Source organism: Bradyrhizobium sp. CB2312 (assembly GCF_029714425.1).
Classification (GTDB): domain Bacteria; phylum Pseudomonadota; class Alphaproteobacteria; order Rhizobiales; family Xanthobacteraceae; genus Bradyrhizobium.
In genome coordinates, this window is record NZ_CP121668.1 from 1,020,650 (window position 1) to 1,078,320 (window position 57,671).

The following is a 57,671-nucleotide window of genomic DNA, read 5'->3' on the forward strand; positions in this document are numbered from 1 at the left end:
CGCATTGGTCAATAGATTGCGCAGGACGCAACCGAGTAACACCGGATTGCTGGCGACATCGATGTTTCCCGCAACAGCCCGAAGATCGATGCCCCTTTGAATGGCTGCGTCTTCCTGTTCGTATCGCAGCTGCCAAAACAGCGGTCCAAGTCCGACCGGGCCAACCTCTAGCGCGTTCTCACGTTCCGCCAGGTAAAACGCGTCGACCAGGCAATTGAGTTGCTCGGTCAGCTTTGTGGCGGCTCGTTCTCCCCGATCCAGCCAGGCCTGCTGCGGCATTTGTTCGAAGCGAGAGCGCAGCAGAGCATAGGTACTCTGGATAACCTGAAGAGAGTCGCGAAGATCGTGCCCCAAGATCCCGATGATGGTGGTTTGGAACTCCTGCGCGATGAGACCCCTAGCGTTCCGATCCAGCCGATTCGGTGTTGCTACGAAGCTTTCGATCGTTCTCATGATTTCCCCTTATGCGCGTTCGACAACATCGCAAGATCAGAGGATCAGAAGAGGCGCGTCGGCGGATTCTTGCTATTCTACGTTCCGGTATCTCCGATCAGCTCATCGTATGATTTCGATGGCACCGTAATGGCTGAGCAGAGAGCCGGCGAATAATTGGGTAGCGTGGTTCAAAACGTCGCACAGATCGCCCTGGAGAGGACTCCGCCTGTCCTAGAAGCCGTCGGCGCCTGTTTATCTCTGCTGTCGGCTGCATTCGATCAAAATTGTATTGGATATTCAATTATTTATTAGATCCGACCATGCGCCGATACCGGTTCAAACATGACTACAATCTTCCCGAGCGCGTCCGTCCCACTCGCAATTACAAGGTGTATATAACACTGTTGTATAATTTCTGAGCATTACCGTGCGTGCGAATCTTGGGTTCCCCGTTTCAACTGCAATTCGGGGTAAGGATGCTTTGTGCCAAGAAATCTCGAAATCGCAGTCATCGATGACGACGATTCCTTCCGGGTAGCTCTCGTGGAATCGTTGTTGTCGCTCGGCTATGAGGCCAGCGGATACGCCTCCGCCGAGGATTATCTCCATGCCATCGAGGACAGATCATTTGATTGCGTCGTTACGGACGTCCATATGCCCGGCATGAGTGGTCTCGACCTGATGAGGTGGTTGACCTCCCGGGGGGCAGCGACCCCTGCTGTGCTGATCACCGCTCGTTCGGACCCCAATCTTGAGGCGAAGGCCGCCGCCGTCAACGCGGTAGGCCTGCTCATAAAGCCGTTCGAGATGACCGACTTGATCGATTACATCGAAGGGGCCGTGAAGGCCTGAGCCGTCGAGTCCGCCGGGCCTAACCTCAACGTATGGGACCGGCAAGACCTGCGTTGAATGGAGCCGCGAAGTTTCTCGCATTACGCCTCTAGTCGAAGAGACAGATGGCCAACACCGGCGAGAGGCTCGGATGAATGCACCTACCACTTTCCAGGGAAACCAGATTGGAACGCCAGTTCGCTACGACCCGTCCGTTGAGCGTGTGGATGCGGGCGAAGTAGAGGCAATCAAAGGCCTGATCGCAACGATGCGATATGTTAACGAAAAGACGTTCGACGATAGTGGACATGCTATTCGATCTGTTCACGCCAAGAGTCATGGAATTCTTGAAGGATACTTTGAGGTAGACGCCAATCTTCCGCCGGAACTTGCTCAGGGATTATTTGCGCAACCGGGACGCTACCCCGCGGTACTGCGGCTGTCGACGGTGCCTGGGGACATCTTGGACGACAGTGTCTCAACGCCTCGCGGACTTTCGGTAAAAATCATCGGTGTAAAAGGGGAACGGCTCAGCGGATCGGAAAGTGACGTCACGCAGGACTTTCTGCTGGTCAATGGGCCGGCCTTCGGAGCGCCCACACCAAAGAAGTTTCTTCCGGTCATAACGCTGCTGTCGAAAACCACCGACCGGGTGCAAGGGCTCAAGAAGGCGTTGTCGCTGGTGATGCGCCAAGTGCAGCGAGTACTTGTGGCGGCTACCGGCCGTCCGAACCTGACGGTCGCAACTCTCGGAGGACAGCCCGAAACTCACATTCTGGGAGAAACATTTTACAACCAGGCACCTATTCGTTTCGGTGACTTCATCGCGAAAATCTCGGTTGCTCCGATCTCGCCCGAAATGGTTGACCTCAAGGACGCTCCGTTGAACCTGAACGGAGCTCCGAACGGGCTTCGAGAAGCTGTAGTCGAGTTCTTCAGGAAAAGCGGAGGGGTGTGGGAGGTCCGTGCGCAATTATGCACGGATCTGGAGCTCATGCCGATCGAGAACGCCGCCGCCGTTTGGCCGGAGGAAGCAAGTCCATACAGGCGGATCGGTCGCATCGAGGTTCCCCCTCAAACGGGCTGGAGCGAAGCAAGGTCATTCGCCGTCGATGACGGGATGCAATTTTCACCCTGGCACGGACTTGCGGCACACCGCCCGCTGGGTGGTATTATGCGAGCCCGGAAGGAAGTTTACGAGATGGCCAAGAAATTTCGCTCGGAACGCAACGGCCGTATCATCGAGGAGCCACGGGAAAAGCCCAATTTCGTCGACTAAGTCACGCACTCATAAGTCGAGGCGGCTTGGATCACGCGCGCTCAATGTCCGCTATGCTTCTGACAGCGGTGCGAAAGCGGACATCGCCGTAGGTTCGTGTGGGCCAGCAAGAGACATGGAGGGAAGCCGACAATAGTGGACGGCCGAGAGTGAACGTTCCAATTTGTTTGGGCGAGCATGCCCCAATCAGGGCGACGTTGTTGGGTGGCCGATATGACTATTCAGATCGAACCCCAGCACGCGATCTCGCCAAGTGAGATCGAGGAAATTGAAGACCGTCTGCATGAGCACAACAGTTATGTAACCGGGTGCCATGATGGACGAGCCTTAGGCTTTGTCATCCGCGACCGTTGGGACGGATGATCGGCGTCACGGCCGGCTATACGTGGGCAGGCAGTGCTGAACTGAAGCAGATGTGGATCGATGAAGCGTACCGGGGACGCGGTACGAGCGCGAATTACGCAACGCTTTTCCTTGAAAATATTTGCGCCAGTTACTGTCGGGAGATCGCTGAATTCCTCCGAGCCCTCCGCATACCGGACGACCCGTTGAAAATGCAGCGGTCGGCTTGGTTCGGCGTGGCTCTCCATGACTAATTTTGTTAGTCCGTGGTCGAGGTAGCCGGTAGTCATTGAGCCTCTCCGTTAGCCCCGGGCTCGGCTCGTTCGGGCAATGGGCTGAAAGCCTTGAAACGTTTACCATCCCCGATTAGGGAGCAAGCAGCAGGTCGCATCTACCAAGCGTAAAGGTGGACCAAAGGCGGACAGCCATCAATCTCCCGCGTGACCACAGTCGCGGTGCAGACTTCGTCATGGGGTCAAAGGCAGCGGTGAGTACGGTTCTGATATTCGTCCGGTCAATACTTGACGGCTGACCTTTGGCAGTCTCCGGCCATTGATCGGGCCCTAAGAGATCGATTTGCGCCTAGACACAGGTTACCGCGCACGAATAAAATGCTTCATGTTTAGCAATAAGCTGGCTGTGAACATTTGTAGGGCTGGAGAGATTGCATGTTCCGAAGTTCGCGGGGGAGACGTCCCGCCTTAGCAGCTACTCTTGCGGCGTTTGCACTGTTGTTTCCCTCACAACACGCCATAGCCGCAGGCAAGACCATCACCGCGGTGATGCATTCGGACCTCCGCATCATCGATCCGATCATGACCACCGCCTACATCACGCGTGATCACGGCTACATGGTTTACGATACGCTGATTGCGACAGACGCCAACTTCAAAATCCAGCCGCAGATGGCGGACTGGAAGATCTCCGACGACAAGCTCACCTACACCTTCACGCTACGCGAGGGTTTGAAGTGGCACGACGGAACGCCGGTCACCGCCGAGGACTGCGTCGCCTCTGTCAAGCGCTGGGCCGCGGTCGATGGCATGGGCCAGAAGCTCCTGGACTTCACCGCCAGCATCGAGGCGACGGACGCCAAGACCATCACGCTGAAGCTGAAGGAGCCGTACGGCCTCGTCCTCGAATCGATCGGCAAGCCGTCCTCGCGCGTCGCGTTCATGATGCCGAAGCGTCTGGCCGAGACGCCGCCGGACAAGCAGATCCCTGAGCAGATCGGTTCCGGCCCCTTCAAGTTCGTGCAGGGCGAATTCCAGCCGGGCGTGAAGGCGGTCTATGTCAAGAATACCGACTACGTGCCGCGCAAGGAGCCGGCCAGCTGGACCAGTGGCGGCAAGGTGGTGAAAGTCGACCGCGTCGAGTGGATCACTATGCCGGATGCGCAGACTGCGATGAACGCGCTACAGGCGGGCGATATCGATTTCATGGAAAACCCGACGTTCGAGATGCTGCCTACCCTCGAGAGCAACAAGGATCTCAAGGTCGAGACGCTGAACAAGTTCGGCTTCCAGGTGTTCGGCCGGATGAACTTCCTCTACCCGCCCTTCGACAACGTCAAGGTGCGCCGCGCGGCGCTGCTGGCAATCAACCAGAAGGACGTGCTTGATGCTCTGATCGGCAATCCCAAGTACTATAAGACCTGCGTGGCCTTGTTCATCTGCGACACTCCATTCGCAACCGATATCGGTGGCGAGACGTTGCTGAAAGGAGGCGATATGACCGCAGCCAGGAAGGCGCTCGCCGAGTCCGGCTATGACGGTACGCCAGTCGTCATCCCTGCGCCTATCGATGTCCTTTTGGTGAAGGCACAGCCCATCGTCGTAGCCCAGCAATTGCGAGAGGCCGGCTTCAAGGTCGACCTCCAGGCGACCGACTGGCAGACCGTTGTTAGCAGGCGCGCCAGTCAGAAGCCGCCGAAGGATAGCGGCTGGAACATGATCTTCACCAACTGGGCAAGCGCCGACGTGTCGAACCCGATTGCCAATCTCACGATCGGTGGTCAAGGCAGGAAAGGTGGCTGGTTCGGTTGGGCTGAAGATCCCAAGATCGAGCAGTTGAAAGACGAGTTCGTGCATGCTCCGTCGCTAGGCGCGCAGAAGAAGGTCGCGGTCGAGATCCAGCGGGAAGCGTACGATCAAGTGCTCTACATCCCGCTCGGTCAATATCAGGCGCCGAGCGCGTGGCGGAAGTCTCTAACCGGTGTGCTCGACGGTCCGGCGACGCCGATCTTCTGGAATATCGACAAGTCGGAGTAGAGAACAGCTGAGCCTCGGTCGTCGACGGAATGGCAACCCAACGCTCGATCAATTACGGGTCTCTACGGACGCGCTCGTCGTCGCGGCAGAAAGCGGCATTGGGGGCGGCGAGGGTGAATCTCCGGCGCGCCGGCCGCGCGCGGCGCAATCGGGCAAGCCATCCCAGATAACCTGGATCGAGATCAGGCCGTAGGAGTTGCTTCCGTGTCAGGAGACGGCAAGGCAGAAAGCACGGGTATCGTGCCGACGTTGGTGTCGCAGGGCCGCGACTCGCTTTTGCGCAGGATCAGACGTCAAGGCGCTAATGCACGCACACCGATCAACGTGCTCTCCGTCTCCGAGCGCGCATCGGCCAAGAGGCTCATTCACGAATACGAGTTGGCTCAACATCTCGACCGTGCCTGGGCGCTTCACCCGCTGGAACTTGCGCATGAAAATGGCCAGTCGACGCTGATACTTGAAGATCCCGGAGGCGAGTTGCTTAGCCATCTGCTGGATGGTCCGATGGACGTCGGGACGTTCCTTGGCTTCGCGATTTCCATCACGGTAGCTGTTAGTAGGATGCATCAACACGGTCTGGTCCACAAAGACCTGAAGCCCGCCAATATTCTTCTCGACCCCATTACGAAGCGGGCCTGGCTGACGGGTTTCGGCATCGCCTCGCGGCTGCCGCGCGAACGTCAGGTGCCCGCCCCCCCCGAGTTCATCGCGGGAACGTTGGCTTACATGGCGCCGGAGCAGACCGGACGAATGAACCGGTCAATCGATTCACGCACCGACCTGTACGCGCTCGGAGTGACCTTCTACCAAATGCTGACGGGAGGCCTACCTTTTGACGCCGTCGACGCGATGGAGTGGATTCATTGTCATGTCGCGCGACAACCGACCTCGCCGACCAGTCTTGTACCGACCGTGCCGCTGGCGATATCCGCAATCGTCGTCAAGTTGCTGGCGAAAGCGGCGGAGGATCGCTACCAGACCGCCATTGGTCTGGAGCACGACCTTCGCCGATGCCTGATGAATTGGCAGACTGGCCAGCGCGTTGATTCATTCGTTCTCGGCGAGCTAGATGTTCCGAGCAGGCTGCTGCTTCCGGAAAAGCTGTACGGACGTGAGCATGACATCAATACTCTGCTTGCCGCGTTCGACGGCGTATTGACAAATGGCATGCCAGAATTGGTATTGGTCTCTGGTTATTCCGGAATCGGCAAATCTGCAGTCGTAAATGAGCTGCACAAGGTTCTCGCTCCGCCGCGAGGACTATTTGCCTCGGGGAAATTCGACCAATACAAACGTGACATACCCTATGCGACCCTGGCGCAGGCTTTCCAGAGCATTCTTCGCCAGCTTCTTGGTGAGGATGAAGCGGAGCTGAGCAGATGGCGCGACAAGCTCATCCGGGCGATCGAGCCGAACGGCTTGCTGATCGCAGACCTCATCCCGGAGCTGAAGCTCATCATCGGGCCGCAGCCAGCGGTTTCGGAGCTTCCGCCTCAAGACGCAAAATCCCGTTTCCACATGGTTTTCCGGCGGTTCATCGCGGCGTTCGCGCGACCCGAACATCCTCTGGTGTTGTTCCTCGACGACTTGCAATGGGTTGACGTTGCCACGCTCGACCTGATCGAGAACCTGCTGACGCAGCAGGGCGTGTCTCACTTACTGCTTATTGGCGCCTATCGTGACAACGAGGTAGGCCCCGAGCACCCATTGATGGGAAAGATCGAGATAATCGCCGAAAGCAGGGCGAATATGCGGCACATCAGCCTGGCTGCCCTGGATAGCGATGATCTGACGCGGCTAGTGACTGACTCGTTGCGCTGCGAACCTCAGAGTGCCGCGCCGCTGGCCCGATTAATTTTTAACAAGACGGCCGGAAATCCATTCTTTGCGATTCAGTTCATTTCGGCACTGGTTGACGAGGGGCTGCTCGTTCTCGACTACGCCCGGGCGAGATGGTGCTGGGACCTTACGCGCATCGAGGCTAAGGGATACACGGACAACGTCGCGAACCTCGTGGTCGGTCGGTTAAATCGCCTTCCGGTCGAAACCCGGCAGGCGCTGCAGGAGCTCGCTTGCCTCGGCAACAGCGCTCAGGTGACGCTGCTCGTGATCATTCATGGGGGTTCGGAGAAAACGGTTCACGAAGATTTATGGGATGCACGACATGACGAGTTCGTCATTCGTTCGGAGGACTCCTACAGGTTCGCGCATGACCGCGTCCAGGAAGCCGCGTACTCCCTGATTTCAAAAGATCGGCGCGCCGAGACACATCTGAGAATAGGGCGTTTGCTCACAAGCCGCTTGCGACCTGCGGCGCGAGACGAGGTGATTTTCAATATCGTCGCTCAATTCGACGCGGGCTCCGAATTGATCACGTCACGCGACGAGCGCGAGCTGGTGGCCGAGCTGAACCTCATCGCCGGAAAACGCGCCAAGGCATCTGCGGCTCATGCTTCAGCGCTGAAATATCTGGTTGCTGGCGCAATGCTGCTGGCCGATGATCGCTGGGAGCGACGCCACTCTCTGGCCTTCGAGCTGGAAATGCATCAGGCCGAATGCGAGTTCTTGACTGGAATTTACGACGCTGCGCATCAGCGGCTGACCATGTTGTCATCCCGTGCCGTAACTCCGTTGCAGCAGTCCGCGGTGGCATGCCTGTGCGTGGACCTGTATGTCATGCACTACCAGACGGACCTCGCGATCGCGGCCTATCTTCGCTACCTTGCCCAACAAGGCATCAAATGGTCGGCTCACCCGACGGACGAGGAAGTACGGCGCGAATATGAGGAGGTTTATCGACGGCTCGGAGATCGTATCATCGAGGACATGGCAGAGCTGCCTTTGATGACCGACCCAGTCGCCTTAGCTACGATCGATGTTCTGGCCAAGGTCATAGCACTTACCGGAATGTTGACCGACGGCGTCAATATTCGCGGCATGATCGTTGGTCGGATGACAAACCTCAGCCTGCAATACGGTAATAGTGACGGTTCCTGCCTCGCTTACGTCTTGTTCGGTTTGATGGCGAGAACGCTTTTCGGCAACCTAGAGGATGGAAGCAGATTCGCTCGACTGGGATTCGAACTCGTCGAGAAGCGGAATCTGAAGCGCTTTCAAGGACGCACCTATCGGATCTTTGCAGAAGACGTCTCGCTGTGGACAGAGCATATCGGAATTGGCTGCGATCTCTTGAGACAGGGCTTCGAGGCTGCGAAGCGAACCGGCGAAGCCGCCTATGCGGCATACATCGTAGAGACGCGGACGAGGTTGCTTCTGGCATCCGGACAACCTCTCGCCGAAGTCCAGCTCGAAACCGAGATGGGACTGGAATTCGCGACGGCAGCACGTGTCGAATTCGTGGTTGACCTGATGTCCCAGCGGCTCGAATTCATCAGGGCTCTGCGTGGGCTGACTGCAAACGTTGTCTCGTCCTCCTCCCCTGGAGAGATTGACGCTGCGGCGTCCGATCGGAATTTGGTGATTGATCGGCAGAAATTGGTCGCCCGGTACTTTTTCCGCATGGGTAAACTCAAGGCTTGCTATCATGCGGGGGACTATCCCGCCGCCCTCGATGCGTCGCGCGGGGCCAAACCGCTGCTCTCCATCCCAACTGCGTTTGTCGAAAGGGCCGAATACCATTTCTATACCGGCCTTTGTCACGCAGCACTTGTGGAGTTGGCGGGCGTTGAGGGGCGGGAGCAGCACATGGACGCCCTTCTCGGGCACCAGAGGCAGATCGCGGCCTGGTCAGTTCAATGCCCGGATAATTTCGAGTGTCGAGCTGTTTTGTTGAGCGCTGAAGTGGCGCGCATCGAAGGACGTGAGCTGGATGCGCAGCGCATGTACGAGCGCGCGATTCATCTCGCTCGTGTGAACCGTTTTCACCAAAACGAGGCGATTGCCAATGAACTTGCGGGACGTTTCTATCTTGCGCGCGGCTTTGAGCGCATCGGGGATGCATATTTTCGGGAAGCTCGGAACTGCTATTCACGCTGGGGCGCCGAAAGCAAGGTACGGCAGCTCGATCGGATTCATCCGTATTTGGCTACTCCGGAGGGGCAGCTTCCCGCGATTATTGGCTCCCCGATCCAGCACCTGGATGTCGCAAGCGTCGTGAAGGCCTCTCAGGCTTTGTCTAGCGAGATCGTGTTATCGAAGTTGATCGAGCGGCTGATGACGATCGCGATCGAGAACGCAGGAGCTGATCGCGGCCTTTTGATTCTGCCGTCCGGGAACGGATATTTGATTCAGGCAGAGGCGCGAGCGACGGCGGATCAGATCGAAGTCACCATACAGGAGGAGCCGATTTCTTCGGTCGTCTGCCCCGAATCACTCGTTCGATATGTCGTCCGTACAACAGAAAGCGTGATTCTCGATGATGCTTCCAAGCCCAACCCCTTCTCCGGGGACAGATATCTGCGCGATCGGCAATCGAAGTCGATTCTTTGCCTGCCATTGATGAAGCAGCGGCAGTTGATCGGGGTTCTACTTCTCGAGAATACGTTGACGTCTCACGTGTTCACCGCGGCCCGAATCTCTGTCTTGGAATTGTTGGCGGCACAAGCTGCGATCTCGCTGGAAAATACGCGTCTCTATAGTGATCTCCAGGAACGAGAAGCAAAAATCCGCCGCTTGGTCGATGCCAACATTATAGGGATTTACATCATCGAGTTCGGAGGTCGGATCATTGAAGCGAACGACGCCTTTCTCGGCATGTTGGGATACGAGCGTAGGGAGCTCGTTTCGGGTCACCTGAGTTGGATGGATCTCACGCCGCCGGAGTGGCACGCGCATGATGCGCTGCGGGTTGAGGAGGTGAAGACGACCGGCTGCCTGAGGCCATTCGAGAAAGAGTATTTAAGAAAGGATGGCAGGCGCGTACCGGTACTGGTAGGCGTAGCCCGCATCGAGGAAACTAAGAACCAAGCCGTCGCTTTCGTTATTGATTTGACCGAGCGAAAGCGCGCCGAGGCCGAATTGGCGCATGCGAACCGCGTCGCGACAATGGGTCAGCTCTCAGCCTCCATTGCCCACGAAGTCAATCAGCCACTCGCGGCCCTGCTTACTAATGCCGAAACCGCTGTGCGCTGGCTCGTCCACCAGCCGCCAAATCTGGAAAAGGCCAAGCCGTTGATCGACCGTGTTATCGGCGACGGCAGGCGGGCCGCTGATATTGTGAGCCGGATTCGTGATTTCTCTAAAAAGGCGCCCGCGCGGCGGGAATATCTGGATATTAACGAAGCCATTTTGGATATTATGGGGTTGACGCGAGTTGCGACGTCACAGCATAGCGTTTCAGTGACAATGCAATTGTCAGAGGGGCTGCCGCGCATTCTGGGAGACTGGGTCCAGTTGCAACAGGTGGTCCTCAACCTCATAATGAACGCCATTGAAGCGATGAGCGAGGTTAGCGACGGATCGCGCGAGTTGCTGATCAGCACGGGCAAGGTCGATGCGGCCAGCGTGTTCGTCACGGTAATGGATACGGGGCCGGGACTACCTCAGGCAAATGTTGAGCGTCTCTTCGAGGCCTTCTATACGACCAAGGCCAGTGGCTTAGGCATGGGGTTGTCGATTTGCCGCCAGATTGTCGAGGCGCATGACGGTAGGCTATGGGCAACGCCGAACGAGCCTCGCGGCGCTGTCTTTCGCATGACGCTGCCGATTAGGGAAAGATCGCCTGAAAGGCGAGACTGTTCTGAGGCCTGAAGAGGCGAACGTATCTCGGCTCCGTGGCGTCGCCGAATCCATCGAAAGTCAGAGAGTCCGCGTGTACTCTTAAAAGCACAGATGTCCACGCTGGGTTACAACCGGTAGAGCTTCAAAGGAGCATATGATTTCCGCGTTGCCTACCAAACCCGACATCCACGCGTTCATGAGCACACCAGCTCTTCTCCCGCAATCCCAACGGATCATACGTTGATATGATCGCCCGCTCCTTGTGTTGTATGGCAATGTTGTTGGGCAGCTTGCATCGTTCAGTCAACTAATTGAGGGATTGGCCGCTCGTTTTAGAAGCAACCCGGTTCGTAATGACGCTGATGCTTGTAATGCTGAGGCCGGGACGCTTGATCGTTGTATGCTGGATCGGTCCTGCGGGTCTTTTTGGAGAGTTTTCACTGGGGTGTGATGATGAGGTTGACGCGTCGAGGCTTCATTCAGCTGACGGGGGCTGGGCTGGCAACATCCAGCTTGAGCGCTCTGGGTTTTGGCAATATCGGAGAAGTTTTGGGGGCCGCAATCCGGCCGTTCAAGCTCACCGCCACCACCGAGACACGCAACACGTGCACCTACTGCTCAGTTGCCTGTGGCATTCTCATCTACAGCATGGGTGACCGTGCCAAGAATGCGCGGTCCAATATCATCCATATCGAGGGCGATCCGGATCATCCGGTCAATCGAGGAACGCTGTGCCCGAAGGGCTCCGCGCTGCTCGATATCGTTCATGCTCCGACCCGGCTGAAAGTTCCGAAATACCGGGCGGCTGGCAGCAAGGAATTCAAGGAAGTGTCGTGGGACTTCGCGCTCGGTCGCATTGCGCGACTGATGAAGGACGATCGCGACAAGAATTTCATAGCCAAGAACAAGGCCGGGGGCACGGTTAACCGCTGGATCAGCACAGGCATGCTGGCCGCGTCCGCGTCGTCCAGCGAAACGGCGTACGCGACCTGGAAGGTCGCCCGTTCGCTGGGCATGGTGGTGTTCGACAACCAGGCGCGTGTCTGACACGGACCGACGGTGGCCAGTCTGGCCCCAACATTCGGTCGCGGTGCAATGACCAACACCTGGCAGGACATCAAGAATGCCAATGTGGTCATCGTCATGGGCGGCAATGCCGCCGAGGCGCATCCATGCGGCTTCAAATGGGTGATCGAAGCCAAGATCGAGAACGCAGCCAAACTGGTGGTGGTCGATCCCCGCTTCACGCGCACGGCCTCGGTGGCGGACATTTACGCGCCGATTCGACCGGGTACCGATATCGCGTTCCTCAACGGATTGATTCGCTACCTGCTGGAAAAGAACGCGATCCAGCACGAGTATGTGCGCGCTTACACCAACGCGAGCCTCATCGTGAAGGAGGGCTTCGATTTCGAAGCCGGACTGTTCAGCGGCTACAATGAGGAAACCCGCAGCTACGACAAGTCGAGCTGGGATTACGAGTTCGACGAGCAGGGGTTTGCCAAAGCGGACGACAGCCTTCAGAATCCTCGTTGCGTCATCAACCTACTGCGCAAGCATGTCGAACGATATACGCCCCAAATGGTGTCGCGGATCTGCGGGACCCCCCAGGAGAAATATCTCGAAATCTGTGAACTGATCGCAACCACGGCTGTGCCCGATAGGGCGATGACGAGCCTGTTCGCGCTCGGTTGGACCCAGCATTCGGTCGGCGCGCAAAACATTCGCGCCATGGCGATGGTCCAGTTGCTGTTGGGTAACATTGGTGTCGCCGGCGGCGGCATGAATGCGCTGCGTGGTCATTCCAATATCCAAGGACTAACCGACGTCGGTCTGCTGTCGAACGCGATGCCTGGTTATATGAATCTGCCGGTCGATCACGAAGCGACATTCGACGATTACATGAAAACGCGAGGTTTCAAGCCGCTGCGGCCGGGTCAGATCAGCTACTATCAGAACACCCGAAAGTTTTTCGTCAGTTTCCAGAAGGCGATCTATGGCGACGCTGCGCGCGCCGAGAACGATTGGGCTTATGACTGGCTGCCGAAGCTGGATGTCCCGCTCTACGACATCATCCGCGCCTTCGAGATGATGGATAAGGGCGAGATGACCGGTTACATCTGCCAGGGCTTCAATCCGTTGCAGGCGTTTCCCGACAGGGGCAAGATCCGCCGTGCTCTCGGCAAGCTCAAGTTTCTGGTCACGATGGATCCGCTGGACACCGAGACCTCGCGCTTCTGGGAGGATTTTGGGCCGCAGAATCCATCCGATCCGGCCAGTGTTCAGACCGAGGTCTTCCAACTGCCGACGACATGCTTTGCGGAAGAAAACGGCTCACTCGTCAACTCGGCGCGCTGGCTCCAATGGCACTGGAAGGCTGCCGATGCACCGGGTGAAGCCAAGTCCGATATCTGGATAATGGCCGGTATCTTCCACCGGATACGCGAACTCTATCGCCAGGAGGGCGGCACGTTCCCTGATCCGATCCTGAGCCTGACGTGGAACTACACGGACCCGACCGATCCCAATCCCGATGAACTCGCCAAGGACATGAACGGCCGTGCTCTGGTCGATTTGAAGGACACAAGTGGAGCCGTCATCGTGCACGCGGGAAAGCTGCTCGATGGCTTCGCGCAGCTGCGGGACGACGGCACGACCTCATCCGGCTGCTGGATTTTCTCGGGCTCCTTCACAGAAAAAGGCAACCAGATGGCGCGGCGCGATGCGACCGATCCACGCGAGCAAGGCATCGCCCCGAGCTGGGCCTGGGCTTGGCCTGCCAACCGGAGAATTCTCTACAACCGCGCCAGCGCTGATCCGGAAGGCAAGGCGTGGAATCCGAGGAAGCCGGTCATCGAATGGAACGGCATCCAGTGGGTGGGGCTCGATGTCCCCGATTACACTCCCACCACCAAGCCGTCGGAGGGAGTGGGTCCATTCATCATGAATGCCGAAGGCCTCGGGCGCCTTTTCTCGCGGGATCAGATGGTCGAAGGACCCTTTCCCGAACATTACGAACCGTTCGAATCGCCTTCGGCAAACATTCTGCATCCGAAAGTTCAATCCAATCCGGCCGCGCGCGTATTTGCTGACGATATGGCAGCGTTCGGCGACCCTTCGAAATACCCCTATGTGGCGACCACGTATCGCTTGACAGAACATTTCCACTTCTGGACCAAGCACGCGAGAATGAATGCTGTTCTGCAGCCGGAGGAATTCGTCGAGATCGGTGAAGCCCTTGCGAAGGAGAAGGGCATCGTTCAGGGGGGCTGGGTGCGCGTGTCCTCCAAGCGGGGATTTGTGGTGTGCAAGGCCTATGTCACGAAGCGCATTCGCCCCATGGCTGTGAATGGCAGCGCAATCCACGTCATCGGCGTTCCCCTGCATTGGGGATTTACCGGTCAGGCCCGGAAAGGGTACGGCGCCAACACCCTGACCCCGTCCGTTGGCGATGCCAACACGCAGACGCCGGAGTTCAAGGCCTTTTTGGTCGATGTCGAAGCAGCGAACGGCCCTGTGGCCTGAAGGAGCAGCGAGTGGCAGATCTCCAGTCCCAAGACATTATCCGGCGGTCAGCCTCGACTTTGACGCCGCCGTCGGTTCGCAGCAATGTACAGGAAGTCGCGAAGCTCATCGACGTCAGCCGCTGCATCGGGTGCAAAGCATGCCAGTCCGCCTGCATGGAATGGAACGATCTGCGACCCGAGATCGGCCACTTCGAAGGATCTTACGACAATCCCGCGGATCTGGCGCCCAGTGTCTGGACGTTGATGCGCTTCACCGAATGGGAGAACGAACAGGGCAATCTCGAATGGCTGATCCGCAAGGACGGCTGCATGCATTGCGAAGATCCCGGTTGCCTGAAGGCCTGTCCTGCTCCGGGAGCGATCGTGCAATATGCCAACGGGATCGTCGATTTCGTCAGCGATAATTGCATTGGTTGCGGCTATTGCCTGAAGGGTTGTCCATTCGACATTCCACGCATCAATCCGGTCGATCACAAGTCCTACAAGTGCACCTTGTGCTCGGACCGTGTCGGAGTGGGACTAGAGCCAGCATGCGTGAAAGCGTGTCCGACCGGCGCGATCATGTTCGGCGCGAAGAGCGACATGACGGATTATGCTCAGGATCGTATTGAAGATCTGAAGTCGCGCGGATTCGAAAATGCCGGGCTCTACGATCCCCCTGGGGTGGGCGGCACCCATGTTATGTACGTCTTGCATCATGCCGATAAGCCGTCGATCTATGCCGGATTGCCCGACAAGCCTCATGTCAGCAGCTTGGTCAGCTTCTGGAAGGGGATTATCAAGCCGGTGGCCCTAGCGGGCGTCGGCCTCACGGCGCTCGCCGGTTTGCTTCATTGGATCACGGCTGGACCGAATGAGGTGCAGCCTAGGGATGAAGCCGACGCCGAGCGTTTGTCGCAGACAGGTGAGCAGTCATGACATATCCGAAAGGGGCGCTCGTGCGTTACGGGATAGCCGGTCGGATCAATCACTGGATCACGGCAGGGTGTTTTGTGCTGCTCGTATTGTCGGGCCTCTCGATGTTTCATCCCATGCTGTTCTTTCTCTCGCAGCTGTTCGGCGGCGGCCAATGGACGCGGGCGGTCCATCCCTGGATCGGCGTGATTTTGATGGTCAGCTATAGCGGGTTGATCATTCAGTTCTGGCGCGATCAAACGTGGACGAAGGATGACCTTGCGTGGACCAAAGCCATGGATCATGTGCTGGCCAATGAAGAGGAGGGCGTACCGGAAGTCGCGCGCTTCAACGCCGGCCAAAAATTCGTCTTTTGGGCGATGGCGCTGCTCGTGTCAGCACTTTTTTTCAGTGGTCTGATGATCTGGGAAGTCTACTTCTTCCCATATTCGACGATCGAGCAGCAGCGCGTCGCTTTGCTCGTACATAGTCTGGCGGCGATCGCGGCGATCGTCATCTGGATCGTCCACGTTTATGCCGGCCTGTGGATTCGTGGCTCGTTGCGGGCCATGATGCACGGCTGGGTGACGCCGGGGTGGGCCTACCGACACCACCGGAAATGGTTTCGCAGCCTCGTCGACACCGGATCTCGAGGTCCGTCTCCGAACGGCAGCGCCGTGCCTGTGAGGAAGAGCCAGTGAAACAAGGCGGATTCGCACCCGAGGGAAAGTGGACCGGACACGCGCCTGGCGGCGTCAACGCGCCCGCGCCGATCCTCCTTCCCGATCCCGGCAGGAGATTTGCCGATACTGCGCTGCGACTGGAAACACTCGCTCCGGGACATCCAATGCAGGAATGGCTCTGCTTCATGGCGGAACTGGCTCACGCTCAGGCCGTGGCGGTCAACATGCTTCCGCCTCTCAAGGCTCTGGAACAAGTGGTCGTCGATCACGCCGTGCGAGCCCGTACCCCGCCGCTCGACCCGGATAGATATCGCAGGGATGCGGCCTGGCGTGATGGTCTCCGCATACTGCTGGACCACTTCGAGAGCTCCCAGAGCCCGATCAGGATGGTCGTTGCCAGATTGCGCAAACTTGAACCTGCTGCGATCGAAACCATGGCAGACGAGTTTCTCCATGGAAGTATCGATACGGCGGATGCCGCGCCGGCATTGTACATCGCGGCTGCACTGCAGGTCTATTTCAGCCACATGGCCGCGAAGCTGGAGGTCAACTCGCTTCGGCTGCTGCCGCAGCGCGGATTGTGCCCCTGCTGCGGGTCGACTCCGAGCGTTGGCCTGGTGACGGCCACCGGGCAGATCCCAGGCGCGCGCTATCTTTGTTGCTCATTATGCGCCACGGCCTGGAATCATGTTCGGGCCGCCTGTATCACCTGCGGCGGGTCGAGATCCGTCTCCCTTGAAGCCATCGACGGTGATGCGGGGATCGTCAAGGCCGAGACCTGCAACGACTGCCACACCTACGCCAAGATGATCTATCTTGCACAGGACACGAAAGCCGACCCCGTTGCGGATGACCTTGCCTCATTGGGACTCGACATTCTGGTCGCCGAGTCCGGCTGGTCGCGTCATGCGCCCAATCCGCTTCTCCTCGTTGCTCGCTGAGCGCTAGAAGTTCAGTGTCATTGCCAGCAATCCACCCGCGACACCGAATGCTACCACGCACAATGTCACGAGCAGGAGCGTCTGTGGCCGGAACGAACGGGAGATGATCGCTAAGGAGGGCAAGCTGACCGGCGGCAGTGTCATCAACAGCGCTGCCGCGGGACCGACACCGACGCCGAGGGACAGCATCGCCTGGACGATCGGTACTTCGCCTGCGGTTGGAATGACGAAGATCGTACCGGCGATCGCGAGGCCGATGATCCATCCAACCGTATTGTGGATTTCTGGGCCCGCGTGGGGGAATAGCCAGGCCCGCGCCGCTCCGAGCAGCAGCACGAGGATGATGTATTCCGGAATAAGGCGCACGGCCATACGCCGTAGAATGTCCAGCCAGCGCGTGAAGCTTCCGGAAACGGTGGTCTCGGCGGCGAGCTGCGCAATCCTCCGGTCGGCTAGTTCCGCCTCGTCCGGAGTCATCGTCCGGTTCACCAGGTAGCCGACGCCAAACACCATCAATATGCCGAGGCCAAATCTCAGTGCTGTCCAATTCCAACCCAGCACAAAGCCCATGAAGATCAGCGTCGCCGGGTTCAGCACGGTATTGCCGAGCCAGAACGAGATTGCGGCGCCTGGAGAAGATTCGCGCTCACGGAGACCGACGACCACCGGTGCAGCACAGCAGGTGCACATCATGCCCGGAAGCGAGAGCAGGGCGCCCCTAGCGACGCTGGCGAAGCCGATGCCGCCGAACAACCTCGCGATCCACTGAACCGGTAGCAGCGCCTGGACTGCGGAGCCGAGCAGCAGACCCAGAACCATTGCCTGCCAAATGGCCTTGCCATAGGCCGATGCGTAGCCGAGAGCGGCCTCCCAGGATGGTGCAGGCGGGGCGTTCGCCGTTCCCATCAGGATCGATGATCCAATCGAATGGTTGGCCGCGGCCACGAAGGCCCTGTTGTAGTAGGGAAACCACTTCACATAAAAAAGGCCGGCCAGGGCGATCAGCAGAAAGACGATCCATCCCGGTGCCGGATTGACGAAGCTCGTCTGTCGGATGCTGGCTTTCATCGATTTTCGCCTCACGAGAGCAAACAGCTTCACAACGTAGTAAAGCATGCCCGAAATTGCGATCACGCTTGTGTATGATTGCCGGTGCATTCGCCTGATACTAATAGATGGTGCGGTTAGGGATTTCTCTCATGCCGGTTTCGTTCATGCGTCTGACAGATCTCGCCCATGGCGGCGGTTGTGGCTGCAAGCTTGCGCCCTCCGTTCTGCAGCAATTGCTCGCCAATCAGCCGGCAGCGTTACCTTATGCCCAACTTCTCGTCGGCACCGAGACGAGCGACGACGCCGCCGTTTGGCAGATCGACGACAAGATATGCGTCATCGCCACGACGGATTTTTTCATGCCCGTCGTGGACGACCCTTACGATTTCGGAAGGATTTCCGCCACCAACGCGTTATCGGACGTCTATGCGATGGGTGGAAAGCCGATCATGGCTCTCGCGATTTTGGGCATGCCGTTGGGCAAGCTGCCGCTCAACGCCGTCAGCCAAATCCTCGAAGGTGGCGCATCTGCCTGCGCCCAGGCGGGCATCCCGGTGGCCGGCGGGCACTCAATCGACTCCGCGGAGCCAATCTACGGCCTCGCCGTGATTGGACTGTGCAGTCCCGAAAATGTCCGTAGGAACTCGGGAGCCCGTGCTGGTGATGCGCTGATCCTGACCAAGGGAATCGGCGTCGGGATATACTCTGCGGCATTCAAGAAGCTTGCTCTGTCCGACGAGGCCTATTCGGAGATGATTGCTTCCACAACGCTGTTGAACCGGATTGGTCATGTCCTGGCGCAGGACGACGACGTGCACGGCGTCACGGATGTCACCGGCTTCGGTCTGCTCGGTCATGGCCTCGAACTGGCACGCGGCGGTGGCGTGGCGCTAACTATCGCGCAGGCGAGCATTCCTTTCCTTGAGCGCGCCGAAGCACTCGCTGAAGCCGGCTATATCACCGGGGCGTCGGGCCGCAACTGGGAAAGCTACGGGCATCAGGTCTCACTGCCGCCCTGCCTTCCGGCCTGGCAACGCGCGCTGCTCACAGATCCGCAGACGTCCGGCGGACTTCTCGTCAGTTGCAGATCGGATCGGGCTGAAACGATCCGCGCGATGATCGAGGCGGAGGGTTATCCTCGGGCTATGATCATCGGCAGCGTCGCGGCCGGCGAACCTGGTGTTCGAGTCGTCTAAGAACATGTTTGAACGACTATCGCCGAAGTGATGACAACGCGGAGTTCGAAGCGTGTCGAGTGTCAGCGAGAAAACCGTGCCGGAGGAGGAACAAACTCTGGATGCGCGGCTCCGCGCCCTCCCATCGGTGAGCGCAGTGTTAAATGCATCGCAAGCGTCGAATTTGGTGCATCGCTTTGGCCGGCACGTTTCTACGGAGGCGATCCGGGCAACTCTACTAGAAACGCGGCAGGCGATTAAGCTCGGTGCAGCGGTGCTCGATGCGGAATGTGTTGCACGTCAGACGCTAGCACGGCTTGAAACGAATAATTGTTCCGGCTTGCGCCCGTTGTTCAACTTAACCGGGACGATATTGCACACCAATCTTGGTCGGGCAGTCCTCGCCGAAGGCGCTATCGAGGCCGCAAACGCGAGCATGCGAAGTGCTGTTGCACTGGAGTTTGATCTAGCCACAGGAAAGCGTGGCGAGCGCGACGATTACGTTCGATCCCTCTTGTGCGAACTCACGGGCGCCGAAGATGCAACGGTCGTCAACAACAATGCAGCTGCGGTCTTTCTATGTCTCAACACGCTCGCACTGGGGCGGGAAGCGATTGTTTCTCGCGGCGAGTTGATCGAGATCGGTGGCGCATTCCGGATGCCGGATATCATGGCGCGGGCCGGAACCAAAATGGTCGAAGTCGGGACTACAAACCGTACTCACGCACGGGACTACCGCGCTGCTCTCAGTGAAGCGACGGGTGTTATTCTTAAGGTTCATACGTCGAATTACCGGATCCAGGGCTTTACCGCGGAAGTTGGAGCTGCCGAACTTGCCTCGATTGCGCGCGAAAACAACCTGCCACTCCTCAACGATTTGGGTTCCGGGACGCTGATCGATGTCGCACGTTTCGGTCTCAAGCAAGAGCCGACGGTGCGCGAAGCGGTGTCGCAAGGCGCCGGCCTCGTGACATTCTCCGGCGACAAGTTGCTCGGTGGGCCGCAGGCTGGCTTCATCGTGGGTGAGCGGGGGCTGATTGCGGAGGTAAATCGGAACCCTATGAAGCGCGCCTTGCGCATTGACAAGATAAGGCTCGCCGCTATCGAAGCAACCTTGAAGTTATACCGAGATCCTGATCGACTCTCGGAACGCCTGCCGGCCTTGCGAGCAATGGCGCGGTCACAGGCCGACATTCGAGCGCAGACCCAGCGACTGCAACCGGTCTTGGCGAGATCACTCGCCCCTTGCTACGTCGTTGAATGCTGCGACTGCGAAAGTCAGATCGGATCCGGCGCATTGCCGCTGGACACGATCGCGAGCGCCGGTCTGGTAATGCGGTCGAAGAATGGCTGCGGCGGGCTCGAAAAGCTGGCGGCCGCGCTGCGCGGGTTGAAGCGGCCGGTGATCGGGCGGATCGCAAACGGCGGCCTGACCCTCGATCTGCGTTGCCTGGACGACGAGGACGAGTTCGTTTCAGCGGTCACCGGTCTGGAGCCCTGGCCGGTTGAACTCTCGATTGGACAACCCCGATGATCGTCGGCACGGCCGGTCACATCGATCATGGCAAGACCGCGTTGGTCAAGGCGCTGACCGGCGTCGACGGAGATCGGCTGAAGGAAGAAAAGGCACGCGGGATTACCATCGATCTCGGCTTTGCATTTCTTCCGATAGCAAAGGACAAAACGCTCGGCTTCATCGACGTTCCCGGTCATGAACGCCTAGTCCACACCATGCTCGCTGGTTCCACCGGTATTGACGTCGCGTTGCTGGTCGTTGCCGCGGACGATGGCGTCATGCCACAGACGCGCGAGCATCTGGCCATTCTCGACCTGCTTGGCATCGAGCGTGCCATTGTGGCGCTAACGAAGGTCGACATCGCTACGCCGGAGCGTATTGAGGAAGTGACTTCTGAAATAAGCCGGGCGATCGCCGGAACCAAGTTGGAAGGGGCGGAAATAATTCCAGTGTCGGCGCGGAAAGGCGAGGGCATAGCTTCGTTGCGCAGGCAGTTGGAAGCGGCGATGGATGATATCCCAAAGCGCTCCAGTGTGAACCGATTTCGCCTCGCCGTCGATCGCGTGTTCACGCTGACCGGTGTCGGCGTCGTCGTCACCGGCACCGTGCTGTCCGGCTCCGTATGCCCTGGCGATCGCGTAACAGTCAGCCCATCGGGCCTGACCGCTAGGGTCCGTTCGTTGCATGCCCAAAGCGAGCCCGCAGAACGCGGACAAGCGGGTGATCGATGCGCGCTCAATCTGGTTGGCGACGGCGTATCGAGGGAGAGCATCCATCGCGGCGACATGGTGCTTGATCCCAAACTACACGCTCCGACTGACCGGATCGACGCGCGGTTACATCTGTTGCCGGGCGAGACCCGGGCGCTGCGGCAGCGGCTGCCCGTGCGGCTTCATCATGGCTCGGCCGAAGTCGGCGCGCACATCGTCATCCTGAGCAACGAGACGATTCAGCCCGGGGATGCCGCCGACGTTCAGCTCGTGCTGGATCGGCCGATAGCAGCGACGGTCCCAGACCGCTTCATTGTCCGAGATGTGTCGGCCCAGCGCACTCTTGGCGGCGGTAGGTTCATCGATTTGCGACCGCCGGCTCGAAAGCGACGCACGATCGAACGTCAGGCGCAACGCGCTGCCCATGCCATCGTCGAGCACGTCGCGGCCATCGAGGCCTTGCTCGCGACGCCTCCGTTCGCCTGGGACATTGCGGTCATTGCCCGCGATCGCGCGCTGACCGCGTCTCGGATCAAGGAGATTTCGGAAGCGTTACGCTTGGTTCTGCTTGATGCCGGAACATCCCTAATCGCCATCGCGCCGCGCCGTTGGCAAGCGTTCGGTGCCATGCTTGTCGAGCAACTTACGGCCTATCACGCCGAAAATCCCGACGCTCAGGGCATCGGCCGGGACAAGCTGCGGCTCCTCTTGCAGCCCAAGCTGCCAGCCGCAGTGTTCGTCGTCGCGTTGCAGAAGGTTGCCGTCGGCGGTAACATTGTACTTGACGGCTCGTTCGTGCGCATGGCTACGCACGCGGTTCGTTTGGCGTCTCGTGATGAGGCCGCGTGGGCCAACATCGCTCCGCTGCTCGCCGGCGAGACACGCTTTCGTCCGCCTCGCGTTCGGGATATCGGCATGACGACATCATATCCGGAACGCGACGTCCGTCGGCTGCTCAAAATGGCGGGACGTCTGGGTTGGGTCGATGAGGTGGCCCACGATCGTTTCTTCCTGCGCTCGACAGTTCACGAACTAGCGACGATTGCAGCTGGTCTCGCGGCTTGCAGTCGAAAGTCGGGCTTCACCGCTGCGCAGTTTCGCGACCGCGTCGACAATGGGCGCAAGGTCGCCATCCAGATTCTCGAATTCCTCGATCGGCACGGCGTCACTGTCAACCGAGACGAATTACGCCGTGTCAACACGCACTGTCTGGACTTGTTCGCATCTCCGGCTCCTACGTTTGACAAAGACAATGGAAGAGAATCGTCCCTGGTGGGGCGTTCGGACTTCAAATCCGGGTGAGGCAGCCAGCTGTCTCAGGTGGGTTCGACTCCCGCTCTCTTCCGCCACTTCCGAATCCAGGATGTATCGATGTCATCGGCTTGCGTCACGGATTTCGACGACTGGCTCGTCGAGACGTTTGCACGGGTAGGTTCGTTCACGATGCTGGTTGTTCTGGTAGATATCGGCGAGATGACGCTTTCACCTTTGTCGTCTTCGTATCTGCATGTCGTCGGCGACGAGACGCGATGGAGGGACATGCTCGATTTGTTATCGGGTGCCGCAGCCGCTTGGAATGGGGCGGCGTTCTATCGAGCGGATCGAGCTGGGCTGATTGACGATCAATTGGCGCGCCAGCGTCTGGCGTCCCTGACGCGGCATCTCGAACGGGATCAATCGTTGCTGATCCACAGCGAGTTCTTTAACGCGCAGGGTCTGCGCCTGAAGATTGAGGAGGTCGGCATGAGTGAAAAGCTTCCTTGGCAATGAGGGGCGATGACGACAATGGGTGTCCTCGCTCGAGCATGAGTTCGAGCGTTTCCACCGCGTCTCACGTCGTGGATCGTCAGGCCTGGCGCGGAAATCGGGTTAGCCAGGGCACGCGTAGTATTCCAGAGGAGAGGCCGCTGGCGTTGACTTACAACGGCGGAACCTACGCCGTCATGATGGGAACACCCTGCGATCTCGAGGACTTTGCGATCGGGTTCAGTCTCAGCGCTAGTAACATCACGCGCGCCGACGAAGTTGAGTCGTTGGAGATTGTCGAGGTCGAGAACGGCACCGAACTGCGCATGTGGCTCACGCCGGCCAGAGCGGGGTCCCTCAGTGAGCGACGTCGTATCATCGCCGGTCCTACCGGTTGCGGCCTTTGTGGTGTCGAATCGATTGCGGAAGCGCTAAAGGCGCCTCCGGATGTCGGAACGGGTGCGGCGTTTTCGTCCGATCAGATTATAGATGCGATCGGCGGTATAGCTTCATTGCAGACGCTCAATACCGCGACTCGGGCTGTTCACGCTGCGGCGTTTTGGACGCCAAAAGAGGGCATCGTCGCCTTGCGCGAGGACGTCGGGCGACACAATGCATTGGATAAACTGGCTGGCGCTCTCGCTCGGGGGAGCGTTCGCACGGAAAACGGCATGGTGCTGCTCACCAGCAGGGTGTCGGTTGAATTGGTACAGAAGACCGCTATGATCGGAGCTTCTGTGATGGTCGCGGTCTCGGTGCCGACTGCGCTCGCGACACGTACGGCCGAGGCCGCCGGCATAACTCTCGTCGCAGTCGCGCGCGATGATGGGTTCGAAGTATTCACGCATCCTCATCGTGTTTCATTCACGCATACCGTTCGAAGCATCAGCCAGTAGACCGAAATTCCTCATCACCATTGGGAAGATCGCTAAAATGATGCAACGCGCGTCGATCATATGCGGGCCCGTAGTGTTTTGGATCACGAGGAGTCCGGTCACGAGTGACGAACGTGATCCTGCGTGAGTCACCGGCGCTCGCCGGTGTATCTACTACGACTGGTACGGGGCGATCATCCGCACGGTCGCGCGCGGTTTTCCCATGGCGCCCGGGCTTAGATGCCGGATGGGGACATTCGCATGTTATGTCAGTCGACTCCGATGGGGAGGGTGAGTTGAAATTGCGCGCCGCGAGACGAATTATTGGCGGCCCGGAGGCGACCTCCGTGCTCTTCGATGATCGAGCGACTGATCGACAGGCCGATCCCAACGCTATGAGGCTTGGTCGTGATAAACGAGTTGAAAATCTGATTCGACGGTAGAGGCGGCAACCCGACGCCGGTATCTCTGACAGACACCGCTATCTGTCTCTCCTCTACCAGTTCCGATGTTATGAATAGTTCACGAGGACTCTCCCCGTCGCTCATGGCCTCCATGCCGTTGATCATGAGGTTCATCAGGACTTGCTTCAACTGCGCCCGATCCGCAGAGACTTGGGACAGATTTTCCGTCAATTCGGTGCGGATCGATACAGAAAATCGCACGGCCTCCGTGTGCAACAGGGCAATCATCTCTCGAATGAGGTCATTTACATCGACCGGCTCACGAAGCATCGCACGCTTATGGAAGAGCTGCTGTATGCGAGCGACAGTCTCTGATGCACGAGCACAATCCTTCAGGATCATGTTGGCGATCGTGCGTGCTCTCTCGACATTTGGAATCTCCTGGGAAAGCCAGCGCAGGCAAGTCTCGGCATTTAGCATCATTGCGCCGATTGGATGATTTACTTCATGCGCCAGGGAGGACGTCAGCTCTCCCATGGCGGTCATCCGGCTCACTCGCGCCAGTTCCGCTTGTGCACGCCGCAATTCATCTTCAGCGTGTTTCCGATAGGCGATTTCCCTCTGCAGAATTTCGTTCGCTTGCAATAACTCCGCGGCGTGTTCCCTCAACCGACTCGCGGCCGCCGCGAGCTGTCGGTAGAGACGCGAATTTTCGAGGACCAGCACCGCGAGGACGAAGCTCGCGGCGAGGACGCCATAGATTCGTCCCGCGTAGAAGCCCAGATCATAGCGGGTGGTATTCAGGTATGAGCTCAAGATGATGTCGCAAAGCCAGTAACTCATGACCACCATGAGCCACAGATCCAGAAGCCTGTGTTGACGACGCTTCCACAACAGGCTGAATGCCGATGCGGCAAGTATAATGTCGATCAGATTGATGACTCGTTGCCAGGAGGTAAATCCGGAAGCGTCCAACAACGGTGGAAGGAGTCGTCCATTCTCGGCGCCCCAGGTGGCGGCGAACCAACAGATCAGAACGGCACCCATAACAACAGCAACAACCGTCCCGATCGCGGCATGTGGTAACAAATCGAGCTCGTGGCCGTCAGACAGTACATAGGCAATCACAGCGAGTGGAAAGCCGCCGTGCCAAAATATGCAAAGCCACAGCGCGGTTTGCGGGCCTGCTCCGGGCAAGCCGGCTGCCGCGAAGACACCGGGAAATGCCAGAAGCTGAATGACACTCATTAGCGAGGCAAACAGATATCCTCCTGCGACCAGAAGCAGAGCACGCGAGCGCAGGATACTGAACTGGCCGAAGAGAATAATGGAAGTCGTGAAATCATTGAAGGTCGACAAGGCATTGTAGACCGCGACGAAAGCTGGCGACGTGCTCAGCTGAACACGCACGAAAGGAACACAGGCCAGAAAGACGAGGAGGGAGATACCGATTAGAGTGAGGCAAAGACGCAGCTCGCGAGGTCCTGGTGCGGCTTTCGACAGGAACGCGCCGTCGCCGTCACGAACTGGATAGGAAGCCGAGATGCTCATCGTGCCGCCGAGAATCTACCGAGTGCCGATCTCTCGCTATCATCTGCCGTGCGGCAGCTCGATCTTGCAACTATTCCATACCGGTACGGCCAGATATCGGCTTGCCGAACAGTTCGCCGTGGTCGCCCTTAAAACGCGACAACTGCATTTGCTCGATCGGATAATAGTCGGTTGGACTGGTGTTGATCACGATGCCCGGCAGCAAGAGGCCAAGTTCGAAATGCGTCAGATTCGCCGCTTGTTTCATAATGTTGTCGCGCGTTAGATCGTTACCGCACTGCTTAAGCACCTGCACCAGCGTTTGTGCGCTCGCGTAGCCATAAACTGTGAAAATCGAGGTCTTATCCCCTTGCGGGAAATACTGGTCCATGAAGGTCGACCATTCTCTGATGGCAGGATCGTCTCTCCAAGTCGGGTCGGTCGGATCCTTAAGATAATTCGAGGAAATGATGCCTTGGGAATTGTCCAGGCCGGCAGGCTTGAGGACCGCCCCCACCGAATTCGAAATGCTGGCGAGGAACAAGGTCGGCTTCCAGCCGATCTCGGCTGCCTTCTTGATCGCTTGAGCGGCGAACTTCGGGGAAGCTTCGTCGAAGAAAATGTCCGCGCCGGAACTCTTCAGCGCCACCACTTTCGAATCCACGGTCGGCTCGCTTAGGTCGTAGGAGATCTCGGCCACGATCATTCGCTTGGTCGCGTCTTCTCCGAGCACGTCCTTCAGACCCTTCAGGTAGTCGCGGCCCGAATCGTCGTCCTGATAGAGGATCGCGATCTTGCCATGTGGCAGATTGTCGAGGATATATCTCGCATAAATGCGACCTTCCGTCTCGTAGGTCGGCAACCAGCCCATGGTCCATGGAAAGTTCCTGTAATCGCCGAACTTTCTTCCTCCGCTTGCCACGAACAGCTGCGGTACCTTCTTCTGGTTCATGTATTTCTGGATCGCGTTGTTGGTCTGGGTGCCCGCGCCTCCGAAGATCAAAAGCACCTCGTCATCTTCGACAAGCTTGCGTGCCTGCTCCACCGTCTTGGGCGGGCTCCAGGCGTCGTCGTAACTGATGAAATTGATCCTGCGTCCGTTGATGCCGCCGCGATCATTAATCATTTGGAAATACGCCGCCTCCGTGCGGCCAATCTGCGCATAAGCCGATTGCGGACCGCTATATGGCATAATGTTGCCGATTTTGATCTCGGTGTCGGACGCGCCGGTATCGTATTTGTTTTGAGCTGAGGCCGAGTGCGGGAAGAGGGTAATTGCAGTCGCAATAGATAACAGCCAAACGAAGCGGAGCTGCAGCATAGAAACGATTCCCTGGGTCAAATTGGATGACAATGCACGTGATTCTGCGGCCGGCGATCTGACGATACGCCCGTTCTCGCTCTTGATGGCCTCACACCTTTCGAGTTCGCTCAGCTCATTGCTATCCAACCTTTGGAAGAGCCAACCAATACCAACGTATGAGTGGCTCTGCCTTGCTCTCTTTCGATACCGTCGCGGGAGCGATATGGCGCGCCTCGCCAGCTAGGCTCGTCCTCGGCCTCCATGAGATCCACTCGTCCGCGCTTATCGCGAACAACTCTCGGTCGCCGACTAATGAAACGATTGCCATGGATCTCTCGGCAGTACGAAAGATCACACTTTTATGCGGGCTCGATGATCTTCAGGTCTTGCGGGAAGACGGTGGACTTGTTTTCTGCCGAGGGTGGCGGCGTTCCGACGCGGAAGGTAGACGCGACAGCGTGTTGCTGGTGCGCGCAAGGTCCGAGCCACCGGCACGTACCATCATTGAACGCCTCGTTCATGAATACTCCCTCAGGCACCAGCTCGACAATAGGTGGGCGGCGCGACCACTGGAACTTGTCGAAGATCGCGGTGAAAGCATTTTGGTGCTCGAGGATCCCGGTGGTGAGATCCTCGGTGGAACGCTTGGCCTCTCTATGGAGGTTGGGCGCTTCTTGTCCATTGCTGTCGAACTTGTTGCGGTCGTCGGCAAGGTTCATGAGCACGGCCTCATCCACAAGGACATCACTCCTGCCAACGTTCTGGTGAATGCCGCCGATGGTAGGGTGCGTTTGACCGGCTTTGGAATTGCATCGCGCCTGCCACGAGAACGTCAGCCGCCGGGCCCGCCTGAGGCCATCGGTGGCACATTGCCCTATATGGCGCCCGAACAGACGGGACGACTGAACCGTTCGATCGACTCCCGGAGTGATCTCTATTCGCTCGGAGTGGTCTTCTACCAGATGTTGACTGGCATGCTGCCATTCACTGCTCGCGATGCCACGGAATGGGTTCATTGCCACATCGCCAGAACGCCGACGCCGCCACACCAGCGGTCGGGAGCCATTCCCGCGCCGATTTCGCAAATGATAATGAAGCTGCTGGCCAAGACCGCCGAGGAGCGCTACCAGACCGCGGCCGGCGTCGAGCACGATCTTCGACGATGCCGCGCCGAGTGGGAAACGGTGGGGCGCGTCGACGAGTTTCCATTGGGCGAGAATGACCTTGCGGCCCGCTTCCTTATTCCTGAGAAACTATACGGCCGCTCCCGCGAGGTTAACGTCCTCCTCGGTTCGTTCGATCGGGTCGTTACAACCGGCAGTCCCTCTCTCGTTCTGGTCTCCGGCTATTCAGGTATCGGCAAATCCGCCGTGGTGAATGAACTGCATAAAGTGCTCGTTCCGCCGCGCGGTCTGTTCGCTGCTGGCAAGTTCGATCAATACAAGCGCGACATCCCTTACGCCACTCTCGCGGCGGCGTTTCAAAGTCTTGTCCGGCAGATTTTAAGTAAAAGCGAGGAAGAGCTCCAAGCCTGGCGCGAAGCGTTTCGCGCTGCACTGGGTTCAAATGGACTCTTGATCGTAGATCTCATTCCCGAGCTCGAACTTGTCATAGGTCGGCAAGCGTCGGTTCCCCATCTGTCGCCGCATGACGCTCAGCGCCGCTTCCAGACTGTGCTGCACCGGTTTATCGGCGTCTTTGCACGCCCGGAGCACCCGCTTGCACTCTTCCTTGACGATCTGCAATGGCTCGATGCTGCAACTCTCGATTTGCTTGAAGACCTTCTGACTCACTCTGACATCGGAAGTTTGCTGCTGATTGGAGCCTATCGAGACAACGAGGTTGATTCGGCGCATCCGCTCATGCGCAAGCTCGACCTGATCCGCCGCGCGGGCGGTGCAGTGCAAGATATTCAATTGGCACCGCTGACTTATTCTGACCTCGAACAAATGATTTCCGAAGCTTTTCGCTGCGAGGTCGCCACCGCGAGCTCGCTTGTGCAGCTGGTGCACGATAAGACCGGCGGCAATCCATTTTTCGCGATCCAGTTTCTCTACGACCTCGCGGATGAAGGGCTGCTAAGCTTCGATCATGCGAACGCCCGATGGGTTTGCGACCTTGGCCGCATCCGCAACAAGCGCTATACGGACAACGTCGTCGATCTCATGGTCGCCAAGCTCAATCGCTTGCCCGGCGAGGCCCAAGAAACACTTCGCAAGCTCGCATGCATCGGTACAGGCGCCACGTTCGCGCTCCTCGAGAGGGCTTTCGAGACCTCGCGTGAAGACCTCCACAACGACCTTTGGGAAGCGGTTCGGTCGGGGCTGGTGCTGCGTTCCGGCGACTTCTATGCGTTCCAGCACGATCGAATCCAGGAGGCGGCCTATTCGCTAATCCCTGAGGACGCGCGCGCCGAAGCGCATTTGCGAATCGGACGCCTGTTGCTGGCAAATACGCCGTCCGACAAACGTGAAGAGATTATTTTCGAGATCGTGAGCCAGCTCAACCGGAGCTCCACGCTGATCATATCCCAGGACGAACGAGAACAGTTGGCGCAGCTCAATCTGACCGCGGGAAAGCGTGGCAAGAATGCAGCGGCCTATTCATCGGCCCTGACCCATTTTGCTGCGGGCCGTTCGTTATTAGCGGATGAATGTTGGACGCGACAATACCGGCTTACATTCGAGCTGGAGTTTTATCGGGCCGAGTGCGAATTCCTGACCAACGATTTGGCGAACGCAGAAGAGCGGCTGTCGGTGCTTGCTGGCCGCACGCAGAATCCTGTCGATCTGGCTGCCGTCACCGCCCTGCGCCTGGAAGTCTACATCATGCTTGCCCAGTCGGAGCGGTTCGTTGACGTCGGGCTCGAATATCTCCGGCGGGTCGGCCTTGGGTGCTCGCGACATCCGTCCGATGACGATGTGCGCCGCGAGTACGAGGAGTTCTGGCGGCGGCTCGGAACCCGCCCGATCGAAGATCTGATCAACCTTCCTCTGATGACGGACCCCAGCACGCTCGCGACCATGAACGTCCTCTCCATCCTCATGCCTTCCGGCAACAACACCGACAAGAATCTCAACTGCCTGCTTGTCACGCGCTTGGCGAGCCTCAGCCTCGAGTACGGCAATAGCAACGCATCATGCATCGGCTATGTCTCGCTGGCCCTGGTTTTGAGCACAGACTTCGGCGACCACGCGACGGCTTTGCGCTTTGCCCAACTCAGTCTCGATTTGGTCGAGAAGCGCGGATTGGACGCGTTCAAGGCACGCGTTTACCTCAGAGTAGGGGGCGCTTTCAGCCCATTGATGCACCATTTTCGCTTGGGTCGCTCCCTCCTTCTACGAGCCTGCGAAGAGGCGGACAAAATTGGCGATGTTCTCTATGGTATTCATGCGAGGTCATACGCAATCAAGGGTCTGATCGCCTCTGGTGAACCGCTCGACGAAGTGGAAAGGGAGGCAATTGAAGCTCTCGAGTTCGGACGGAAGACCGGCTCCAGTTTCGTTTTCAACATCGTCCTCAACAAGTATTATCTGGTTCGGAGGTTGAGGGGCTTACCGCTCAATCTCAGATCGTTCGACGACGCGGCGATCGACGAAAGCGACTACGAGCGCTACCTTGAAGACCCAAACTTGGCCAATCCCGCCTATCAATATTGGACCCGAAAACTACAAGCATGCGTCTTCGAGCAGGATTATCCGTCTGCGCTCGACGCCGCGGTCAAGGCACCGGGTCAGGCCACCGGACCTGCGCTCGCCGACCGCGCCGAGTACCACTTCTATGCGGCGCTGGCACTGGCGGGGCCTGTCGATGCCACCGATGACCTTCAGCCCGACCTGCGGGAGTCGCGCCACGATGCATTGAGGGCCCACCTCCGGCAACTTCAGACATGGTCGGAATATTGCCCCGAGAATTTCGAGAACCGCGCCGCACTGGTCGCCGCCGAGCTAGCTCGCCTTGAGCGGCGCGACGCTGATGCCGAACGGCTTTACGAACAGGCCATCCGCTCGGCACGGGCCGGCGGCTTTGTCCACAATGAGGCGCTCGCCTGCGAGACGGCTGCGCGCTTCTACGCGGGGCGCGGATTTGAAGTTGTCGCCGGGTTGCTTCTTGAGAGGGCCCGCGACGGCTATCTGCGCTGGGGCGCCGACGGCAAGGTACGGCTACTCGAAGCACGTCATCCACAATTGCTGATCAACGATCGGCGCGCCGCTAAGAGAGATGCTTCCACGCCAGATCTGCAGCTTGATGTCGCTGCTGTCGTGACGGCGTCTCAGGCGCTATCAGGCGAAATAATGCTGCCGCGCCTTATCGAGCGGCTCATGACCATCGCCGTGCAAAATGCCGGCGCCGATCGTGGCTTGCTTATCCGGCCCCAGGAGGGCGGCTATCGTATTGAGGCCGAAGCGCGGGCGGATGGAGAGCAAATTGTCCTGCATTTTGGCACCGCCGTCGACCCGGCTGTTCCAGAAGGCATTGTACGCTACGTTATGAGGACGCGGGAATGTTTCATTCTCGACGATGCGGTTAAATCAAACCTCTTCTCGGAGGACCCGTACCTGGTTGTTCGGCGACAACGATCGATCCTTTGCCTCCCGCTCGTCCGGCAAGGGGCGCTGGTCGGATTGCTTTATCTCGAGAACGCGCTGGCTTCGCACGTCTTCACGCCTGGTCGCGCGAAGCTGCTCGAACTTTTGGGCTCCCAGGCTGCGATTTCCCTTGAGAATAGCCGCCTCTATTCCGATCTAAGGGAACGCGAGGCCAAGGTTCGACGCCTCGTCGACTCCAATATCATCGGCATCAGCATTTTTGATTTTGACGGTCGAGTTATGGAGGCAAATAGAGCGTTCCTCGACACCGTGGGACATGACCGCGACGATCTGATGTCTGGACGCCTGCGCTGGACCGATCTGACACCTCCTGAATGGAGGGGGGCTGATGAACGCGCGTTGGCCGAGGTGGCCGCGACCGGAACTTGTACGCCTTATGAAAAGGAGTTTCTACGAAAGGACGGCAGTCGCGTGCCGGTGCTCATGGCAGGAGCGAATTTTGACGAACTTCGGCAACAGGGCGTCGCCTTCGCGCTCGATTTGACCGAGCGAAAACGCGCGGAGGCCGAGCTGGCGCACGCAAACCGCGTCGCGACAATGGGGCAGCTCTCGGCTTCCATTGCCCACGAAGTCAATCAACCGCTGGCTGCCCTGCTTACGAATGCCAAAACAGCCGAGCGCTGGCTCGCCCGTCAACCGCCGAATCTGGAAAAGGCCAGGCCCTTAATTGGCCGTATCATCGACGATGGCAGGCGAGCCGCGGACATCGTCAGCCGGATTCGTGATTTCTCGAGGAAGGCGCCCGCGCGCAAGGAGCTGCTGGAAATCAACGACGTCATTTTAGAGATTATCGGCTTGGCCCGTGTTCCGATGTCTGAACGGGGCGTTGCATCTAAAATGCAATTGACGGGCGGGTTGCCGAATATTTTGGGTGATAGGGTGCAATTACAGCAGGTGATCCTCAACCTTGTCATGAACGCCATCGATGCGATGAGCGAAGTTGAAGAGAGGTCCCGCGAAATGTCGATCAGCACGAGTAACGCCGAGGGCGGCGGTGTGCTTGTCGCTGTAAGTGATTGCGGGATTGGCTTGCCTCATGCCAATCCGGACCAGGTCTTCGAAGCGTTCTATACCACCAAGTCCGCTGGCTTGGGCATGGGTTTGTCGATTTGCAGATCAATCGTAGAGGCGCATGGCGGATTGCTATGGGCAACGTCGAATTCACCACACGGTGCCGTTTTTTACATGAGGCTACCGATCGATCCGTCTGAAACCAAGGTCGGATCAGGAGGATATAAGCGGCCTTAGCCGACAGTTCGACGGGGGACCGCCGAAGTGCACAGCAACGGGCAGTCCACTTCGTCCCCCCATAGAACTAAGCACAGATGCTCGCACAATAGCTGAGCCGCATTTTCGAGAAAAACACAATCAGACGTGCAGAAATCGCGCTTACGATTGCGTATGGAAGAGGCGGCGGCGAAGAAGGCCGGCGTGTTCGCAAAGATGGCAGTCGATTCTAGGCCATACCCGTGGGGCAGGAAAGGCTCTGCTCGCAGCACCTAACCAGCGTAAACAGGCGACAGTCAACTTCCCCACCTGTGTGCAATGTGAGGGTGGACCGGAGGATGTTGGCCGAGTGCTTGCGAGACATCCTGAATATCCCGGCGGTCGGCGGGCATCGACGTCGGCGGCGCTGAGGCGTCTTCGATTAAGCCTTAGAGGCACAGAAGGCGTTAGGCGCCGTAGCCTTGCCTCATCGATCCATCTGAAATGCTTTTGTCGCACACGTCAGCCTGATTATAATGATCTAACCTTTATTGCGAGCCAAAAAATCCGCGGCAACCGGCTCAAAGGCGAGGCTTGCGAGTGATGTCTTATCGGTCCGGCGTGAGCGGGTTCGGCGACCTCGAGCTTTTATCGAAGGATGACGGATACGTCATCGGCCGAGCGCGGTGTACGGAGGCAAGAGGCGGACTAGAGAATGTCCTGATCGTGTTCCCGAACTCGGAGGCATCGAACGCTCTTGGCGGTCTTGCCCACGAATACTCCTTAAAGAACGAACTGGATAGCGCATGGGCAGTGCGGCCGCTCGAACTCTTGCAAGATCGGGGTCAGACCATTTTGGTGCTCGCGGATCCAGGCGGCGAATTGCTGAGCCGCCACATCGGCAGGCCAATGACGATCGAGCGCTTCCTGCGCATCGCCATTGGCATCACGGCCGGGCTTGGCCAGCTGCACCAGCAGCATCTCGTCCATAGGGACATCAAGCCGGCAAATATCATCGTGAACGCCAACGATGAAGTGTGGATTACCGGATTTCGAATTGCGTCGCGCCTCCCTCGCGAGCGGCAGCCGCCAGACCCTCCCGAGGTCATCGCCGGGACGCTACCTTACATGGCGCCCGAGCAGACTGGGAGAATGAACCGCTCGGTCGATTCGCGAAGCGACCTCTATTCGCTCGGCGTTACATTTTACGAAATGCTGACAGGTAGTCTTCCCTTTACCGCATCGGAGCCGATGGAATGGGTCCACTCCCATATCGCTCGAAAGCCAGAACCGCCCAATGCGAGGCAAGAGACCGTGCCCTCCGCGCTCTCCGCGATGGTCATGAAGTTGCTCGAGAAGAGGCCCGAGGAGCGCTACCAGACCGCGGGTGGCCTCGAGCGTGACCTGCGGCGCTGCCTCGCCGATTGGATGCGAGGCCATCTCGCCGAGTTTCCGCTGGGCGCGGAGGATGCGCCGGACCGCCTGCTGATTCCGGAGATGCTCTATGGCCGAGAGCGAGAGGTCGGAAAGCTGCTTTCCTCCCTTGATCGCGTCATGAAGAGCGGCGCACCGGAGTTCGTGCTGGTCTCGGGGTATTCCGGCATAGGCAAATCCTCCATCGTTCACGAGCTACATGAGGCGCTCGTGCCGCGGCGCGGGCTATTCGCGGCTGGTAAATTTGAGCGGGACAAGCGCGACATCCCCTACGCACCTCTGGCTCAGGCTTTTCAGAGCCTGATCCAGTCGCTGTTAAGCGAGAGCGACGCCAAACTAAGTGGCTGGCGCGATGCATTGATCGAAGCGTTTGGCGCAAATGGCCAGCTTATCGTCGATTTCATTCCTGAGCTCAGGCTAATTGTCGGCGACCAGCCGCCTGTCTCCGAGCTTCCGCCGCAGGAAGCGCTAAAGCGCTTCCAAATGGTCTTTCGACGATTCGTCGGCGTATTCGCCCGCCAGCAGCATCCGTTGACGCTCTTCCTCGATGATCTCCAATGGTTCGATGTCGCGACGCTCGACCTGATTGAAGACATTCTTGCGCAACGAGATATTGGATATCTGCTACTGATCGGCGCGTATCGTGACAACGAGGTTGACGCAGCACACCCGCTTACGCGTAAGCTCGCTGCCATCCGCCAAGTAGGTATAAGGGTAAATGATATTGCAGTCGGCGCGCTGAGCGACGACGAGCTCGGGGAATTAATCGCCGACTCGCTTCACTGCCAGCCTGAGAGCGCTCGTCCGCTTACACTACTCATACAAGAGAAAACCGGCGGCAATCCCTTCTTCGTCATTGAATTTCTCAAAACACTTGCTGATGAAGGACTATTGGTCTTCAACCACGCGAAAGCGCAGTGGTTTTGGGACGTTGATCGCATCAATGCCAAGCAATATACGGACAATGTAATCGACCTCATGGTCGCCAAGTTACACCGCTTGCCGACCGAAACTCAAACGGTGCTCCGCGATTTCTCTTGCGTCGGCTTTCGAGCAACGGTTTCGTTCCTGGCTGCAGTCTGCCAGACGTCGGCCGAAAACCTTCACGCGAACCTCTGGGAAGCCGTTCGAACAGGGATGGTGCGCCGTTCGAACGACACCTATGCGTTTCAGCATGACCGGATCCGCGAATCTATCTATTCGCTGATCTCAAATGACGCACGAGCCGAAGCCCATCTCCGGATCGGCCGGCTGCTTTTGGACTACAGAGCACTTGAGAGCAGCGATGAAATCGTTTTTGAGATAATTAGCCAGTTCAACCGAAGCTTAGCATTGGTCACTTCACCGGCCGAACGCGAGCAACTGGCGCGATTGAACTTGGTTGCGGGCAAGCGTGCCAAAAGCGCGGCTGCTTATCTGTCCGCGCTGACGTACTTTACCGAGGGACGTGCGTTGCTCGAGCAGGACTGTTGGGCCTGCCAATACGCATTGGCCTTCGAGTTTGAGCTATACCGCGCTGAATGTGAGCTACTAACCGGCGGTTTCTCACGTGCAGAAGAGCGCCTGTCGGCACTTGCGAACCGCTCAATTAATCTGGTCGATCGGGCCAAAGTCACTAGTCTGCTCGTCGACATTTACATTATTCAGGCCCGGGCGGAGCATGCCGTCGAAGCGGGTCTGGAATATCTGCGACAAGTTGGATTCGACCTATCGCCACATCCGGCGGATCAAGATGTGCAACGCGAATACGACGCCATATGGCAGCGGCTAGGAGCGCGGCCCATTGAGAGTCTGATCGACTTACCTCCAATGAGCGACCCAAGTATGTGCGCGACAATCCAGGTCATGAACAAACTCATGGTCTCGGCGCTTTACCAAGATCAAAAGCTGCATCAATTGCTGCTCGCGCACATGGTCAATCTCAGCATCGAGCACGGCAATAGCGCCGCTTCATGCGTCGGATACGTCGGACTTGGCCGAGTGTTGGCCGCTGAGTTCGGAAACCCTTCGGCGGCGTTGCGCTTCGGTCAGCTTGGCCTAGATCTCTTAGACAAGCGAGGGATGAATGACTTTAGCGCTCGTGTCTTTCTTGTATACGCAACTGGGATTAGCCCCTGGACCAAGCATCTTCGGGTCGGTTTGAGTTACCTTTCACGATCGGCGAGTGAGGCCAATAAGGTTGGTGACCTCCAGTACATTGGCCTTTGTCGTAGTAACATTGTGGGGACTTTACTCAGTTCGGGGGAGCCTCTCGAAGAAGTCGACCGGGCAGCAGTGGAAGGTCTCGACCTCGTACAAAAAGCAGGCCCGGGGATCGTCGCGGCCTACATTCTTGGTCAGCTACGCCTAATTCGAATTCTTAGGGATGTGCCCTGCGACTTCCAATCCTTCGATAGCGAGAAGTTCGATGCAGAAAGATTTGAGCGATATCTCGGTACCGACCCAAACCTAGCGATAGCCAAGCACTTATATTGGAGCAGAAGAATGCAGGCTTCCGTTTTCTTGGAAGACTATGCTTCAGCGCTCAAAGCTGCATCGCAATCACAAGGCCTGCTGTCGGTGACATCGCCGAATATTGAGCGGGCCGAATATCACTTCTATGCCGCTCTGGCACGAGCTGGATCTATTGGAACGATTGAATCCACCCGGACGGAAGAGGATATGGCCCACACAACGGCCATCACGGCTCACCACCGGCAACTTGAAAGTTGGGCCAGGGATTGTCCCGAGAATTTCGAAACCCGTTCAGCCCTCGTAGGCGCCGAGCTTGCCCGGATCGAGAATCGTAAGCTGGACGCGCAACGTCTGTATGAGCAGGCCATCCGGTCGGCTCGCGCCAACCGCTTCCTCCACATCGAGGCGCTCGCTTGTGAAACAGCCGCGCACTTCTATGCCGCGGGCGGCTTCGAAGATATTGCCGACATGTATCTCCAGAGGGCTCGCAACGGCTACGTACGCTGGGGTGCCAACGGAAAGGTGCGGCAAATCGACGAGCGTTATTCGCACCTCGCCGTAGCCGATACGCGTGGGCGAAAGGCAGAGATTACATCGTCGGATCAACCGCTGGACCTCGCCGCCGTTATCAAGGCGTCGCGGGTGCTATCGAGCGAAATTCTACTGCCTCGCTTGATCGAGCAACTCATGGTGATCGCGTTGCGGAATGCGGGCGCAAATCGCGGCCTCCTAATACTCCCAGCTGGGGATACATATGTGATCCATGCGGAGGCGCGAGCGGTCGATGAACAGATTAACGTCACGATGCGCCAAGATCCTATTGATCCGATGGTCTGTCCCGAGTCCCTGATCCGCTATGTTCTCCGCACACGGGAAAGTGTGCTCCTCGATGATGCCTCCAAACCCAGCCTGTTCTCTGAGGACAGCTATCTACACGACCGACTATCCAGGTCGGTCCTCTGCTTCCCACTTATCAAGCAACAGCAGTTAGCCGGAATTTTGCTGCTCGAAAACACGCTGACTTCACACGCATTCACGCCGGCCCGGATCTCGATCCTGGAACTCTTGGCAGCCCAAGCTGCGATTTCACTTGAGAACACCCGTCTCTATGCTGAAGTGCGGGAGCGCGAAGCGAAGGTCAGGCGCCTCGTCGATTCTAATATAATTGGCATCTCGATCGGCAAGGCCGACGGTTGCGTTTTGGAAGCTAATAAAGCGTTTCTGCGGATTGTTGGATACGATGAAGCTGACCTCGCTGCAGGTCGATTGCGTCGGGCTGAGCTGACGCCACTTGAGTGGCGTGATCGGGACCTACGGGCTGCTGCTGAAATGAGGATGACTGGCACGGCCCAACCATTCGAGAAGGAGTATCTGCGGAAAGACGGTAGTAGGGTGCCTGTGCTGGTTGGAGGCGCAACGTTGGATGAACGAGGAGACACCGTTGTTAACTTCGTTCTCGACTTGACGGACCGCAAACGTGCCGAAGCGGAACTGGCCCACGCTAACCGCATCACAACAATGGGCCAACTCACGGCCTCCCTGGCGCACGAGATCAACCAGCCTATCGGGGCTGCGCGCGTGAACGCCGGAACCACCGCGCGCTGGCTCCGTCAGGAGCCGCTCAACCTTGAAAAGGCCAGGCAGTCAAACGACCGCACCATAAAGGACGTCAGCCGCCTTGCCGAGATTGTAAACCGAATTCATGACTTCTCAAGAAAGTCGCCGGCACGAATGGAAGACTTGGAGATCAACGAAGTAATCCTTGAGATTACGACCCTGGCGGGAGCCGCGATGTCGGAACACGGCGTCTTGGCCAAGATGCGTTTATCGGAAGGCTTACCTCGCGTTGTGGGTGACCGAGTGCAATTGCAGCAGGTGGTCCTCAACCTGATCATGAATGCGGTGGAGGCTGTGAGCGAAGTTGAGGATCGACCACGAGAGCTGTTGATCAGTACTGATGAGGAAGGATCGGGCGGCGTGCTCCTCAAGATAAGTGATTCCGGTCCTGGCCTACCCCAAGCCGATCCGGAACGCGTGTTCGAAGCGTTCTATACAACCAAGGCCAGCGGTCTGGGCATGGGCTTGCCGATCTGCCGTTCGATCGTGGAAGCGCATGGCGGTCGACTGTGGGCAATACCAAATGAGCCTTGTGGCGCTGTGTTCCAAATCGCGCTGCCGATTGGCGGAAAATCGCTTGGCAATGAGTGCTAGACGAATGGGCCCAGCATGTTGACGGGTATGACATGATCGACGTGCGGGACATGCTGATTCGCGGCAGCGAGAAGGCACACGCTTCGATCGCGTGTCGTTCCCCCAATTGTGGCGCTCGATCCCGCTGAAATATACGTCCCTTCCGCTTCCGTCTGCTCCGATTGACCAACTACGATCGATGGAATCGACGGGCACTCCTGAAAAATCGTTCAGGCGAAGCGTTCCGGTGGCCTCGGGCGCCGGGCAGTCTACTGGCGCCTTCTATGAATGCACCGTCCAGTGGCTGCGCGAAGCGAAACGATCGGATCAAAAATTGACCGCTAAGCATTTGAAATCAGGGGCGCGCCGACACGATTCGAACGCGTGACCTTTGCCTTCGAAGGGCAGCGGTCGGGAGCGCATACGATCTCTTGGTCACGGCGTATGTACACGCGGCGGTTTATCTCAGGTGGCCAAGCGCAACGCGTTGCAAAAGCGCTGCGAAGTCGATCCGCTTTCCGGCACAACATGCACAAGCGTTCGGCGACTATCACCTGAGCTTGCGGGGGGTGAATTGGACAAGCTCAACCAACCTGATGTTAGGAGACTCAAGCTTGCACGCCTGCCTTGTCGGCATCGGCTTCTTGGGATCGACAAAGCTCCAATTAGCCCAATGCTGCATTAGCTTTGTGCGCGAATCGAAAAGTGCCGGCGGTCCGTCGTTCATTTCGAATTTCGGTCGCGCGGCGGCAGTCGAGATTAGTCAGATCTGCTTTGGGTTCGCACCCGCGCTCTCATTCTTGAGGGCCATCTGCTCGATTCCGTCGTTCGGAATAGCGAAATTCGCCGCGGCGCGTTTGGCTTGGTCGATACCAGCAAAAATACCAGCAGAGTGGACCGCTGCAGTGGGATTTTGCTTGGATTTTCAACTCTTCGCGACAGTTTTTCGAGGAAATCCGGAATCGAACCAGCGCCTTAAGTTATTGCTATCATTTAGATTTTTTCCGTAGTGCCCCTGGCCGGAATCGAACCAGCACTCCTTGCGGAACTCGATTTTGAGTCGAGCGCGTCTACCAGTTCCGCCACAGGGGCCCTCGGTCGGCCCCTCCAGGGAGGGCGTCGCGAAGCCGGCGGACTATAGCCATGGACAAAGCGAGGTCAACCCGCGCCAAAGTGATCCCGGCCGTTCTCGACAGCCGCATGGGGCGGGGTTACAGCCTTGAGACGCGACCCGTCGAGAAGAGGCTGCCGTGACGACCCAGAGTGCCGCAATAGCTGCGTTCAGGCAGGACAGCGCTGGTCCCGCGCTGACCGCCTCGGTGCTGGTCACCTTGATCGCGACGGTGACCATCGCAGGCGCCTGGTTCTTCCAGCTCGTGCTGGAGATCCTGCCCTGTCCGCTGTGCCTGGAGCAGCGCTACGCCTACTACCTCGCGATCCCGCTCGGCGCGCTGACGGCGCTTGCGGCGCGGAGCGGTGCGCCGCGGCCGCTGCTGCTCGCAGGGCTCGCCATCCTCGCGCTGGCGACGCTCGCCAATGCCGGGCTCGGCACCTATCACTCCGGCGTCGAATGGGGCTTTTGGCAGGGACCGACCGACTGCTCCGGTCCGGTGGTCAATCTCGGCAGCGCCGCCGATCTGCTGTCGAAGCTCGACACCGTGAAGGTGGTGCGCTGCGACGAGGTGCAGTGGCGCTTCCTCGGCCTTTCGCTCGCCGGCTACAACGTGCTGATCTCGCTCTTGATGGCTGCGATCGCCGCATGGGGATTTGTGCGGACGGCGAAGCGCGCGTAGCTGCCTTAGTAATAGCTGCCGTAGGGTGGGCAAAGCGAAGCGTGCCCACGATCTCCCAGCGATACGGCGTAGAATGGTGGGCACGGCGCTAACGTGCCTTTGCCCACCCTACGGCAGCGGAGTTCGTTACGGGAGCTGCGCTCCGTCAATCATCCACGTCGTCCTGCGTGCGGCCGAACAGGTGCACGATGCCCGGGGTTGCGATCGTGACGAACACGAAGCGCGAGAGGTGATGGGCGCCGACGAAGATCGGGTCGATGTGCAGGGTGAGCGCCAGCGCCAGCATCGCGTCCATCGCGCCCGGCGCGAAGGCGACGACGACGTCCGAGAACTTCACCTGCGTGGTGAGCGCGACGATGCCGACGAAGATCGCGGAGACGGCGATCGCCACAGTAAATGAGCCGAGCGCCGCGTTGATGTGGCCGGCCAGCGTCTTGATCCGCATCCGCGCGAAGCGGCTGCCGATCAGCGCGCCGATGCCGATCAGCGCCACGCCGCGCACCCAGTTCGGCAGGCCGCCCTCGACCCAGCCCGCGCCGTGCAGCACGCTGGAGGCGATCATCGCGCCGAACATCCAGCTCGCCGGAAACTTGATCAGCCGCAGCAGCAGCGCGGCGGCCAGCGAGGCCGCAACCAGCTCGACGAGGTCGAGCGGCGAGGCGATCGTCGTCGTCAGCGTCGGCGCCGCGGAGGGCGCGACGCCCGCGATCGCCAGCACCATCGGCAGCGCCGCCGTGAGGATGATGACGCGCATGGTCTGCACCACGGCGATGCCCGGCAGGTCGGCGCCGCGCTCGACCGCCAAAATCGTGATCTGCGACAGCGCGCCGGGGCTGCCGGCGAGGAAGGCCGAGGTGCGGTCCCAGCCGTGGATGCGCTGGAGGTAGTAACTCGAGCCGAAGGTGGAGCAGAAGGTGGCGAGCGCGAGCAGCCCGATGGTGAAGGGATAGGCACTGACCTGCTGGATCAGATGGCGCGAGACCACCGAGCCCAGCGAGATGCCGAGCAGCACGAGGACCGTCTGGGTCAGGATGGGCGGCAGGGACAGCTGGCGGCCGGCGATCGCGGCGATGCCGACCGCGATCATCGAGCCCGAGATCAGCCCGCCGGGAAGGCCGGCGAGCAGAAACACGAGGCCGCCGGCGGTGCCGATGACGAGCGTCTCCGCCGTGCTCAAGAGCTTGGCACGGCTCGGCCATTCGAACGGCAGGGAGGTGGTGATTTGCTTCACGCCACCTTATCGCAAATCAGCAGTAGGCGCACAATTGCAGGCTCGTCATGCCGCAATGCGCGCGCCTCCCACGGATGTGCGCGAGCCGTATTGTGACGGATTTACTTCTTTTCGGCGGCGGGGGCGGCGGTGCCGGCCTTCGCGGTCTTGATACATTCGGAGCGGAATTTCTTGCGCTCCTTGCCGTGCAGGCCCTTGGCATCGGCTTGCTTGGAGCATTCCAGCGACTCGGCCGAGCGCTCCTTCGGCGCCTTCTTGTCGGTGGCGGCGGCTTCAGTCTTGGCATCGGTCTTGGCGGCCGGCGCGGCGGTCTGTGCGAACGCGGTGCCGGAAGCCAGCAGGGAGGCGAGAGCGACGACGGCGAGGCGGGACGTGAAGGTCATGGTGTTGCACTCTTCTTGCGAGAATGGCGAAGGGCTGCGAACGTCGGCTCGTGTTGCTGAACGCGACATGAATAATTTGAACGGCGGCATCACTATATTTTGGCGGCCGGCGCCATCGCTTCCTTGTCGCAAGCGGGCGGCACGCTAGGATAGCAATGTTCGTTTCACTTCCCCAGGGCATGACCGAGGGAAGACCAAGGAGGATCCAGGGATGACCATTCAGTCGAAATTGCTGTGTGCGATCGCGGTGTCGGGCTTTGCCGTACTGGCGGCGAGCGCGCCGGCGCAGGCACTGACCTCGCAGGAGTGCAGCGCGAAATATCAGGCCGCCAAGAAGGACGGCTCGCTCGGCACCATGAAGTGGAATGACTTCCGCAAGGCCCAGTGCGGCGCGGACGCGACGCCCGCCGCGGCGCCGACCGCGGCCGCTCCGGCTGCGCCCGCTGCTCCCGCCGAGCCGAAGCAGGCGAAGAAGGAAGCGGCTCCCGCCGCGCCGACCCTGCCGGCGGGACCTGCGATCTATCCGAATGCGGTTGATCCGAAATACTCCAAGGAGACCGCCGGCAAGGCGCGCCTGCACACCTGTGTCGACCAGTACAATGCCAACAAGGCCACCAACGGCAATGGCGGCATGAAGTGGATCGAGAAGGGCGGCGGCTATTACAGCGAATGCAACAAGAAGCTGAAGGGCGCCGCCTGAGCTTCGAATTGATGCGATGGCCGGAGCGACGCTCCGGCCATTTTGCTCGGGCCCTCTGCCGCGCCTGAAGCGTGATGAGATTGGGATGAATCGTCATCGCACTTTAGGTCGTTGTTTGAGCATGATCTTTTCGGAAAACCGCTGCGCACTTTTCCGGATCATGCTCTAATCCAGCAGCTTCTCCGCCGATTTCGCCACCAGCTGCGACCGCTTGCGCGGGCCGCGCTCGACGAACAGGAGGCTCTGGCCGAAGATGAAGCAGTAGAACAGGAAAGCTTGCGCCTCGGCTTCTTCGGCCGCAAGGCCGGTCGCGCGATAGAGCTCGGCGACGTGCTTCAGCCGCACCGCATCCACGCTCGCCACCGCCGCCGCCGCATTCTCGTCCGAGCGGGCCCATTGCCGGATCGCAAGCTCGATCGCCATGCCCTCCGGATTGAGACGCTCGGAATAGAGCTGGATCACCGCCCTCAGCCGCTCGCGCGGCGCCTCGCCGTCGAGGCTGGTCTGCTGCGCGATCGAGGCCTCGCGTCCCTCGCGCCAGCGTTCCAGCATGAGATCGAGCAGCGCGGCGCGGTCGGCGAAGCGGCGGTAGAAGCCGCCCTTGGTGACGCCGAGATTCTTGGCGAGCACCTCGACCCTGACACCCTCGACCCCCGAGCGGGCGAGCTCGGCAAACCCTGCCTCGACCCAGACGTCGCCCTTGCCGTCGCTCATGAAATCAGCCTCACCGGTTCTTGATACGGTGCCGTATTGCTAACGCGACGGAGGCCTGATACGCTACCGTATCAATCAGCCAAAAAGGCGGAAAGAAAAAGGGCAGGGAGCAATTGCGATGGAGCAGGAGGCGACCTATCGCGGCACGGTGTATCCGTGGCAATGCGATCACGTCGGCCACATGAACATCATGTGGTATGTCGGCAAGTTCGACGAAGCCAACTGGAATCTGTTCGCCCGCCTCGGGCTGACGCCGAGCTACCTGCGCTCCTCCGGCCGCGGCATGGCGGCCGTGCAGCAGAACATCACCTACAGGCGCGAGCTGCTTGCCGGCGACATCGTCGAGATCCGCAGCCACTTGCTCGAAGTCCGCGACAAGTCGATCCGCTTCCGACACGACATGACGAATGCCGAGACCGGCGAGATCGCCGCAACTTGCGAGATCACGGGTGTGCACATGGACCGTGGGCTGCGCAAGTCAACGCAGTTCGCAGACGCGATCCGGGCGGTCGCTTTGAAGCATCTCGCCGAACCGGTCGGGGTCTGAGTCATGGCCGCATTCGAGCCGAAAAACCCGGGCTATCGCGCGGCGACCATTGCCATGTTCGAGGGCCAACCGGCGATGCACACGCTCGGCATCGCGATCGTACGTCTCGCGCCGGGCGAGGTCGAGCTGGCAATGCTGCATTCGCCCGCATTCACGCAGCAGAACGGCTTTATCCATGCCGGCATCATCACCGCAGGCCTCGACAACGCCTGTGGCGTTGCCGCCTTCACCCTGATGCCGGGCGAGGCGGATATCCTGACCGTCGAGTTCAAGACCACGCTGCTCGCGCCCGCCCGCGGCACGCGCTTCGTCTTCAAGGCCGAGGTGGTCAAGTCCGGCCGCACGCTGACCTTCTGCGAGGCCAAAGCCTTTGCCGAGCACGAGGGCAAGACCACGCTGATCGCCACCATGACCGGGACGTTGATGGCGATGCTGCCGCGCGTGGCGGCCTAGCGCCCGCCGGACACGATTTGCGCATGGCGCGGCGATGACATCGCGCCCGCGGCGTTCTATATGGACCCGTAACAATTCCCGGTCCCGGGCCGTATTCTTGCGGGATGGGACCGAAACGGGACGAGATATGACTGGATTTGGGAAGAAGGGCCTCGTGGCGACACGGCGCACCGCGTTGACGCTGATCGGGGCGGGCGCCCTTGCAGCGGGCGGGATCACCTCGGCGCTGGCGGCCACCGATGATGACGAGGTCCTGACCGAAACCAAGGTGCTGCGCGATCCCGACACGCCGGTCGCCGGCAATCCCGACGGCAACATCACCATCGTCGAATGGTCCGACTACAATTGTCCCTATTGCCGCAAGCTCGAGCCCGAACTGCGCCAGGTGGTCCAGGACGACGGCAAGGTGCGGCTGGTGATGAAGGACTGGCCGATCCTCGGGCCGGTCTCGGTCACCGCGGCGCGGATCGCGCTCGCGGCGAAATTCCAGGACAGGTACCACCAGTCGCATGACGCCATGATGGGGGTCAGCTCCCGCCTGACCGAGCCGCGCATCAACGAGCTGTTGGCCGCCGCCGGCGTCGACATGGACCGCCTCAAGCGCGATCTCACCGATCACGCCAAGGACATCGACGCCATCCTCAAGCGCAACAACGAGCAGGCGGAAGCTTTCGGTTTCCGCGGCACGCCGTCGTTCATCGTCGGCAAGTACCGCGTGCCCGGCGTGCTCAGCATGAACGAGTTCGAGCAGGTCATTGCCGACGCCCGCAAGGCCAAGATGAACTGAGCCGGCGCACCGGTCACGGGCCAACGCAAAGGCGCCGCCGCGGAGCCGCGACGGCGCCTTGTTTGCATTTGGCAAGTCGAGAATACTTCTCCGAAATTACTTCGACGAGATCCGGACCCAGTCCTTGTGCGCGCGGTCGCGCAGCGCGTCCCAATCGGCCTTCGCGACGTCCCAGTTCACGATGGTCCGGTTGGTGGTTGCGACCTCGCCATTGGCGACGGATGAGGTCTGCATGGAGTCATAGATATAGACGCCGCACACGAGCAGCAGCGCGCCCAGGATCATTCCGAAAAAAGTCTGCATCTGCGAACCTCCGGTGACGGGCAATAACGTCGGCCCGGAGTGATGGTTCCGCGGCGATGCGGCGCATGTAAGGAGAGGTTATTCATCCTTCATTCAGCCATTCCACCAGCTCGGCATTGATCTCGCGCGGATAGGTGTGGCTGAGATCGTCGATCTCGCGGTACGTAACGTTGGCGCCCGCCGCCGAGAGCGCAGCTTGCGTCTGGCGGGCCGTCTGCACCGGAAACATCCAGTCGAGCTTGCCGTGGGTGATGAAGATGGGCAGGCCTTGCAGGCGCGTGGCATCCGCCATCTCCGCCATCAGCGGATGGAACGTCGCCGACACCGGCGCGAGATGTGTGAAGGGCGAAGCGCCGTCGAGGCCGGTGACGTAGCAGAAGGTGCCGCCGTCGCTCATGCCGGTCAGCAGCAGGCGCGAGGCATCGATGCTCCAGCGGCTGCGTACGGTCTCGAGGATGCGCATCAGGTTCGGCGTGTCGGAATCCTCGCCCATCAGCGCCCAGGTCGGGCCGGTCGCGGTCGGCGCCACCAGGATCGCGCCGAGGCTGCGGCCGTCGCGCAGCCAGCTCCAGAGAAAACCGCGGCCATTGCCGCTGCCGCCGTGCAGCGCCATTACCAGCGGGATGGCGCGATCGGGCCTGTAATATTCGGGCACATAGACCGAGAAGCCGCCGCGGCTACCGGGCTCGTTGTGATCGTGGAAGATGCCGGTGTCGTCGCCCGCGCCGGCTTCGAGCCGCGCCAGCAGATCACCATTCTCGCGATTGGCGGCGTTGAGGAAGAAGTTGCTCACCGGCGGAAACTGCACCGCGAGCGGATAGAGCGCTTCCAGCGCGCGCGGGACGTGGCGCAGCGCACGGAAGACCGCGACGAGATCGCCATTGCCGCGCTCGACGTCGCGGATGCCGGCAAAGGCAGCGAGCGTCTCGGTGCAGGCGCGATCGAGCCGCTCGCGCAGCCCCGCGAACTGCTCCGGCCACTCCCCGATCGCAGCGTGTGCCGCTTGCAGGCCCTCATCCGGCGTGCCGATCGCATTCATCACCGAGGCGAAGGCGGGCGGATGCAAATGCCGCTGGAAGAAGCCGAGCGCTTCCAGCGCATTGAGCAGCGGCGGCAGCACGGCCACGATGTCGTCGATCACGGCCTCGCTCATCGCGGCTACCTCGGTATGGGATCAATGCAGCTTCGGCGCCTTCAGGAGCTTGAAGCGGTCGGTCGAGGTCACCGTGACGTCGAAGGTGACGCCTTCATGATGCACGGTGAGCGGTATATCGACGCCAGCGGCGCCGAGCGCCCACATCTTCCTGTAGAAGCCGGTCTGGCTCCTGACCTTCTCGCCGTCGACGGCGAGGATGACGTCACCGGTCTTGAGCTCGGCTCGCGCGGCCGGGCCGTTGGCGGAAATCCCGATCACCACCACGCGGTTGTCGATCTCGGTCGAGTACAGCCCGAGCCAGGGCCGTGCCGGTTTGTTGACGCGGCCGAACTTGCGCAAGTCCTCGAGGATCGGTTTCAAGAGATCGATCGGCACGATCATATTGACGTGCTCGGCCTTGCCCTCGCGCTCGCGTTCGAGCTGGAGCGAGCCGATGCCGATCAATTCGCCGCGCTCGTTGAGCAGCGCCGTGCCGCCCCAGTTCGGGTGCGCGGGATAGGTGAAGACGGCCTCGTCCAGCAGATATTCCCAATAGCCAGCGAATTCCTGCTTGGCCACGATCTGGCTCGCGACCGAGCGCGTGCGGCCGCCGGCGCCGCCGACCACGACGCGGTCGCCGATGCGGGTGTCCGCCGAACTGCCGAGCGGCAGGGGCTCGACGTCGAGATCGCCGAGCGCCTGCACGAGGCCGAAGCCGGTGACGGTATCGAAGCCGAGCACATGCCCTTCGACAACGCGCCCGTCGGCGAGGTGCAGCCACACCGATTCCGCCTCGGTGATGAGATAGCCGATGGTCAGCACCAACCCGTTGTCGATCACGACGCCGTTGCCGGCGCGTTCGGTGCCCAATGTTTCGGCGCTGAAAGCGTCCGGCGGGATGATGGCGTGCAGGCCGACGACGGAGCCGAGCGCGCGGTCGAGATCGAAGCCGTAGTCGCTCGCACGCGGCTGATTGGCCGGCGGCACTCTCCATTCGGTCAGGGTGGACATGGAGTTCTCCTGGCTGAGAGCATCGCTCCGCCGTGGCTGGCGGAACGACGCGCGAAGCACTCATAATTTAGGCTGGCGGCGGCCGTCTTGAAAGCCTCGTTCCCAATTATTCCGGAGAACGCCGCGTGAAATCTTCGAAAGGCACGGAAACACTGCATGCACGCGACAGGCGGTTTGCGATCCGGCACCGGCCGCATGGCTGCTGTCCGACGAGGCGCTAGGCGGCCTGCGATGAAGCTGCTAACCATTGCCGCTTCGTTTGACCAAGGGATCACGGACCGAAGCAATGGACAACCGCAGCGACATCTGGCGTGGCGTCGACACGATCAAGGGGCGTTTCATCGACCTCAGCGACAAGGTCTGGGGCATGCCCGAAGTCTGCTACACCGAGGCGCGGTCGGCCGCCGAGCATCTCGCCGAGCTGCGTCACCAGGGTTTCCGCATCACCGAGAACGTCGCGGGCATTCCGACCGCGCTGATGGGCGAGTGGGGCGAGGGCGGACCTGTGATCGCCTTCATGGGTGAATATGACGCGCTGCCCGGCCTCAGCCAGGAGGCTGGCGTTGCGGAACACCGTCCGGTCGAAACCGGCGGCCATGGTCATGGTTGCGGACACAACCTGCTCGGCTCCGCCGCGCTGCTCGCCGCGACCGCGGTCAAGGACTGGCTCGCCGAGAACAAGGTGCCGGGCCGCGTGCGCTATTACGGCTGCCCGGCGGAAGAGGGCGGCGCGGCCAAGGCCTTCATGGTGCGCTCCGGTGCCTTCGAGGACGCCGACATCGCCATCACCTGGCATCCGCACAGTTTCTGGGAAGTCGCGGTGACGCCGTCACTCGCCAACACCCGCGCCGACTTCATCTTCACCGGCCGCACCTCGCATGCGGCGGCTTCGCCCCATCTCGGCCGCTCCGCGCTCGATGCGGTGGAATTGATGAATGTCGGCGTGAACTACATGCGTGAGCACATGCCGAGCGACGCGCGCGTGCATTACGCGCTGCTCGACACCGGCGGCATCGCCCCCAACGTGGTGCAGGCCCATGCGCGCGTGCGTTATTCGATCCGCGCCCGCGACCTGCCAGGCATGAACGAGCTGGTCGGGCGCGTGAACAAGATTGCCCAGGGCGCAGCTCTGATGACCGAGACCAAGGTCGAGATGAAGATCATCTCGGCAGTTTCCAACATCCTGCCGAATGCGCCGCTGGAGCAGGCGCTGCATCGGGTGATGGAGGAGCTCGGGCCGCCGCATTTCGACGATGCGGACAAGAGCTTTGCCGGCGAGATCCGCGCGACGTTGAGCGACAAGGACATCGCGTCGGTTTATTACGCGATCGGCATGGAGCCGAGCGATCGGCCGCTGGCTGACTTCCTGGTGCCGCTCGATGCCAAGCGCAACCCGCTTGTAGGCTCGACTGATGTCGGTGACGTGAGCTGGGTGGTCCCGACCGTGCAGGTTCACGCACCGACGGTTGCAATCGGCACCCCGTTCCACACCTGGCAGGTGGTGGCGCAGGGCAAGAGCCCGCACGCCCACAAGGCCATGGTGCAGGCGGCCAAGGCGATGGCGGGCCTCGGCATCAAGGCGTTGACGCAGCCGGAACTGATCGAGGCCGCGAAAGCGGACCTCAAGAAGCGGACCGCCAAGACGCCCTATGTCTGCCCGCTGCCGGATCACGTCGCGCCACCGCTCGATATGTCCGTGGTGTAGAAAATTTCGTCTCGATACTTCGTCTGATCCAGCGAACAAATTTTTCGCAGTGCAACGTGGAATCCGGCGTATTTTGACGCCGGTTTGCCGAACGCCTGGGCTGCCGAACGCAATTTTGCCCAACAGACAGCCAGAACACCGTTCGCATACACACGGTCGGAGTTGACGCGCAGCCTATTCGGTGTGCCATCTACCGCCAGCCAAACCCGGCGGCCGCTTGCGGTCGCCTGCATCCATACCGGGAACCAGACGGGGGACAACCATGCTGGATAAAGAACTGCGTTCGATGATCGGCGATGTGAAGGACGGGCGGATGGATCGCCGCGCCTTCATCAAGCGCATGGCCGCAGTCGGCCTCACCGCGCCCCTCGCCAACCAGATTCTCGCGCTCGGCGGCGTCGCCATGGCGGAAGGTCCGCAGGTCTACAAGCCGACCAAGCGCGGCGGCGGCGGTGCGCTGAAGCTGCTGTGGTGGCAGGGCCCGACCCTGCTCAACCCGCATTTCGCCACCGGGACCAAGGACCAGGACGGCGCGCGCCTGTTCTACGAGCCGCTCGCCTGCTGGGATCCCGACGGCAACATGAAGCTGGTGCTCGCCGCCGAGATCCCCTCGGTGGAGAACGGCAGCCTGGCCGCCGACGGCAAATCGGTGACCTGGAAGCTCAAGCCCGGCGTCAAGTGGCACGACGGCAAGCCATTCACCGCCGACGATGTCGTGTTCAACTGGGAATATGCCAAGGATCTCGCCACCTCGGCGCTGACCATTAGCACCTATCGCGACATCACGGTCGAGAAGGTGGACGATCTCACGGTCCGGATCGTCTTCAACAAGCCGACGCCGTTCTGGGCCGACGCCTTCGTCGGTGCGCCCAACACCATCATCCCCAAGCATCTTTTCGCCGACTACAAGGGAGCCAAGTCCCGCGAGGCGCCGGCCAACCTCTCGCCGGTCGGCACTGGCCCCTACAAGTTCGTCGAGTTCAAGCCGGGCGATCTCGTCCGCGGCCAGCTCAATCCCGACTACCACATGCCGAACCGGCCCTATTTCGACACGGTCGAGATGAAGGGTGGCGGCGACGCCGTCTCGGCGGCGCGCGCGGTGATCCAGACCGGCGAATATGATTTCGGCTGGAACATCCAGGTCGAGGACGACGTGCTGCTGCGGCTGGAGAAGGGCGGCAAGGGCAAGACCATCTACGCCGTGGGCGGCGACACCGAGTTCATCGCGCTCAACTTCACCGACCCCAACACCGAGGTCGACGGCGAGCGCTCGTCGATGAAGACCAAGCACCCGCTGTTCTCCGACCCCGCGGTGCGCAAGGCGCTGTCGCTGCTGGTCGATCGCGAATCCGTCAAGAAGGCGATCTACGGCCGCGCCGGCCGCACCACCGCCAACTTCCTCAACGGTCCGGAGAAGTTCGTTTCCAAGAACACCACCTGGGAGTTCAGCATCGAGAAGGCCTCGAAGCTGCTCGACGATGCCGGCTGGAAGCCCGGCGCGGACGGCATCCGCGAGAAGGACGGCAAGAAGCTGAAGCTGCTGTACCAGACCTCGATCAACGGCCCGCGCCAGAAGACCCAGGCGATCATCAAGCAGGCCTGCCAGAAGGCCGGCATCGACGTCGAGCTGAAATCGGTCGTCGCCTCCGTGTTCTTCTCCTCCGACGTCGCCAATCCCGATACCTATGCGCACTTCTACGCCGACCTCGAGATGTTCCAGATCCCGCTGAGCCAGCCGGATCCGGCGCAGCACATGCGCCGCTATCTGTCGACCCTCGTCGCCACCAAGGAAAACAAGTGGCAGGGCACGAACTTCCCGCGGTGGGTCAACAAGGATTACGACGCGACCATCGAAGCCGCCGAGAGCGAGATGGATCCGGTCAAGCGCGCGGCGCTCTACATCAAGGCCAACGATCTCATGTACCAGGACACCGTGTTCATCCCGGTGCAGCATCGGCTGAAGGTGGAGGCGGCAGCCAACAATCTGCGCCCGATCATCAGCGGATGGGCCAACGAAACCGACAATCTGCACGACTGGTACCGCGAGGAATGATCACGCGCGGCTAGGCGGGGTCCTTCTTTCATGAGTCAGTATGTCCTGCGTCGCCTCCTGATCGCGATTCCGAGCCTGCTCGGAATCTCGGTCGTCCTGTTCGTCGTGCTGGCGCTGGCGCCGGGAGATCCCTTCTCGGAGCTGGCGACCAATCCGAACGTGCCGCCCGAAGTGCAGGCCGCACTTCGGGCCAAGTTCGGCCTCGACGATCCGATCTACCTTCGTTACCTGAGCTGGCTCTCCGCCATGCTGCACGGCGACTGGGGTTTCTCCTTCGTCAGCCGGATGAACGTCGATCAGCTCATCCTCCAGCGCCTGCCGGCCACGCTCTACGTGATCGGCTCGGCGCAGATCCTGGCGCTGCTGATCGCGATCCCCGTCGGCGTCTATGCTGCGACGAAGCCCTATTCGCTGTTCGACCAGATCGCCAACACGCTCGCCTTCGTCGGCTTCTCGCTGCCGACCTTCTTCACCGGCATCCTGTTCATCCTGATCTTCTCGGTCACGCTGGACTGGCTGCCTTTCGTCTACACCACCGACATCAAGGCGACCGGCATCCGCTGGGTGCTGGAGATGATCCGCCAGGCGATCATGCCGGTGGCGGTGCTCGGTCTGTTCCAGGCGGCGTCGATGACGCGCTTCGTGCGCTCGGCGATGCTCGATGTCATCAGGCTCGACTACGTCACCACGGCGCGCGCCAAGGGCCTCGGCCAGGCCAAGGTCATCATCAAGCACGTGATGCGCAACGCCATGATCCCGGTCGTGACGCTGATCGCGTTGCAGATGCCGGCGGTGTTCGGCGGCGCCATCGTCACCGAGCAGATCTTCCGGATTCCCGGCATCGGCTCGCTGCTGATCTCCTCCATCCTTTCCAACGACACGCCGGTGGTGATGGCCGTCACCTTCGTCTTCGCGTGCCTCGTGGTGCTGTTCAACCTCATCGCGGACGTCCTATATGGCTGGCTTGACCCTCGCATCTCCCTCCGCTGAGCGGGGCGTCTACTCGCCCTGGCGCGAGACGTGGCGGCGCTACAGCCGCCACAAGCTCGCCGTGATCAGCGCCTTCCTGCTGCTCATCCTGATCCTGGCGGTCGTCGTCGGCCCCTTCGTCTGGCGCATCAAGATCAACGACATCGACATCGTGGCGGGCCTGCAGGGGCCCTCGCTCGCGCATCCCTTCGGGACCGACGATCTCGGCCAGGATATCCTGGCCCGCATGATCTATGGCGGGCGGATCTCGCTCGCGGTCGGGCTCGCCGCGATGCTGGTCTCGGTGGTCATCGGCACGCTGATCGGCGCGCTCGCCGGCATGTCGCGCGGCGCGCTCGGGCACGGCCTGATGTGGCTCACCGACCTGTTCCTGTCGCTGCCACAACTGCCCTTGCTGCTGCTGCTCATCTATCTGTTCCGCGACGGGCTGAAGTCGATGTTCGGTCCCGAGGGCGGCATCTTCATCCTGATCGTGCTCGTCATTGGCGGCCTGCGGTGGATGCCGGTCGCCCGCCTCGTGCGCGCGCAGTTCCTGTCGATCCGCGAGAAGGAGTTCGTGGAGGCGGCACGCGCGCTCGGCGCGAGCCCGGTGCGGCAGGTGGTGCGGCACATCCTGCCCAATGCGGTCGGGCCCGTGATCATTGCCGGCACGATCGACGTCGCGGCCGCCATCATCGCCGAATCGACGCTGTCCTTCCTCGGCCTCGGCTTCCCGCCTGACACCCCGACCTGGGGCCGGCTATTGTTCGACGCCAAGGACTTTCTCGACATCGGCCCGCACTGGGCGCTGTTTCCGGGCGGCGCGATCTTCATCGCCGTGGTCGCCATCAACTTCATCGGCGACGGTCTGCGTGACGCGCTCGATGCGCGACGGGTGATCTGATGGCGCCGCTGCTCGAGATCAAAGGCCTCAAGACTCATTTCTCCACCGACGACGGCATCCTCCAGGCCGTCGACGGCGTCGACATCTCGATCAACCGCGGCGAGACGCTCTGCGTCGTCGGCGAGTCCGGCTGCGGCAAGACCGTGACCGCGATGTCGATCCTGAAGCTGATCGCGATGCCGCCGGGCCGTATCGCGGCGGGCCAGATCATCTTCGAGGGCCGCGACCTGGTGCCGCTGACGAGCAATCAGCTCGACGAGATCCGCGCCAAGGAGATCGGCTTCATCTTCCAGGAGCCGATGACCTCGCTCAACCCGGTGCTCACCGTCGGCGAGCAGATCGCCGAGAGCCTGCGCCGCCATGAGGCGGTGACCAAGAAGCAGGCGCTCGAGCGCACCATCGAGATGCTGAAGCTGGTGCAGATTCCGAACGCCGAAGGCCGCGTGCACAATTATCCGCACCAGTTCTCCGGCGGCATGCGCCAGCGCGTGATGATCGCGATGGCGCTCGCCTGCAAGCCGAAGCTGATCATCGCCGACGAGCCCACCACCGCGCTCGACGTCACCATCCAGGCGCAGATCCTCGATCTGCTCCAGGACATGAAGGAGCGTTTCGGCATGGCGGTGATGCTGATCACCCATGCCATGGGCGTCGTCGCCGAGACTGCGCAGCGCGTCGTCGTGATGTATGCCGGCAAGGTGGTGGAGGAGGCCCCCGTCGACGATCTCTTCGCCGATCCCCGCCATCCCTATACGCGAGGCCTGATCCGCTCGATCCCGCGCATCGATCTCGACAGCGAGCACAAGACGCGGCTCGAAGCGATCGGCGGCTCGGTGCCGATCCTGATCAATCCGCCGGTCGGCTGCCGCTTTGCGCCGCGCTGCAAGTTTGCCATGAACGTCTGCACCGAGAGGGAGCCGCTGCTGCGCGAGGTCGCGCCCGGCCACCGCATGGCCTGTCATCTGGGAGATCCGCAGTTGGGGAACGTGTCATGAGCGAGCCCTTGCTCCGCGTCAGCGGCCTGAAGAAACACTTCCCCGTGCTCGGCGGCCTGCTCTCGCGCCAGGTCGGCAGCGTCTATGCGGTCGACGGCGTGTCGTTCTCCGTCAATCGCGGCGAGACGCTGGGCCTCGTCGGCGAATCCGGCTGCGGCAAGTCGACGACGGGGCGCTGCGTGCTGCGCCTGATCGAGCCGACCGACGGCGAGGTCACCTTCGACGGCCAGGATGTGCGCCAGCTCGGCGGCGCTGACCTGCGCGCGATGCGGCGGAACATGCAGCTGGTGTTCCAGGATCCCTTCGCCTCGCTCAATCCGCGCATGACGGTCGGCGCCATCCTCGGCGAAGCCTTCACCATCCATAATCTCGCATCCTCCGCCAAGGAGCGCGAGGAGCGGGTCGCGGCCCTGCTCGTGAAGGTCGGGCTCAAGGCCGAGCACATGCGGCGCTATCCGCATGAATTCTCCGGCGGCCAGCGCCAGCGCATCGTGATCGCGCGCGCGCTCGCGGTCGAGCCGAAGCTGATCGTCTGCGACGAGCCGGTCTCTGCGCTCGACGTTTCGATCCAGGCCCAGGTGATCAATCTCCTGGAAGACCTCCAGGCCGAGTTGAACCTCACCTATCTCTTCGTCGCGCACGACCTGTCGGTGGTCGAGCACATCTCCGACCGCGTCGCGGTGATGTATCTCGGCCGCATCGTCGAGCTGGCGAAAGCCAGCGACCTCTACCGCCATCCGCAGCATCCCTACACCAGGGCGCTGTTGTCGGCGGTGCCGGTGCCCGATCCAAAGCTCAAGCGCGAGCGCATCCGCCTCAAGGGCGACGTGCCAAGCCCGATGAAGCCGCCGTCAGGCTGCCACTTCCACACCCGCTGCCCGATCGCCCAGCCGCGCTGCGCCGAAAGCGCGCCCGAGCTGAAGGAAGGAGCGAGCGGTCACTTCGTGGCGTGCCATCTGGCGTAGTGCGATGAACCCGCAGGGTGGCCACAGCGCTTGCGCGCCTTTGCCCACACTGCGCATATTCATCCATGATGCAGGCCATATTCCGAAAGGGCGTGCCTGAACGCCTCGATCGACGTGTGGTGATGCGCGAACAGGCCTGCCTCGCGAGCGCCGGCAACATTGGCCATGAGATCGTCAATGAACAGCGCGCTCTGCGGCATCACGTTGAGCTCGGACAGGCAGCGGCGATAGCAGCGCGGGTCCGGCTTCGCCGTCTTGAACTGGGCCGAGGCATAGATTCTCGAGCCGAACAGCGGACGCAAGTCCGGCAGCAGCGTGTCGACATGGTCGGCGACCAGCGTGGTGTTGTTGGTCAGGACGGCAATGTCGACGGTCTCGCGCAGGCGACGGACAATCTCCAGCATCGCGGAATTCGCCTGCATCGAACGGCGCCGCGCCTCCACCCACTCCTCGAGCGACAGCGGATAGCCCATGCGTTCGCCGAAGCCTCGAAGATAAGCCGCAGCATCGAGCGTGCCGGAATCGCCGAGCGCCTCGAAGCCGCTCTCCCAGATCGCCTCGTGGATGAACGCGCTGGTCGTCCCCGCCAGCTTTGCCAGGCAGGCGACGCGCTTCGCCCTGTCGTAGTCGCAGAGCACGTTGTCCATGTCGAACAGGACGAGCTTGATGGCCTCAGTCACGGCAACACTCTCAAATCGGCCGAACATCCGGCCGTGACTGCAGTCATATCGCGCCGAAACGCGGCCGACAAATCAGCGTGGCTATGATGGTCGGCGATGGCCAAGCTGGTGCAGCAGCGTATCGATGGCCGGCACCGCACAGGTCTCGCGCAGCCATTTTTCGGCCTGGTCTCTCAGCTCACCCGGGGACGCCGAGCCGTTCGGCCCGAAGTCGAACCGCTCGTAGAACTTCATGAAATAGGCGACGTCGATCGTGAGCAGGGCGACGCCGGCGAAGCTGCCGTCGGGATGGTCGATCCGGCGTGAGGCCGTGACGATCCATTGGCCGCCGGCGCGGCTCTTGATCGGCCGCCCCATCAGCGTGCCCTTGTCCGCGGAGTCGCGGTGCTGCCGGAAATAGTCGCGATCGCTGTTGTTGAACCTGGAGAGATCGACATGCTCGGTCGTGGCGAGCCAGCGGCCGGTCTCGTCATAGACGAAGATGCCGCGGATGCGGTCCGATGATTTGCGGGTCGGCAGGTAGGTCTGGAGCTTTGTGATCGTGTCGGGGCCCGTCCCGTCGAGCTCGAGCCGGTGCACCAGCCCGCCCAGGATCGTATCGGCGAGCTCGAAGGTGTCGTCGGCATGCTGGATCAGCGAGTGCGCCAGTTTGGCAACATCGATCTCGGCGTTCCTGAGCTCGGCATCGCGCGCCTCCCATTCGCGCCAGGCGCTCAAGCCGAGGATCGCCGCGCAGATCAGCACGACGAAGCCCGCCGCCCAGAGCGGAAGGCGCGTCTTGCCGAGGTCGCGGCTGGTGACCATCAGGCTTGCTCCAAATCGGCGCAAACCTCTCACCTTGGCCTTAACGGCCTGTTGCAACATCCATGATGATTGTGCGGAGCCGTATTCGACCGGAGACAATCTCCGACATTGCGACAGGTTGTGGTCGAAGGATGTTAACCAAGCCGCCGCGCAATGGCTCCGCTTCCTATTCGCTGCGTCATTCCTCCAGCGTGAAGCCGACGCGCAGCGTTACCTGATAATGGCGCACAGCGTTGTTCTCGATGTGGCCGCGCGTCTGCACCACCTCGAACCATTTCATCTCACGCACGGTCTTGGCGGCGCGGCTGACCGCATTCTTGATCGCATCCTCGATCGAGGTCTCGGACGATCCGACCAGTTCCAGGATCTTGTAGACGTGATCCTTCTCGGCTGTGGGCATGACTGTTCTCCCCTTGTGTGGCGGCGTGACCTGGATGCTTCGACCGCAAGCCCGC

At 60.3% G+C, this 57,671-nt stretch carries 39 protein-coding genes, 3 tRNA genes and 1 pseudogene (1 of these 43 cut by a window edge); 28 read left to right on the forward strand and 15 right to left on the reverse strand.

Annotation, left to right across the window (positions count from 1 at the left end; all coding sequences use genetic code 11):
* A protein-coding gene (locus QA642_RS04895) for a HAMP domain-containing sensor histidine kinase (protein ID WP_283083647.1) crosses the window boundary here: on the reverse strand, nt 1-453 show its 5' portion. The gene continues 294 nt to the left of window position 1, outside the view; the window shows 453 of its 747 coding nt (coding positions 1-453); the start codon lies at nt 451-453; its stop codon lies off the left edge, out of view.
* Nucleotides 454-918: 465 nt separating this feature from the next.
* Between QA642_RS04895 and QA642_RS04900 the strand changes: the two genes are divergently transcribed.
* The 9 genes from QA642_RS04900 (at nt 919) to fdhE (ending at nt 16,881) form a co-directional block, all read left to right on the forward strand.
* Entirely contained in the window at nt 919-1,287 is a 369-nt protein-coding gene (locus tag QA642_RS04900; protein ID WP_283083648.1) for a response regulator, read from the forward strand.
* A gap of 130 nt (nt 1,288-1,417) precedes the next feature.
* Nucleotides 1,418-2,545 carry a catalase family protein gene (locus QA642_RS04905; protein WP_283083649.1) on the forward strand — a complete coding sequence of 376 codons (1,128 nt, stop codon included), beginning with the start codon at nt 1,418-1,420 and terminating at the stop codon, nt 2,543-2,545.
* A 213-nt stretch (nt 2,546-2,758) separates the two neighbouring features.
* Nucleotides 2,759-2,908: a hypothetical protein gene (locus tag QA642_RS04910; protein ID WP_283083650.1), complete on the forward strand. Its 150-nt coding sequence runs from the start codon at nt 2,759-2,761 to the stop codon at nt 2,906-2,908.
* Between the two features lie 761 nt (nt 2,909-3,669).
* Complete coding sequence (locus QA642_RS04915) at nt 3,670-5,157, forward strand: ABC transporter substrate-binding protein (RefSeq protein WP_283086804.1); 1,488 nt, start codon at nt 3,670-3,672, stop codon at nt 5,155-5,157.
* 204 nt (nt 5,158-5,361) lie between these two features.
* Nucleotides 5,362-10,866, forward strand: coding sequence for an ATP-binding sensor histidine kinase (locus QA642_RS04920; protein ID WP_283083651.1), 5,505 nt, complete (start codon nt 5,362-5,364; stop codon nt 10,864-10,866).
* 423 nt (nt 10,867-11,289) lie between these two features.
* A complete protein-coding gene (gene fdnG / locus QA642_RS04925; protein ID WP_283086805.1) occupies nt 11,290-14,361 on the forward strand; it encodes a formate dehydrogenase-N subunit alpha in 3,072 nt (1,023 codons plus the stop codon).
* Between the two features lie 11 nt (nt 14,362-14,372).
* Nucleotides 14,373-15,281, forward strand: coding sequence for a formate dehydrogenase subunit beta (gene fdxH / locus QA642_RS04930; RefSeq protein ID WP_283083652.1), 909 nt, complete (start codon nt 14,373-14,375; stop codon nt 15,279-15,281).
* Entirely contained in the window at nt 15,278-15,958 is a 681-nt protein-coding gene (locus QA642_RS04935) for a formate dehydrogenase subunit gamma (protein WP_283083653.1), read from the forward strand. Before fdxH ends, QA642_RS04935 begins: the two co-directional genes overlap by 4 nt.
* A complete protein-coding gene (gene fdhE / locus QA642_RS04940; protein WP_283083654.1) occupies nt 15,955-16,881 on the forward strand; it encodes a formate dehydrogenase accessory protein FdhE in 927 nt (308 codons plus the stop codon). Before QA642_RS04935 ends, fdhE begins: the two co-directional genes overlap by 4 nt.
* 3 nt (nt 16,882-16,884) lie before the next feature.
* Here the strand turns inward: fdhE and QA642_RS04945 are convergent, their stop codons facing one another.
* Entirely contained in the window at nt 16,885-17,949 is a 1,065-nt protein-coding gene (locus QA642_RS04945) for a permease (protein ID WP_283083655.1), read from the reverse strand.
* A 131-nt stretch (nt 17,950-18,080) separates the two neighbouring features.
* Between QA642_RS04945 and selD the strand changes: the two genes are divergently transcribed.
* The 6 genes from selD to fdhD all read left to right on the forward strand — a co-directional run bounded on the left by selD (nt 18,081) and on the right by fdhD (nt 23,974).
* Complete coding sequence (gene selD, locus QA642_RS04950; RefSeq protein WP_283083656.1) at nt 18,081-19,127, forward strand: selenide, water dikinase SelD; 1,047 nt, start codon at nt 18,081-18,083, stop codon at nt 19,125-19,127.
* Between the two features lie 52 nt (nt 19,128-19,179).
* Nucleotides 19,180-20,640, forward strand: coding sequence for an L-seryl-tRNA(Sec) selenium transferase (gene selA / locus QA642_RS04955; RefSeq protein WP_283083657.1), 1,461 nt, complete (start codon nt 19,180-19,182; stop codon nt 20,638-20,640).
* A complete protein-coding gene (gene selB, locus QA642_RS04960; protein WP_283086806.1) occupies nt 20,637-22,634 on the forward strand; it encodes a selenocysteine-specific translation elongation factor in 1,998 nt (665 codons plus the stop codon). Before selA ends, selB begins: the two co-directional genes overlap by 4 nt.
* Nucleotides 22,587-22,681: transfer RNA gene (locus QA642_RS04965), tRNA-Sec, on the forward strand. The genes selB and QA642_RS04965 overlap by 48 nt, the downstream gene beginning before the upstream one ends.
* 22 nt (nt 22,682-22,703) lie before the next feature.
* The gene (locus QA642_RS04970) at nt 22,704-23,102 is read left to right on the forward strand and encodes a hypothetical protein (protein ID WP_283083658.1); all 399 of its coding nucleotides are present in this window, start codon (nt 22,704-22,706) and stop codon (nt 23,100-23,102) included.
* Nucleotides 23,103-23,137: 35 nt separating this feature from the next.
* Nucleotides 23,138-23,974 carry a formate dehydrogenase accessory sulfurtransferase FdhD gene (fdhD, locus tag QA642_RS04975; protein WP_283083659.1) on the forward strand — a complete coding sequence of 279 codons (837 nt, stop codon included), beginning with the start codon at nt 23,138-23,140 and terminating at the stop codon, nt 23,972-23,974.
* A 248-nt stretch (nt 23,975-24,222) separates the two neighbouring features.
* On the opposite strand, the gene QA642_RS04980 is transcribed toward fdhD, so the two are convergent.
* Both QA642_RS04980 and QA642_RS04985 read right to left on the reverse strand, forming a co-directional pair.
* Nucleotides 24,223-25,908 (reverse strand): MASE4 domain-containing protein, encoded by a 1,686-nt coding sequence (locus QA642_RS04980; protein ID WP_283083660.1) that lies wholly within the window; start codon nt 25,906-25,908, stop codon nt 24,223-24,225.
* A 70-nt stretch (nt 25,909-25,978) separates the two neighbouring features.
* On the reverse strand, nt 25,979-27,208 hold the full coding sequence (locus tag QA642_RS04985; protein WP_283083661.1) for an ABC transporter substrate-binding protein: 1,230 nt from the start codon (nt 27,206-27,208) through the stop codon (nt 25,979-25,981).
* 308 nt (nt 27,209-27,516) lie between these two features.
* On the opposite strand from QA642_RS04985, the gene QA642_RS04990 reads away from it, so the two are divergent.
* Together QA642_RS04990 and QA642_RS04995 are read left to right on the forward strand one after the other, a co-directional pair.
* The gene (locus QA642_RS04990) at nt 27,517-33,048 is read left to right on the forward strand and encodes an AAA family ATPase (RefSeq protein WP_283083662.1); all 5,532 of its coding nucleotides are present in this window, start codon (nt 27,517-27,519) and stop codon (nt 33,046-33,048) included.
* 561 nt (nt 33,049-33,609) lie between these two features.
* Nucleotides 33,610-39,105, forward strand: coding sequence for a trifunctional serine/threonine-protein kinase/ATP-binding protein/sensor histidine kinase (locus QA642_RS04995; RefSeq protein ID WP_283083663.1), 5,496 nt, complete (start codon nt 33,610-33,612; stop codon nt 39,103-39,105).
* A 341-nt stretch (nt 39,106-39,446) separates the two neighbouring features.
* Here the strand turns inward: QA642_RS04995 and QA642_RS05000 are convergent.
* Together QA642_RS05000 and QA642_RS05005 are read right to left on the reverse strand one after the other, a co-directional pair.
* Nucleotides 39,447-39,565 (reverse strand) — tRNA-Arg (locus tag QA642_RS05000).
* Between the two features lie 529 nt (nt 39,566-40,094).
* Nucleotides 40,095-40,176 (reverse strand) — tRNA-Leu (locus QA642_RS05005).
* A gap of 158 nt (nt 40,177-40,334) precedes the next feature.
* On the opposite strand from QA642_RS05005, the gene QA642_RS05010 reads away from it, so the two are divergent.
* Nucleotides 40,335-40,877 carry a disulfide bond formation protein B gene (locus tag QA642_RS05010; RefSeq protein ID WP_283083664.1) on the forward strand — a complete coding sequence of 181 codons (543 nt, stop codon included), beginning with the start codon at nt 40,335-40,337 and terminating at the stop codon, nt 40,875-40,877.
* 145 nt (nt 40,878-41,022) lie between these two features.
* Here QA642_RS05010 and QA642_RS05015 read toward each other — a convergent pair whose 3' ends face one another.
* Together QA642_RS05015 and QA642_RS05020 are read right to left on the reverse strand one after the other, a co-directional pair.
* Nucleotides 41,023-42,108, reverse strand: coding sequence for an AbrB family transcriptional regulator (locus tag QA642_RS05015; protein ID WP_283083665.1), 1,086 nt, complete (start codon nt 42,106-42,108; stop codon nt 41,023-41,025).
* 101 nt (nt 42,109-42,209) lie between these two features.
* Nucleotides 42,210-42,491: a PsiF family protein gene (locus QA642_RS05020; protein ID WP_283083666.1), complete on the reverse strand. Its 282-nt coding sequence runs from the start codon at nt 42,489-42,491 to the stop codon at nt 42,210-42,212.
* A 211-nt stretch (nt 42,492-42,702) separates the two neighbouring features.
* On the opposite strand from QA642_RS05020, the gene QA642_RS05025 reads away from it, so the two are divergent.
* A complete protein-coding gene (locus tag QA642_RS05025) occupies nt 42,703-43,191 on the forward strand; it encodes a hypothetical protein (RefSeq protein ID WP_283083667.1) in 489 nt (162 codons plus the stop codon).
* A 165-nt stretch (nt 43,192-43,356) separates the two neighbouring features.
* Here QA642_RS05025 and QA642_RS05030 read toward each other — a convergent pair whose 3' ends face one another.
* Nucleotides 43,357-43,905, reverse strand: a complete 549-nt coding sequence (locus tag QA642_RS05030; protein WP_283083668.1) for a TetR/AcrR family transcriptional regulator — start codon at nt 43,903-43,905, stop codon at nt 43,357-43,359.
* A 118-nt stretch (nt 43,906-44,023) separates the two neighbouring features.
* Between QA642_RS05030 and QA642_RS05035 the strand changes: the two genes are divergently transcribed.
* The 3 genes from QA642_RS05035 (at nt 44,024) to QA642_RS05045 (ending at nt 45,692) form a co-directional block, all read left to right on the forward strand.
* The gene (locus QA642_RS05035; RefSeq protein WP_283083669.1) at nt 44,024-44,452 is read left to right on the forward strand and encodes an acyl-CoA thioesterase; all 429 of its coding nucleotides are present in this window, start codon (nt 44,024-44,026) and stop codon (nt 44,450-44,452) included.
* 3 nt (nt 44,453-44,455) lie between these two features.
* Nucleotides 44,456-44,905 (forward strand): PaaI family thioesterase, encoded by a 450-nt coding sequence (locus QA642_RS05040; RefSeq protein WP_283083670.1) that lies wholly within the window; start codon nt 44,456-44,458, stop codon nt 44,903-44,905.
* Between the two features lie 127 nt (nt 44,906-45,032).
* On the forward strand, nt 45,033-45,692 hold the full coding sequence (locus tag QA642_RS05045; protein ID WP_283083671.1) for a DsbA family protein: 660 nt from the start codon (nt 45,033-45,035) through the stop codon (nt 45,690-45,692).
* A 96-nt stretch (nt 45,693-45,788) separates the two neighbouring features.
* Here the strand turns inward: QA642_RS05045 and QA642_RS05050 are convergent, their stop codons facing one another.
* The 3 genes from QA642_RS05050 to QA642_RS05060 form a co-directional block, all read right to left on the reverse strand.
* Complete coding sequence (locus tag QA642_RS05050; protein WP_283083672.1) at nt 45,789-45,995, reverse strand: hypothetical protein; 207 nt, start codon at nt 45,993-45,995, stop codon at nt 45,789-45,791.
* Between the two features lie 82 nt (nt 45,996-46,077).
* Nucleotides 46,078-47,148, reverse strand: coding sequence for a phospholipase (locus QA642_RS05055; RefSeq protein WP_283083673.1), 1,071 nt, complete (start codon nt 47,146-47,148; stop codon nt 46,078-46,080).
* Between the two features lie 21 nt (nt 47,149-47,169).
* A complete protein-coding gene (locus tag QA642_RS05060) occupies nt 47,170-48,141 on the reverse strand; it encodes a S1C family serine protease (protein WP_283083674.1) in 972 nt (323 codons plus the stop codon).
* Nucleotides 48,142-48,427: 286 nt separating this feature from the next.
* Here QA642_RS05060 and QA642_RS05065 point away from each other — a divergent pair, with 286 nt between their 5' ends.
* The 6 genes from QA642_RS05065 (at nt 48,428) to QA642_RS05090 (ending at nt 55,732) form a co-directional block, all read left to right on the forward strand.
* Nucleotides 48,428-49,846, forward strand: coding sequence for a M20 family metallopeptidase (locus tag QA642_RS05065; RefSeq protein ID WP_283083675.1), 1,419 nt, complete (start codon nt 48,428-48,430; stop codon nt 49,844-49,846).
* A 262-nt stretch (nt 49,847-50,108) separates the two neighbouring features.
* Entirely contained in the window at nt 50,109-51,899 is a 1,791-nt protein-coding gene (locus tag QA642_RS05070) for a peptide ABC transporter substrate-binding protein (RefSeq protein ID WP_283083676.1), read from the forward strand.
* Nucleotides 51,900-51,929: 30 nt separating this feature from the next.
* A complete protein-coding gene (locus QA642_RS05075) occupies nt 51,930-52,889 on the forward strand; it encodes an ABC transporter permease (RefSeq protein ID WP_283083677.1) in 960 nt (319 codons plus the stop codon).
* The gene (locus QA642_RS05080; RefSeq protein ID WP_283083678.1) at nt 52,855-53,772 is read left to right on the forward strand and encodes an ABC transporter permease; all 918 of its coding nucleotides are present in this window, start codon (nt 52,855-52,857) and stop codon (nt 53,770-53,772) included. Before QA642_RS05075 ends, QA642_RS05080 begins: the two co-directional genes overlap by 35 nt.
* Nucleotides 53,772-54,767 carry an ABC transporter ATP-binding protein gene (locus tag QA642_RS05085; protein WP_283083679.1) on the forward strand — a complete coding sequence of 332 codons (996 nt, stop codon included), beginning with the start codon at nt 53,772-53,774 and terminating at the stop codon, nt 54,765-54,767. The genes QA642_RS05080 and QA642_RS05085 overlap by 1 nt, the downstream gene beginning before the upstream one ends.
* A complete protein-coding gene (locus QA642_RS05090; RefSeq protein WP_283083680.1) occupies nt 54,764-55,732 on the forward strand; it encodes a dipeptide ABC transporter ATP-binding protein in 969 nt (322 codons plus the stop codon). Before QA642_RS05085 ends, QA642_RS05090 begins: the two co-directional genes overlap by 4 nt.
* 59 nt (nt 55,733-55,791) lie before the next feature.
* On the opposite strand, the gene QA642_RS05095 is transcribed toward QA642_RS05090, so the two are convergent.
* From QA642_RS05095 to QA642_RS05105, 3 genes and pseudogenes are all read right to left on the reverse strand, one after another.
* Nucleotides 55,792-56,439, reverse strand: a complete 648-nt coding sequence (locus QA642_RS05095) for an HAD family phosphatase (RefSeq protein ID WP_283083681.1) — start codon at nt 56,437-56,439, stop codon at nt 55,792-55,794.
* Nucleotides 56,440-56,598: 159 nt separating this feature from the next.
* Nucleotides 56,599-57,216 (reverse strand): annotated as a pseudogene (locus tag QA642_RS05100) (cache domain-containing protein); the annotation flags it as partial.
* Nucleotides 57,217-57,394: 178 nt separating this feature from the next.
* Nucleotides 57,395-57,616: a dodecin gene (locus tag QA642_RS05105; protein ID WP_283083682.1), complete on the reverse strand. Its 222-nt coding sequence runs from the start codon at nt 57,614-57,616 to the stop codon at nt 57,395-57,397.
* Nucleotides 57,617-57,671 lie beyond the last annotated feature (55 nt).

Bases quoted from the DNA above. Each gene is read 5' to 3' on its own strand.
- QA642_RS04905 (WP_283083649.1), top strand. From the start codon at position 1,418: ATGAATGCACCTACCACTTTCCAGGGAAACCAGATTGGAACGCCAGTT.
- QA642_RS04910 (WP_283083650.1), top strand. From the start codon at position 2,759: ATGACTATTCAGATCGAACCCCAGCACGCGATCTCGCCAAGTGAGATC.
- QA642_RS04915 (WP_283086804.1), top strand. From the start codon at position 3,670: ATGCATTCGGACCTCCGCATCATCGATCCGATCATGACCACCGCCTAC.
- QA642_RS04935 (WP_283083653.1), top strand. From the start codon at position 15,278: ATGACATATCCGAAAGGGGCGCTCGTGCGTTACGGGATAGCCGGTCGG.
- QA642_RS04945 (WP_283083655.1), bottom strand. From the start codon at position 17,949: ATGAAAGCCAGCATCCGACAGACGAGCTTCGTCAATCCGGCACCGGGA.
- selD (WP_283083656.1), top strand. From the start codon at position 18,081: ATGCCGGTTTCGTTCATGCGTCTGACAGATCTCGCCCATGGCGGCGGT.
- selB (WP_283086806.1), top strand. From the start codon at position 20,637: ATGATCGTCGGCACGGCCGGTCACATCGATCATGGCAAGACCGCGTTG.
- QA642_RS04970 (WP_283083658.1), top strand. From the start codon at position 22,704: ATGTCATCGGCTTGCGTCACGGATTTCGACGACTGGCTCGTCGAGACG.
- fdhD (WP_283083659.1), top strand. From the start codon at position 23,138: ATGAGTTCGAGCGTTTCCACCGCGTCTCACGTCGTGGATCGTCAGGCC.
- QA642_RS04980 (WP_283083660.1), bottom strand. From the start codon at position 25,908: ATGAGCATCTCGGCTTCCTATCCAGTTCGTGACGGCGACGGCGCGTTC.
- QA642_RS04985 (WP_283083661.1), bottom strand. From the start codon at position 27,208: ATGCTGCAGCTCCGCTTCGTTTGGCTGTTATCTATTGCGACTGCAATT.
- QA642_RS04990 (WP_283083662.1), top strand. From the start codon at position 27,517: ATGGATCTCTCGGCAGTACGAAAGATCACACTTTTATGCGGGCTCGAT.
- QA642_RS04995 (WP_283083663.1), top strand. From the start codon at position 33,610: ATGTCTTATCGGTCCGGCGTGAGCGGGTTCGGCGACCTCGAGCTTTTA.
- QA642_RS05020 (WP_283083666.1), bottom strand. From the start codon at position 42,491: ATGACCTTCACGTCCCGCCTCGCCGTCGTCGCTCTCGCCTCCCTGCTG.
- QA642_RS05025 (WP_283083667.1), top strand. From the start codon at position 42,703: ATGACCATTCAGTCGAAATTGCTGTGTGCGATCGCGGTGTCGGGCTTT.
- QA642_RS05030 (WP_283083668.1), bottom strand. From the start codon at position 43,905: ATGAGCGACGGCAAGGGCGACGTCTGGGTCGAGGCAGGGTTTGCCGAG.
- QA642_RS05035 (WP_283083669.1), top strand. From the start codon at position 44,024: ATGGAGCAGGAGGCGACCTATCGCGGCACGGTGTATCCGTGGCAATGC.
- QA642_RS05040 (WP_283083670.1), top strand. From the start codon at position 44,456: ATGGCCGCATTCGAGCCGAAAAACCCGGGCTATCGCGCGGCGACCATT.
- QA642_RS05045 (WP_283083671.1), top strand. From the start codon at position 45,033: ATGACTGGATTTGGGAAGAAGGGCCTCGTGGCGACACGGCGCACCGCG.
- QA642_RS05050 (WP_283083672.1), bottom strand. From the start codon at position 45,995: ATGCAGACTTTTTTCGGAATGATCCTGGGCGCGCTGCTGCTCGTGTGC.
- QA642_RS05055 (WP_283083673.1), bottom strand. From the start codon at position 47,148: ATGAGCGAGGCCGTGATCGACGACATCGTGGCCGTGCTGCCGCCGCTG.
- QA642_RS05060 (WP_283083674.1), bottom strand. From the start codon at position 48,141: ATGTCCACCCTGACCGAATGGAGAGTGCCGCCGGCCAATCAGCCGCGT.
- QA642_RS05065 (WP_283083675.1), top strand. From the start codon at position 48,428: ATGGACAACCGCAGCGACATCTGGCGTGGCGTCGACACGATCAAGGGG.
- QA642_RS05070 (WP_283083676.1), top strand. From the start codon at position 50,109: ATGCTGGATAAAGAACTGCGTTCGATGATCGGCGATGTGAAGGACGGG.
- QA642_RS05075 (WP_283083677.1), top strand. From the start codon at position 51,930: ATGAGTCAGTATGTCCTGCGTCGCCTCCTGATCGCGATTCCGAGCCTG.
- QA642_RS05080 (WP_283083678.1), top strand. From the start codon at position 52,855: ATGGCTGGCTTGACCCTCGCATCTCCCTCCGCTGAGCGGGGCGTCTAC.
- QA642_RS05085 (WP_283083679.1), top strand. From the start codon at position 53,772: ATGGCGCCGCTGCTCGAGATCAAAGGCCTCAAGACTCATTTCTCCACC.
- QA642_RS05090 (WP_283083680.1), top strand. From the start codon at position 54,764: ATGAGCGAGCCCTTGCTCCGCGTCAGCGGCCTGAAGAAACACTTCCCC.
- QA642_RS05095 (WP_283083681.1), bottom strand. From the start codon at position 56,439: ATGTTCGGCCGATTTGAGAGTGTTGCCGTGACTGAGGCCATCAAGCTC.
- QA642_RS05105 (WP_283083682.1), bottom strand. From the start codon at position 57,616: ATGCCCACAGCCGAGAAGGATCACGTCTACAAGATCCTGGAACTGGTC.